The following is a 49,719-nucleotide window of genomic DNA, read 5'->3' on the forward strand; positions in this document are numbered from 1 at the left end:
AGATGTGTATAAGAGACAGGTCTACAGCTGCCCTCCTGAATGAATACGATTTTTCTGTGATCAAAACCGGGGTCTGGTCAGGGAACCCCGAAACCGTAATCATGCTCGAACTTATCTCAGGCACCCTCCCCAACGTCAAGAAAAGAATCGGGCCTCCGGTCTGGGTCAGAGAACACGCCGATAAGTTCAAAGCCAAGTACGAAGGGGCTGAAAATGTTTTCGGAGGCTATATCGAAGGAGGAAAGTACGTCTTTGAAATCCAGCGCAAATACCCGACTGCGAAAGGGCTCCTTGAAGAACAGCTTGTAAACTGCTCCCTTGGAAAACATGTACACAGCAGCGTGAGTGAGGGCTTTGAGGTCCTTGAAGATGCAGCGATCTGCAGGCTAAAAGACCCGGATTTCAGGGTATTTTTGAGGAAATGGGTGTAAAAAGAATTTTTATTCATCAGATTCTAAGGAAAATGCTTAAAAAGAAATTAATAAAAAAGAGGTAATAAAGAGAATTTAATAAAGAGGGACGAACCCCTCCACCCTTTTCTGATAAAAGAGGTACTGCTGGGCATACCCGCAATAGGGGCCGAAATATTCCCGTCCCCAGTCTCCCATTCTGCTCATGTTCGTGCAATTTTCAAAGAAATTGTCATCGATGTGGTAGTGCTGAATGGTCTGCCTGATATGGGTATCTACGGGAAAGGCTTCCATTTTCTCAAAGGCGAAAAGAAGGACGCAGTCAGCAACCTTTTCCCCTATGCCGCGAATCCTCATGAGGCGTTCCCGCGCATACCTGTACTCCAGACGGTAGAGGACGTTAAGGTCAAGTTCGCCTGAAGCCACTTCTCTGGCTGCCTCTTTTATGCGCTCAGCCCTGAAGCCGAGCTTGCATTTGTCAAGCAGGGACAGATCTGCATTTGCAAGAGCCTCGGAGTCCGGAAAACTGAAATATCCTTCTTCGAGCTCCTGTCCGAAAAACTGGCTCAGAAGGCAGATCCTTTTCTGAATTGTGGGGATGCTTGAAGCTGTTGCGAGCATGTAAGAAATCAGGCATTCCCAGGGGTCCTGTCTGATAAGATGCAGACCTCTATATTTGCTGATCGCCCTGTTTATCAAAAGGTCTTTGTTTATGCTTTCATAGATCGAAGGCAGGTTGTCATCCAGCCGGAAATAATGAGATAAAAATTCTGGAGGAAGTTTGGAATTGACAAGCAGTTCCCCGCTGTCTTCCTCCTGAGAAAGCCGGATAACCTGGTCTCCGACAACTCCTGTCCACCAGTCCCCATCCTGTTTCCAGCGGAAAACCTGTCCGCAATCGAGAGTATAGTTCAGGTTAAAGATTTCGGGCTTAAGCCTGTACATCCAGTTCAAGCCCCCTTAGAAAAGTTCCTGCAGTTAGCGTGTCCCCGAGCCCCACAGTAGTTAGAGGAGATTTGCAGAGCAGTGTGGGAAGTATGCAGATCAGGTAGCCTTCCATTAGAGCAAAAGCGCCCTGCCCACAGGTTTCTCCGCCGAATGCTTCAAGGAAAGGCTGCACCTGCTGCCTTCCAAACAGGCTCTCCTGAAGTTTTGAAGCTTCCTTTTCTACAAATTCCCGCCCTTCGAGCTTGCCTGAAGCCGCATATGCTCCAGCACACCTGAGCCCGAAGCCTATGGCTTCAAGATTTTTTTCGGCTGCTTTTAACAGGGCAGGGCTTTCTTTATCTTCCCATTTTCCTGAAATCCAGGGCTCTTCAGAACTCCCGGACTCCCCGGAAATTCCGGAACCACCAGAGTTTCCGGAATCCGGCTTAAAGGCGGCCAGGACAAACTCCCTTGTGTGAATGAAAAGTTTGCCGAGCCCATGTCGGGAAGCAAGTTTACAGGCTGCCATTCCTACAGCTTCGGCTTCCATACGCAAAATCCCTTCAGCCGGAATTCCGTGCAGGTTGTGAAGCATTGCAAGCTCGTCCTCGTTCATTCCGATGCTGTCAGAGGTCCCGGCAAACTTTAGAAAGACAGCATTTGCAATTTCCCTGCTTGCAAAATGCCCGAATTCTACGTGGACCCTGAGCTTATCGTTCTTTGCCTTCCAGGCCTTGAGCCGGGAAAAAGAATTCTCAAGGATCCCTTTGTAGGTGCTGCCGTCAGGATAGGTCTCAAGCAGAAGGTGAAAACCTGAGATCAGTGCGCCGTCCATCTCTCCGGCATGCTTCAGGGCATAGCTCTCAAAAGCAGAACTGGTAAAGAGCCTGAAATTTAAGTGGTCGCAGGTTGCTATGAAACGGTTTTCCCTCGGAGCCCTGACCTCAGTGCCGTAAAGGGAAAAGGTTTCGCCTTCGGAGAAATCAAAAACAAAATGTATGGGGTCCTGGTTGCTGAAAGAAGAAGGAGAAAAAGAAGAAGAGATGTGATTTCCAGGCCCGTCATCCGGTTTTTCCTCTGTTTGCAGGTGGGCATCCGGGAAATATACTGCTTTTTCGGAGAATAGAGAAAGCTGGGTCTTTGAAGGAACTGCAACATTCGGGACTACTCTCGAAGCCCCGAGTTCGGAAAGGGCATTTGCCATTATCCCGGCGTTTCCGCCCATCCTTACAAGGGATTTATCAAAATAACGGTTCTTCAGAAACTCAAATACAGCCTGCTCAAAAACAAGCCATTCGGCTCCGCACCCGTTTTTCATACAATAGGCGAGCCCTGCCGCAAAATCGGATTCCGAAAGGATTTTTCCGGGAGGATTTTCTATTTTTTCAAGGATTTCGGTCCTTTCAAAAGCACTCAGCAGCTCCGAGATTTCGGCTCCGCTTATCCGGTATACGGAATCTATGTTTACATTATAACCGCAAAGTATGTTCATCTAACCGGTTCCTGTAGATTCAAATGGAAAAGCAGCCTCTTTTTCAGGCACTCAGATTGGGAATTTTTCGATCCATTACAAGACGAGGCAGATAGAAAATCTGCCTCATGAGGCTTATTTTAGAGAATTTATTTGTAGAGAATTTTGTTTAGAGAATTTATTTTTAGGGAATTTATTTTTAGAGAATTTTGTTTAGAGAACTTTCAGAGAATTTATTTTCCTGCCTGTTTTTGTTTCATCTTCGCAAGCATGGCAGCAAAAGCGCCTGCTGAAATCGTATCTCCTATCCCTACCGTAGCTTTAGGCCTGTCTACTACCTTGGAAGGGATAAGAATAGCATCATGGTCCGGCCCGTAGATATATCCGTACTCAAACTCATCCGAACTGCAGAGCTTTCTTCCTGTGCAGTAAAGCTTGAAGTTTTCGAGATCTTCTAACCCTTTAACTGAGACAGGCACTTCCAGCCCGGCTTCGGCTTCCGTAAGGTTCTCGATATTTCCATTGAGGGCCTGGGCAGCTGCCAGAACCGAGGAAAAGAGCAGGGCATCCCTCTGTTCTTTCAGGGTTAGAGGGTGGCCTTTTGCAAGGATGCAGATGTAAAAGCCAAGAGAGTGCACATGGACTCTCTCAAGGTCCAGGTCCTTCATGAGCTGGACAGCCCCCTGGTAGAGGGACATAATCCCGTTTTCTCCTTTCTTGATCACGGAATACGATAGTTCCTCATATCCCAGCACGTTCAGGGCATTTGCCACCTCCACAGTGTCAAGGCCCAGGGAATGGACATGCCTGGCAACAATTTCCGTAAGGATGGCTTTTCTTATCAGCCGGTTCTGGATGGATGTAAGTTCCACATGAATGCGGAGTTCGGGGTTCAGGGACTTCAGCTTTTCAATAACCTTTACGGAATGTTCGACGTAATCTTTATAGGTGGACCCATCCTCGTATTCTTCCTTAATCATCTGATAACCGGAAAGCATTGCCCCGTCAACCGGGAGGAGGGATTCAAGGTGTTCGTAAATCTGTTTATCCATATCCAGGCGGAGCCATTTGGGGCGGGAGGAGATGATCAGGCGGTTATCCCTCGGTACCTTGAAAGTGCTCCCGGCGCAGGCCACATTCAGGTCTTTGGAATATTCAAATATCCAGTTAACCTTTGAGCCGGTCCCGGGCTTGAAGGCCTCTCCCGGAGGCTTCAGGAAGACTTTTCCATTTTCCACCATAGGGTGCAGGAGATTGCCCGTAGCTGCAAAGTATTCTGCCTGCTCCTCAGAAAGCCAGGGAACATAAGCTACCACCTTTTTCAGCTCTAACCGGGCAAGGAGATTTGAAATAATCCCTGCCTGGCCGCCCATGCGGGCATAGTCAAACCCCAGGTGCTCCTTCAGCCATTCATGAGTATCTGCGGTATATGCAGGCACTTCTGCGGCTTTCCCTTCCCGCATGGAAATGAGCAGGCGGGCAACAAAGTCCAGAGGTTCTGCAATCTCTCTAGGGTATACCGCAACCCTGTCCTGAATTTCAGCCTCATCAAAAAGCCCGACAAGCTTTGACAGGTCTTCTTCAGTCAGGTGTCTGATAGCATCGATATTGCTGTTATAAGCTACAAACATCCCGTCCAGATAAGGAAGTGCTTCTTTTGCATCGTAAAACGCTTCTTTGTGACGCTGTTCCCATTCTTCTATGTCCACTTACGTAAACCCCCTGGGAATAAAACAAAGTATCCGGAATTAAGAAGTTTAATTGACCTTGAATAAAGGAAAATAAAGGGAAATAAATCAAAATAAAGGAAAATAAAGGAAAATAAAGGAAAGTAAACCAGGGTTTTTGAGTACCCGGGGTTATCCCGCTTATATTTTCCCTATTTCCCATTTTAAGTTTATTTTATTAACTTTGTGCAGATTGGAGACCTGAGGTCAGGTCAGAAAGATCTGAATTCAACATCATGTAGTATATTCTGCATTAATCCTTACATAATCGTAAGTCAGATCGCAGCCCCAGGCAGTTGCCGACTCCTCTCCCATTCCAAAGTCAAGGGTAATGATAATTTCCTCATTTGCCATTATCTTTTTCAGGAGCGCAAGATCTGAAGCCCTGGAAATTTCTCCGGACTTCACAAGTTCGACTTCTTCTCCCCCTCCTGAGAAAGATAGGGTAAGCCTTTCCTGCTCAAGTTCGGCACCCGAGTATCCGGCAGCAGCCACAACCCTGCCCCAGTTGGGGTCCTTTCCGAAGATTGCGGACTTGACCAGAGGTGAGCGTACAATAGATTTTGCAGCAAGCCTAGCGTCTTCATAAGTTTTTGCGCCTATGACCCTGGCTTCGATAAGTTTCGTGGCTCCTTCCCCATCCTTTGCCATCTTTTTTGCAAGGTCCGTGAACACGTAAATCAGCCCATCCTCAAACTCGTCGAGGCACTCCATACAGGGCTTGACTCCGGACTTGCAGGTGGAGGTGAAAAGAGCCATATCATTTGTGCTTGTATCGCCGTCGACAACAACCATGTTGAAGGTTTTATCCACAGCTTTCCTGAGAGCCGCATCAAGGACATCTGCAGGCACTTTTGCATCGGTGTATGCAAAGCAGAGCATGGTCCCCATATTGGGCTCGATCATGCCCGAACCTTTTGCAATTGCCCCTATCCTGACCCCGCAGTCGAGTTCCACAGCCGCCTCTTTTAAGGTTTTATCAGTGGTCATAATCGCCTTTGCAGCTGCCCGGCTGCATTCAGGGGAACTGCCAAGCCCCTCAAGGACTTCAGGGAGATGTTCCCTGATCCATGAAACGTCAAGCTTTCTGCCAATCACCCCAGTAGAGGCAACGGCAACAGTATCGGGATCGAGGTCAAGCTTTTCAGCGAGCGTAGAAGCCATTTCTATAGCGTCCAGGAACCCGTCATCGCCTGTAAAAGCATTGGCATTCCCGCTATTTGCAATTATAGCCGAAAGCCTCTGCTCGGTTTCGATCAGTTTTTTGCTCAGAATAACCGGAGCTGCAACCACCTTATTTTTAGTAAAAACACCTGCTGCGGGACCTTCCGCAAGGATGACCGCAATTCCCATTTTTCCGGGTTTTATCCCGTTTGCAGTTACGCCCCTTACTGCACATATTCCACCCTCGATTTGCTTCATGAAAACACTCCTCATTCAAAGCTTTGCAAGGCCTTCAATAATATCTCCGCGCGTGACAATTCCAACCACATGGTCATTTTCCATGACCGGAAGCCTGTTGATCCTGTGCCTGACCATAAGTTCGGAGGCTTCTTCAACCGAGGCTTCGGAAGAGATTGTGTGCACGTCCTTTGTCATCATCTCTTCAACCTTTGTAGAACCAACATCAGAAAGCATTTTTTTAGTTTCTTCCCAGCTAAGGAGTTCCCTTATTGGGACCTCTATAACTTCAAAAGGGCTTGGAAGCCAGAGGTTTCCTTTTTCTGGAATTACGAGTAGCTCAAGCAGGTCAGCCTCACTTACTATCCCTACAAGCTGTCCATCTTCAAGGACAGGAGCTCCACTGATATTGTTTTCCTTCAGGACTTTTGCAGCTTCCCGGACTGTATTGTCAGGCTTGCAGAAGACAACGTCAGAATTCATGACATCTTTTACTTTCATCGGACTACCCCAAAGATAAATTCCATTCTTTATTTTAATCCGTCACCAGTTATATGTTCTCGCCTGTTCTACCTTTACGGCGCTGCCGCAGGCAGCCAGAGCCCGCGAGTCTCAGCCAGTCCGAACATAAGGTTCATGTTCTGGATAGCCTGCCCTGATGCGCCTTTGACAAGATTATCGATTGCCGAGAGCACTACAACCCTGTTATTTTCTTTATCTGCCTCAAAACCTATGTCACAGAAGTTAGATCCCCTGACCGCAGTAAGGGAAGGGACTCCTCCCGGAAGCCGGACAAAGGGTTTGCCCCTGTAAAACTCCTCATAAATCCCCTGCACATCTTCAGTAGAAAGAGGCTCTTTCGTAAAGAGATGAGCAGTTGTAAAGATCCCCCTGACGGATGGGATCACATGGGGAGTGAAGCTGATGTTCCGAAGCTTTCCGTCCAGTCTTGTCAATTCCTGGAAAATCTCAGCCCTGTGCCTGTGGGCTGTAAGCTTATACGGAATAATGTTTTCAGCGAGGTTCGGATAATGAGAGGTTGCCGTAGGCGAAATCCCGGCCCCTGAAATCCCTGTTTTGGAATCAAAGACTGCAATATCGATTAACCCTGCTGCCGCAAGAGGGGCTGCTGCAAGGGTTGCTCCGGTAGGAAAACAGCCCGGATTTGCCACAAGCTCTTCCTTTGCAGCTTCAGGGTGAAGTTCTACCAGTCCGTAAACTGTTTTCCTGGGGTCTTTGTGCTCCATTCCATAAATTTTTTCAAATACCGGGATATCAAGCCTGTAGTCTGCACTGAGATCGATCACCTTTGTGCTGCCGTCGAGCAGTTCAGGTACATAATTCATAGCAGTCCCGTGAGGCACCGCCACAAACACAACATCACAGCGCTCCCTGATTTCTTCGGGATCCGGATTTTCATACTTTAAGTCCAGAAAACCTTCGAGATGCCTGTGGGTGCTTGTTACGGGTTTTCCTGCAAGACTTCGCGAAGTTGCCAGCTCAAGCCTGACATCGGGGTGGTTTACCAGTAAGCGGAGGAGTTCTCCTCCTGTATATCCGGAAGCTCCTATAATTCCTGCCTTAATCATAAGTACTCACTGCCAGTGTAATGTCAATACAAGATAATTAAGCTTGTTATCGAAAAAACCAGAGAGATGGCTCTAAGGGCTGTTGACCGGGGAAAAGAATACGCTCATAAAGGTAATTCCGGCTTTAGAACCATCTGCCTTTTGACCTCAAGTTCACGCTTTGCAATAAGGGCACCGCTTTCGTAATCAACCACTTTTACAGAAACCATATCTCCCGGCTCCAGTTTCATTGCAGGCAGCTCCTCACTCTTATTCAGATCAAGAGTTCTGATTTCACCGACTCCAAGGGTGCCCAGTGCAGAGTCATTGAGCGGGTATGAAGTCCCATTAATATCCATAATAACAGATAGTGAAGAACTGTCGAAAAAGAGCTGATCTCCCCCATCATGTTTGAACTCAAGTGAACTATCATCATCAGAAAAATAAACAGTAAGTTTTGCTGCTGGTGACCCTTTGTGGAAGGAATCCGCATATCCCGAAAAAATAACTGCTGAAACGAGGCCTGCTAGAATGAAAACAATTGCAATTGAGAGTGCCGTCCCGATAACAGGAGCGGTTCCTTTTTCATCTGAGAACGCGACTACGGAAAAATTTTTGGTCATCATATTACCCCCTGAATAGAAAAATCGTACAAATAATATTAAGACAGTGTAGTTTAAATTTCTAGATATATAAGTTTATTCCAGACAGTTCCGGACAGGTTCATATCAGCTTCAATCAAGAGCAAAGATATGTAAAAACTGTAGTAAAAGGCAAACTATTTTACCTTTATCAACCTTATTTCCTGCAAGAAAATTCTTATAAGTGCTGACTTCCGGAGTGACAGGAGGAAAGAAACTTGAGCAAAAAAAAGATAATATACCTTGCAGGCCCACTCTTTACGCATGCCGAACTTGAATACAACCTGAAATTGAAGGATATGCTGCTCAATAATGGCTTTTCCGTTTTTTTGCCCCAGGAAGACGCAGAAGATGCGGCACAGGAGCGCGAAAGACAGAACCAGGAATGTATCTTCAGGAAATGCGTGGAAGGCGTGGATACCTCAGACCTTGTTGTTGCAATCCTTGACGGGGTGGACGTGGACTCCGGGACAGCCTGGGAGATAGGCTATGCCTATGCAAAAGGAAAACCTGTTATAGGACTCAGGACTGATTTCAGGGAGCTTTCGGACGGAATCGTGAACCTGATGGTGGAAATGGCCATCGTCTCCCTGGCAAAAGATGAAGAAGAATTGCTGAAAGTAACGGAAAAATTCCGATAATTTATTTCTTTTTTATTGTATGTTTATAACCGGGTGCACATCTGATTTGTCTCATTTATCTTATTTGTCTCATTTATCTTATTTGTCTCATTTTTCTCCCAATTTGTCTTCCCGGTTTACCATTAAAGGTCAGTCCCTTTGCCGTTTTCTAAAATCATTTCGCAAAAAAAGAGAGGGATAAAGCCTGTGAACTGAGTCTTAAAAATAACCTTTAGGTTTGTAGATAACTCACAAATAGTCGTTTTTATTTTATATATATTATCCCTCAAATGAGATAATTATTAAAAAAGATTCAACGTCCGTAGCCATAAAATATAATGATTATTAATTTGAAAAATGTATATATGGCAGGCCCGACATATTATGTATAGGAGGTTAAGAAAATGACCTTTCCAAAAGGATACACTTTCACAAAAGTGAAGACATCACACGGGCCCGAGATGTACGTGACCCGGTTTGGGAAACTGGTAAAGGTTGTACCCTGCAGCCAGCAGGTGAAAATATCCGAAAGATATGCAAGTAACTTGATCAGGCAGATCGAGTCAGATTAAAAGATAAGAATTAAAGATAAGAAATTATCCGAAAATAAATTATCCGACTTTTTCTTTTTGACTCGGACCATTTTCTTCAAAGCCCTTTTTCGGCCGAACCACTTTCGGTTCATTCTTTTCTGCATAACTGACACATAATGTACCGATCCTTTTTTCAACACCGTCCTGTAACCTGAATTCTCCAGTCTGGCACTTATTAAACTGAATAAACTGAATAAACTGAACTTTCCACGTGGAGTCTGTTAACCGGATACTTTTCCAGCAGGAGCCTCTTAACCGGAGATGAGGATGTAGCCTGAGAAATTAACACATCCCCCAATAGATTCCACCATCCAAGATATAAGGATATAATTTTAATTTTAGATCAATAAAATAACCCTAATAAAAGAGAGGAATCGGATAAATTGATCAGAACTTACAGGGAAACAGACCTTGAAGAGATGGTAAGGATCTGGTACGACGCGTCGGTCATTGCCCATCCCTTTATGCCAGCTTCTTTCTGGGCTTCGCATAAATCCGCAATGAAGGAAAAGTACCTGCCTCTTGCCGAAAATTATGTTTTTGAACAGGAAGGAAAGATTACAGGCTTTATTTCGCTTGCCGGAGAGAGGGTATGTGCCCTCTTCGTAGCTCCCGAAGCGCAGGGGAGAGGAACAGGGAAAGCTCTTCTCAAGCACGCAAAAGCCCTGAAAGGTAGGCTTTCCCTTAAGGTATACAGGGATAACAAAAAAGCTATCCTCTTTTATGAAAAGAGCGGGCTTAGAGCAGCCGGGGAAGAGGTTGATGAGCATACGGGCTGCTACCAGATTTTGATGGAGTGGGAATAAAATTCCAATCCGGGGCTTCAAGACTTTGATGCATGAAGGCTTTGATGCATGTTCAGTTATAAGTGTGCTTACTGAACACAATGGAGTGTTACGAAAGTAAAGAAGGAAGAAAAAAGAAAGAGAAGAAGGAAGGAAGAGAAGAAGGAAGAAAAAGAAAGAGAAAGAGAAAGAGAAGAAGGAAGGAAGGCAAGGAGTAAAGGAGAGAAAAGCGATGGACCATGAAACTGGAGATAGATCCATTAAAGGGGGAGAAGATTCACTTTTCCGGCATCTTGCACCCGATACGCCGGAAGTAAAGAAGATAAAAAGCCTGCAGGGTATAGAGTATGAATACGCCGAGCATATAGGAATAACAGAATATTCAATTGCCAGGCATTTTTGCGAGGCTGACAGGAAAATAAAGGATAGGGATGCAGTATCGGCATTAAAGAATATCAGAAAAAACGACAACAAAGATGTTTCTTTTTTTAAACAGGACCTTGAAAAAGAAATTGTCAAAAACCTGATAGAACTCCTTAAAGAAAAACCAGTTACCCACCATGAATTGAAACTGGTAATAGACTATGTTTTAGAGATTATCGATAACAGATCATGGATGGAAGATGAACAGGCATACATAAAGTGGGTAGCTTACGTCATGAACCTCTTCACAGAAGAAGAGAATGAAGAGTATGAGAAGAGCATAAAACAGCTTGCTGCTAAACTGGGTTTGTCCGGTAAACACGCGGAACTCATTCTCATGAAAGGGGACGAGGAAGATTATTTCGAATTTGTAGAGGAATATGGAGAAGAAAATGAAGTAGAGGAAAGGGATGAAAGAGAAGAGCTGACCGAAGAAGAGATGATGGCAGAAGTGGAAAGCAGGTTCCTTTCAATGGAAGACCCCGAAAAATTCGATTTCCTGCTGGAAAACGGCCCGGAGTTTTACGAACTTGCAGGACTTTACATCTCCGAACTATCAGAAAAAGGTGAATTTGGGAGGATTCAGGAACTTTACAGCAAACTCACTGAGAAATACGACGACTTCATTTACCTGTACGTTTTCATGGGAGCAACCTACCTTGAAATGGACCCTACCCTTGCAAAATCCTATTTTGAACAGGCACTAAGAGCCCTCGATAAACTCAATGACCTTTCGGACTCCACAAAAGAAAGATTAAGAGCAAACTTCCTCGCCCTGATCGAGAAAATAAACTGATTACAAACAGGTCCGGGAGTAAACAGGTGAAAAACCGGACATGCAGAAACTCGCTACTGAAAATATCCTCAAGCAGGCTGAACTGATTTGCAGGGATGCGGGTGTTTCGGCAGCATAAATTCATATTTAACTTTTTTGCATAAACTCATTTCTTTAGTGCAGACTTCGTTTTTAATTCCTCCCTCTTTACGGGGTGAATTTATTTCCTGAATTCCAGGGTTCTGCGCCGCACGAGAAAGCTCTTTCTGCCTGTAAATTCTACGATTTTCCTGAAAAAGTTCCTGTTTTAAGGAGACTAAAGGCAAAGAAGTAAAAAGCTTTGCATATAAATCCCTTATTCTTTACCGATTTCGTTTTTTCTCATCGCTAACTAAATTGCCATCTTCGAGAGTAATTACTCTGTCAACATACTCGGTATGCCACGGTTCATGTGTTACCATTACAATTGTCTGGCCATATTTTTCATTCAATTCTTTGAAAACATCCAGTACTTGTTTTGAGTTGTTAGTGTCCAGGTTTGCACACGGCTCGTCAGCAAACAATATGTCAGGCTTTTTTGCTATGGCTCTTGCGATTGCCACTCTTTGCTTTTCTCCACCGGATAATTCATCAGGAATCCTGTTATGTTTTCCTTTCAGGCCAACCTTATCCAGTGCTTCAAGAGCAGTTTCATAAGATTCCTTTTTTGATTTTCCTTCCATCATGGAAAGGATATAAACATTTTCTGCAGCACTCATTTCATTAATGAGTGCATAGTCCTGAAAGACATAACCGACCTGTGTTAGCCTATAATAACTTCTTTCTGCTTCAGGCAAGCTGGAAACCTGTAATCCCCGAATGGTATATTCTCCATCTGTTGCATCGTCCAGTAACGCCAGTATCCTTAGCAGAGTCGTCTTTCCGCTTCCGGACGCACCCATTATCGCTACAAATTCCCCTTTCTTTATTTCGAACGAAACGCCCTTTAGAGCCTTGACAGCAGTTTCCCCAGTCCCATAATACCTTTTCAGGTCTTTTACTATGATCATTTTTATCGTCCCCATATTGCTTTGAGTATGCTCTCCCTTGATACACTCCAGGCAGGGAGTGTCCCGGCTATCACTGATAGTATAAGCATGGTAACTATGCTTTCAATAAGCAGCATAGGATCGATCTGGGGTCTTATTTCCATGGTTTCGTAGAATGTTACTGGATTTGCCTGGAAGTAAAGCATAAGTGAAAAATATAAAGCCAATCCTGCGAGTATTCCTAAAGAAACATAGAACATGCTAAGGAACGCATAGGATAATACTATTGATCTTGGAGTAACGCCTACTGCTTTTAAAATCCCAATCTCTTTTTTTCTATTAAGTACGTTGATATAGATAATGATAAGAACTAGTGCTGCACCCACGATCAAACTCACAAACTTTGACATGACATCTATAGCACCCATGCTTTGCATTGCTTGCTTTATGAGAGTTTCTGACTTATCAGCCCATGTGAAAACTTGCTCATTCACCCCAGCTTCTCTGATTTTATCCTGTACCTGTTCTTCACTTCCTTGCTTGTCAATCCTTACAACTACACTGGTAGCCTTACTTCCTTCTAAACCATAAACTTCTTCTATTTCTTTATAGTGAACTAAAGCATTAAGATCAACAAGTTCAAATGTGCCTTCCATGATGCCTTTGACTTTATAGGTCCTCTTTACGCCATTGCTGTATGTTACGTCAACAAGCGATCCTGGTCTTACTTCACCCAGGTTATCATATATTTCTGATCCAAAACCTGTACCTGCGATCATAGCACCAATGATAATCTCGTCCCGGGAAAGCTCTCCTAAGAAATCTCCTTCACTGATAATATATGGGTATCGTGAAACTTCATACTCTTCTGTGGGAAGCAACCCTGTTACAGTCACTCCTACAACTTTCTGTTTATGCTCAATAGATGCTCCAGCGTCCAGTCGTTTTGTTGCAGCTCTCACACCTTCGACCGCTCTGACTTTCTGCAAGACGCTATCAGCATTGTTAATATAGGTGTTGTCGCCTGTTGGCTCAATGACAATATCCCCGTAAGGGTAGTCTTGCATAAATCCAGTAAATAGAACAGTCATTCCTCCTATCATTGATGGAAGGAATACCAGGTTCATAAAAATGAGTGAGAGAACAAAAACTATGAACATTAGTGTTTTTTTGTTTCCTCTTTTTACACTGCAGTATGCAATGAGGCTTCCCACTCTGATATCGTTGATCATGCTGGAGACCTCTCATTATTTTTCATCGTTAGCAGAGTCACCGCTGCCTTCCATTAACTGCTTAATTATCTCATCTTTTGACTTTTTTGTTCTATAATTAGTGTAAATTAGTCCTCCAATAACTGCCAGGATCAGCAATACAATTGCAGCGGTTCCTGCTCCACCACTACTTTCCAGGACTATAAGATTAATTTTCGTTTCAATTTGTTCTTCACCAAAATCATCGCTATAAGTAATAGTTACAGGGATTTCGTATTCTCCTGCTTGATCAACTATAAAAGTAATTACTGCAGGCCCGTCTTCATTTGGGTCAAGAGTTCCTATAAAGGATTCTTTTAATCCTTTGAATGGATGGTCAGCATAGACTCTGATTGAATTTATTGATCTGTCACCAGAGTTTTCGATTCTCATAGTCAATTCTACAGTATCACCCATGTAAGGAAGAACAGGATCGACCTTTACAGATGCAAGATTCAAACTTCCTTTTTTGTCAAGCACAGTTATTCCAATCGTATATTCATCTTGTTGCTTGCCAAAATCATCTTCATACTCTATAATGACAGGGATTTTAAACTCTCCTGACCTGTTTGCCTTAAACTTGAATAATGCAGTTTGACTGCCATTTAAGCCAAGAGTTCCAATTGTAGAAGTTTTAATTCCTTTAAACTCATGATCCAAATTAACTACCACAGATTTTGCTATTGCTTCCCCATAGTTTTCTATACCCAATCTCAAGTCAACTGTATCTCCCTCATAGATATATTCGGGACTGGTTTCAACAGAAGATACTCTTGGTTCAGCATCTTCGCCTATAACCCTTATTTCAACTTCGTAATATTTTTCAGTATCAACTGGCTTGTTTGCATATGTTAATTTCATTTTGATAAGATGAGGGCCAGGTTTAGCATCAGGGGTTGTTCTCATGTGATATATCAGGTACCTTTCACTTGTACTATAAGTTAATTTTGAAACATTAGTAACTAAATTTTCTGTAACTATTATATCTGAGGGGATACTGATTATCTCAAAAGTAATATCCTCAGGAGTTTTAGTACCGCAGCTCTCAAGATTAATTCCCAGGGTGAATTCTTCATCGAGACCTATTGAACTGGGACTTATTTCCTGTAATTCTGCGTTTACGCATGCATAACTAGAAATTTCTGCATCAACAATAGGAATTCCTGTTAAGCTAACGGCAAAAACTAATAAAAGCAAATATGTTAGCTTAGTATTCTGATTCATTTTTTACTCACCTCGTTTTGAATTTTTTCTGTAAATTCAACAAGATTTTTAAAAATTAAATCTAATGCAACCATTTGCTGATAATAATCTTCGATTATTTTGAGCAGTTCTTCGGAGTCCTCTGCGTTACTATTTTTACATGTTTCAATTATTGCTGGAAGCTCTTTAATCGCAGGACTGACCATGAGTTCATTCTTGGATTTTACTGCCTTAATTGTCAGTGTCAGCATATCTCTTTGAACTGAGAAGTACAACTTTTTAGAACCAGCTTTCTTTGTTTTTTCCACTAATTTTATTCCACTGAGCATTTTCATTGCTGCACTAACTGCTGAAAAACTATACCCAGTCATCGTAGAAAGATCTTCTAAAGTTAGCAGATCCGGTTCAGAGTAAAGTATTGCTAATAATTTAGAGCAAAGTTCATCGAGTCCCTGGGATTTTATCCCTTGATACACAAGATTCTCAAATTCTTTTTTTGCGGAATTCATTTCAACGCCCGATTTACAGAATTTCCAGTAATTACTAGATATTACAGAAATTGTAAATATATGCTTCGATTATGAAGACTTTGACCAAAAAGTGCTTTTGACCAGAAAGTCAATTTTATCTTTCCCGATATCGTTTTCCTGAAGATTCACACGCTTATCTGAAAATTAGATATTTTCCCAAAAATTGGGCAATTTACCCAAAAAATACCCCATGCCCAGCAAATAGCGGTTTTTAGCCGATTTTATAGGCAAAGCCCGAGATGACATAAAGTATAAATATAATGAGTACTAACTACAGGATAGTAACTGAGTAATAATACCCACCCTACAGTAACTTCAACATATTAACTGTAGGACAAGACCATCAGTTACCCTCTCAAAGACCTGTAAACAGAGACCTGAGAACAGACAAAAGGTGAACCTGTATCACCTTTAAAAACGGATTTATTCCCTTCGCGAGAAAGAGGATGAGAACCTGAAACTCTCATCTATCCTGAGAGACATGGACAGAGCGAACAAAACAAAAACTCCACTCTCAAATTTCCACCCCTGGCAGGGTTTCCACGTCTTTCAGGCAGCTTCCTGCGAAGAAAGGATAGGAACTGTTCAACACCTCCAGAACCACTTACAGATCAAGCTGAAGGTCATCAGCCAACTGAAATAAGATATTAAATAAGAAATACACAAAACAGGGAAATCTGAAAAGAGACCAGCAGAACTGGGATCTGAAGATAACCTGGAGTCAAGTAAGGAGGAATTTGTACATGAAACTGCCAGTAAAGAGACCATCCCGTGACGTGTACAGCTGGGACCCGTTTGATGAGATAAGAAGAATGCAGGAACATATGGAACAGATGTTAAGAACTTTTCCTGCACTGGAAAATAGGTACGTAAGCGAGACCTTATCCCCACTGACCGATGTGGCAGAAGAAGAGAACAGGGTAATTGTTACAACAGACCTGCCGGGCACTGACAGAGAAAATGTCGAGCTGAGCCTGAGGGACAATTTCCTTGTAATCAGTGCAGCGAAAGGAAAAGAAGAGGAAACCGAAAAAGAAGGCTACCTCAGAAAAGAGCGGTCTTTCATGCGCTACTACCGTGAAATTCCTCTTCCGGAAGGCGTAACCGAAGAAGGGGCAACTGCTCAGCTCAAAAACGGCGTCTTAACAGTTACCCTGCCAAAAACAAAACCCGTGACCGGAAGAAGAATTCAGATTGAATAAACCTCAGATTGAATAAACCGGTAAAACGGATTCTGTTCAGAGCTGCCATATCCTGAAGTTAGCCTGAAAAACTAAAAAAGGTAACCTCCATCTTTCAAAACTGTCTCTTAGAAAGAACCTGCAGACGGACTGATGCATACAACTCGATTCATATAAGCCTGCAGGTTCCATAAAAACGAAAAATTAAGAATCATCCATAAGTTAAGAATCAGCCTTTTTTAAAACTGTGTCAAACTGTGTCAAACTGTTTCTAAAACTTTATTCAAACATTTATTTAAATAACCCCGGATTTTTATCCGGGGTGTCCTTCTTTTACAGGTTCTTTTGCAGGCTCTTCTACTTTTTTGATTACCAAAAAGCCAGCCAGGAGCATAAGCAGGGCGCAGGCGTAAAAGGGTGTTACAAAAGTCACATATCCTGCAAGGAAGCCTCCGAAGATAGGGCCGAAAGCCATTCCTGCTGCCTGGGCAGTTGTTATGATGCTGAGCCTTGAGCTTAAAGAAGAGCCGTCCGAGAGATCGGCTGCAAGCGCCATTGCAGGCGTGTCTATTGAAGCTACAAGCAGCCCCTGAAAAGCCCGGAAAAAGATGAGCTGGTTTATGCTTGTGATATAGCCCATCCCGACAACCAGCGGGACACTCAGGAAAAGGCCGCCAACTATCAGTTTTTTCCTGCCAATCCTATCCGAGAGGCTGCCGAGGGGAGCCTGGAAAAGCAGCCTTGCGAAAATGTAGGCTGAAACCGCAACTCCCAGGGAAAGCTCGGATGCTTCGAGCCTGATCTCGTATTCAGGGATAAGGGCAACTACCATCATTATCCCAACCATCATCATTAGCATGGCGCCTGCAAGGGAATAAACTGAAGCATAGCTTTTTTTGCCGCTTTTGTTTTCGGAAACCGGTTCAGGAGAGCCTCTGGTTTCTTTTACGAAAAAGGTCACAAGAACCAGGCTTACCAATCCAAGCAGGGCACAGGAGTAAAATCCGGCATCAAAACCCCAGTATCTGGCTATTGCTCCCCCAACAACAGGCCCGAACCCGAAGCCGACCCCTCTGATGGTTGTATAGACTCCTACGGCTTTTCCCCTGGTCTCAGAGGTCGAGATATGCGTAACCATTGCGATAACCGCAGGTATGGTCGCCCCTACGGTAATCCCCTGTAGCAGCCGGATAAAGAGCAATTGCTCATAGCTTGTTACCTGCGAGTAAAAGAAAGAAAAGAAGGTATACCCTATCAGCCCGAAGAGGATGAAAGGCCTCCTGCAGTTAAGCCTGTCCGAGAGCCTGCCCATAAGGGGCTGCGTAAGGGCGCTGAAAAGCCCGAAAACCGTCATTACAAGCCCTGCCCTGGCAACAAGGGGAAGCCCGGAAAAAAAGGATACCCCAAGGTCAGAGATATATAAAGGAATCAGAGCAACCAGCATCCCGGACCCCAGGTCTTCGCAGAACCTGGACAGAGAGAGAACATAGAGCTCAGGATTAATATTACCGGAACATTCCGGAAACGAATTTTTCTGCAGGTTACAGGTATTCATGTTTGCTCAACTTAACTTAAAAGTAAGTTATATCCAAAAAATAAAAAAGATCTTACAATATAAAACGATGTTGAAATCGTTTTACTCGGACGTGATAAAGAAAATATGAAAATGAGTGGTAAATAACGGTGGACACCCAGCCTCTTCTGGGTCTCAAAAATGAAGAGGCTCTCAGAAGCCTCAAAACTTCTCCTCTATGACTTCGCCTCCTGGCTCCGTTTCCTTGAAGATCTGCCCCTCGAAACGATATACCTCTGCTCCTTTAACCCAGGCATCCGGAGAAAGGCCGGCTTTCATACAGGTATGGCTCAGGAAGTCGATAGGATCCATATTGTTCTCAGGAGCGACCTGAGGAAGCAGCAGCCCCTGATAGTAGCCCTGTTTCACGATGAGCCCGTGCTTGCCGATCTCCACATTATCCGGGAGGTCCTTTGGAGCTACATTGATCTTTTCAGGTTGAGTCAGTATCGTAACCTCAACGACTATGCTGTCCAGCTCCTCCTTCTCTACCGGGGGAAAGCGCGGGTCCCGGGTTGCCGCAGAGACTGCGGAGTCCAGAATTGCTTCCTTAAGGCTTGAGTCAGGATAAGGATGGCCTATACAGCCCCTTAAAAGCCCATCTTCCGTCAGTGTGACAAAAACGCCCCTATTCTCCCCAAAGACCGGAGAAAGATCAATGCCTGACTCCTGCGGCCCGGGAAGCCTGCCCTCCGATAAAAATGTTTCAATTGTTTTTCTTGCAAGCTTGACTGCGGCCCTACCTTCTGTTTCTGTAAGCATGCTTGAACCAACACCTGTAAACTGCGTTTAACCTGTTAATTATGCGTTTAAGCTGTAAATACCAGCCAATTAAACTGTGAATATCAGCCAGTACTCTCAACCACTGGTTAGTATGATGGTATGTATGGAAGCTGGTATAACAATATGTTATTGAAGCTGGTTAAAGTACATTTCCGGTACTGTATGAAGTCTTGAAAAGGGAAAGAGAATGAAAAAAGGATTGGAAAAGAAATTGAAAAAAGATGAAAAAAAGACTGGAAAAAGAAATTGAAAAAAGATGGAAAAATAAAAAAAGATTGGAAAATAATTAATGAAAAGAAAAATCAGAAAATCCCGGCAGAAAATGACAGACAAAAATCCTTTCTTACTGCCGGAACTCGCAGGAAACAAAACCTTAAAGATTTTTAGCTTCCTGATATTTATTGTAGGCAGCCTTCAGAGCCTCGACTCCGGGCAGCTTTTCCCCCGCAAGGTAATCAATACAGGCTCCTCCACCTGTGCTGATATGTGAGAAGCGGTGTTCCAGACCAAGGTGTGAAACCTCAACCGAGATGTGTCCGCCACCAATGATTGAGAAATCGGATTTAACAGCAGCTTTTATAATTTCATGGGTCCCAAGGGCAAAAGCATCGACCTCGGAAACTCCTGCAGGGCCATTTAAGACAACGGTTTTGGCGTTCTGAATTTCATTTGTGAACTCCACAATAGTTTCGAGCCCTATATCGTTAATAGGCAGAGAATTGGAGTTAAGCTCAGAGATATGAACTTCGACGCGTTTCTTGTCGTCGTTTAAGGCTACATCCTTCGGAAGGCCAATCCGGTCTTCGAACTTCGCAAGCAAGCCTCTCGCCTTTTCAATCTGGTCTTCATAGCCCTGAGATTTGATGAAATCCATATTTGCTTTTCCGATGTTTACTCCCGAGGCAGCCAGACCAACATTTGCAACCACTCCGGTAAGAAGCACTCTGTCAGCCCCTCCATTTGTGAGGACGTTTTCAGTCACTCTAAGGGAGTCGTCCACCTTTGCCCCACCCAGCACGAAAATGCTTGGCCGTTCCCCTCCTTTGACCCCTCTGTCCAGAGACGTAAGCTCTTTTTCCATTACTCTGCCAGCTCCCGATGGAAGGACCTCGGTAAATCCGACAACAGAGAGATGGGACCTGTGGGATACTGCAAATGCATCATTCAGGAAAATATCGACAAAAGGTGACAGTTTTTTAACCATATAGGTATTGGCCTGTTCTGCGGTCGTTCTTTCAAGACTTTCTTCCGAATAAAACCGGACGTTTTCGAGCATGATAACGTCCCCATTTTCCATAGAGGCAATCTGGGTTTTTGCAAATGTCCCGAAAATGTCATCCACGTAAGTAACTTGCCTGCCAAGATACCTGGACAGCAGGTGAGCGTGAGGTTTCATCGTAGTGAAATCTTTTTTTCCGGGCCTGCTCTGGTGCGCAAGCAGAACAACTTTTGCACTTTCAAGGTCTTTCAAGGTCGCAATATGGCTCCGGATCCTCATATCATCCAGAATGTGGCCCTGGGTGTCCATAGGAGAGTTCATGTCGACCCTTACAAGAATCGTCTTTCCGCTTATGTCAAAATCATCGATCGTAAGAAAGTTTCTGGAAGTCATTACCCTCAGCACACCTTTGTAAACAAAATTTTATATAGATAGGAGAATAAAACTTAAAATATAATATTGTAGAAAATTTTATTCATTCAGTATTGGTTATCTTTGTCATGGAATTTTTTCCATAAATAAGTTTGTTCCCGTTCACGCCTCAAGAGATGTGTCTCAAGAGATGGGCCTCAAGAGATGTATTACTATTTTTATATGAAAAACAAGAAAAAAGGCAATTAATTCAAGAGAAAAAAACAATTATTACCAGAGGAAAAGGCAGCTAACACCGGAAGAAAAAAGATATTGATTAAGTACCGGTTTCAGGAAAAAGCTGTACTCTCAGGATAACAGGAAAAAACGAAGGAGACCAAGTTATGGCAGCAGAGGAAGAAGACTGTGGGAATTTTGAAGAGAGAGTTCGAAAACTGGTGGAAGCCGGGTATGCCGCTATTGGCAGGGAAATAACCGCCTGTACACGATGCCAGCTCCATAAAAATGCAATCAAAAGAGTAATAGGAAAGGGGTCCTGCAATCCGAAAGTACTCTTCATAGGAGAGGCACCGGGAAAAAACGAGAATGAAACAGGGATTCCATTCTGCGGAAGGGCAGGAAAAAAGCTGGATAAAATGATAGAATACATGGGGCTTACTGAAACGGACTGGACGGTGGTAAATACTGTCAAATGCCGCCCTCCGGAAAACAGAAACCCAACGGCGAGTGAAATAGAATGCTGCAAACCCTTCCTTGCTGCCCAGATAACCCTGCTTGACCCCGAGATCATAATTCTCCTCGGCAACACAGCTGAGAAGTCCTACTGCCCCGAAAGAAAACTGGAATGGGGGGTCCCTGTAGAACACGAAGGAAGAATGATCCTGAAACTCTACCACCCTGCAGCGCTGATTTACACGGCTTCGAAAATAGAAGTTCAGAGGGCTTTTATAGATAAAAACAGGGATCTGTGGCAGTAAAAAAGGCAGAAACTTACGAATATCCAGTCAGGGAAAATAGCCAGGGAAAACGGCCCTCGGAGAAATAATTAAGAATTGGGCTTCAGGAAACTGAGGTGCCATTTTTTAATTCATAAATTATAAATAAAACGATCCAGCTATTATTATTTGGACTTTTTATATAATACATCAGGAGGGGGGAGTATGTCAATGGTGAAAATGTCACCGGATGTGTTTTCATGTTCAGATGACCAGGGAAACCTGGACATCGAAATTGATCTGCCGGGAGTCAAGAAAGAGAGCATCGAATTGAAGATGGTTGAGGACGGCTTTTTCATAAGAGCAAAAAGAGAAGAGACCGGAGTTGAATACGCCGGAACTTACGCATTCTGCTGCGGGATTGTCCCTGAGAAAGCTGTTGCAAAGTATCTTAACGGCAAACTGTATGTGACAGTACCTTATAGGGAAGCCGTAGAAACAGTGGATATCAAAATTCAGTGAAAAACTGAAGAGTAATAAGGTTAACGCCAGCAATGGAAGTTGAAATGCCTTATTTCAGGGACTGATAAGATGGAGGAAAGATGTATCCAGTAATTGATTATAACAAATGTACCGGAGCTCTTGCTTGCTATGAAGTTTGTCCTGCGGAAGTTTTTGATATTGAAATGATAGATGAAGTAAAAAAGGCAGTAGTAGCCAGCAAGGAAAATTGCATAGAGTGCGAGCAGTGCGTTGAAGCCTGTCCTGTAGAAGCTATCGAACTTGTTGAGGGCTGAGTTCAAATCCCAAAAAGGTGGTGAAAAGAGTGTATCCCAGAATTGACTACGACAAATGTGTAGGCTCACTCGAATGCTATGATGTCTGCCCTGTGGACGTGTTTGATACGAAAGAGACAGAAGAAGGAAAAAGAGCAGTAGTGGCACGTCCTGAGGACTGCATAGAGTGCGAGCAGTGCATACAGGTCTGCCCTACCGACGCAATAGAGCTGGTAGAGGATTAAAAAGGTTTGGGGAAGTTTAAGAAGGTTTGGAGAAGTAAGGCCTGAATTATAATCGTAAAACATCAGCATGGATCTTTACCCAAAAATTGGATAAAAAATCCATGAAAAGTGAATTAAAAAAATCTTCCATAAAATTTCTTTTTTGTTTTTAGGAATAAGCGGAGTTGCAAAAACCCTACAGCCATCGATTTTAAAGTTCTGTTATTTACCAGGATCTACATTTTAAGGCTCTTTTGAAATGCGGAGAAGGAAAAAGGAATGGAGCTGTCTGCTGCAATAATTCTCTTTGTTATCTTTACTGCCGTAATAGGTATTGCAGGAATCCGGCTCAGTAGAACCGCAGACCAGTTTGCAGACCTTACGGGATTTGGGGAAGCTGTGGTAGGAGGAGTGCTCATAGGGAGCATTAATTCCCTTGCAGGAACTATAACCTCAATCACGGCTGCCTATCAGAACCACCCCGAGCTTGCGGTCAGCAATGCACTTGGGGGCATCCTTGCCCAGACAACTTTTCTTGCTCTTGCCGACATCAGCTACAAAAAAGCAAATCTTGAGCATGCAGCTGCCTCCTATACCAACCTGATGCACGGCACTCTTCTCATAATCATGCTTTCCTTTATTTTTCTGGTAACGTTTTCTCCTGAATTTTCGGTAATGGGGACCAATCCCGCTTCTATTCTCATGATACTCGGGTATGCTGCTGGAGTACGTATGATCTGGAAAGCAAAGAGGAGAGCCATGTGGATTCCGAAAAGTACGGCATCAACAGTTGAAGACCTGGTTCTGTATGTGGAAGATGAGAACCTGAACAAAAAAAGCGTTGCAATAAAGTTTTTTATACTGGCAGCAATTGTAGCCTTTTCGGGATATGTGGTGGCAGAGACCGGAATAGTAATTGCTGCAGAAACAAAGCTTTCCGAGACCATTGTAGGAGGGCTTTTTACCGGAGTAGCCACCGCGCTTCCCGAACTCATTGTTACTCTTACGGCAGTCAGGCAGGGGGCCCTGACCCTGGCAGTGAGCAATATCGTAGGAGGGAATACCTTTGATGCGCTCTGTGTGGCTTTTTCGGATATCGCCTATCTAAACGGCTCCATATACCATGTGCTTGCCAGGAGCCAGATGTTCATAATCGCCATGACCCTGATGCAAGTTTCAATCCTGGTCATGGGCCTCCTTGACAGGGAAAAGCACGGCATAGCGGGTATAGGCTGGGAGAGCTTCCTGATCATTGTGCTTTTTGTCGGAGGATACGCACTCATCATTTATTCCTGAGCCCTCCGAAAGGGCAACTGCCTGGCCAAAAAGATTTGCCCGGCAGTTTTCCAGAGTTTTTTCCAGACTATCCAGGACTAAAGGGTCTCTATCTCTATTTGCCCGGGGCACCAGCAAAACTGGCTGCTCCGCCGGGGCATAGATTTTAACTTCACGGCCTTTACAACTCCATTTTACCTGCCTGACCTTTATCAGGCCAACCTTTTCCAGCACGGCAAGGTTGTATGTCAGCGTATTCAGGCGGAGCCCAAGTTCTGATGCAAGTTCGCCTGCAGACATCTGTTTTTTCTGAAGCTGTTTAAGGATTTGCATAGGAAGGGTCCTTGAAAGAGTCCTTGCAAGCAGAGACACCTCGTCCGGCAGCGACAGGACAGGTACGGGAACTAAATCCTCAGTTATCTCCAAACCTTTCGACCTCCTTTCCAGTTCCCTGAAGCAAATAACTCAAAAACCAAAGAACTCAAAAGCATTATAATCTCCTTATTCTTATTCCTTCTCTTATTTCCCGACTTATTCTGGAGCTTCAGGCCCTCACAGATCTCCCAGAGCCCGAACATCTGCAACCCTTACAATTAAAATGTTCATTTGTTTTTCATAGTGATGGATCTCCAAAAGTTCCGGTACCATGAAATGGGCGATACTGTACTTTTGTCAGTGAACTTAACCAGTCCCTTTTCCGGAGAGGGGGATGCAGAGAAATCAGCAACTGAAGCATTATCAGCAACTGAAGCATTATCAGCAACTGAAGCATTCTTGAAAACAAGACCTCCGAGGTTAGATTCGTCTACTCCGCTGAGGATTTGTTCAAGTGTAAACTCTCCGAATTTATCTCCGATATTGAGGGTTCTGGCATTTGCATAGTCAATAAGCCAGATCCCGTCAATCTGGACTATGCTGATTTCTGCACCCACGAATAACTGTTTGACATGGACTTTCATGACAACAACATTGTTTTCACCCTGAACATTGTCAAGGGTAACAGTCCATGTCTGGTTTTCATCAGTATCGATTGAGACCGTTTTATTTGCAACATGTTGTCCGCCCCTGGTGAGTTCAAGCCAGACATTCTCACCATCAATATCGATCTCCCTGACCTCGAGAGCGTAACCATTGCCAAGGTCGACATTTTCGCCGGGTTTGAGAGTGTTCGTTTCATTACTGTCAAGAACCAAACTGGCAAGCTTATTCACGTGAGAGTCCCGGATATCATCATCCTTGGAGAACAGCAGGACATATTCTTCTCCAAATAAATTGATTACCGGATACTGTTCATTTGACCAGCTATCTAATTCAAAATCAGCGCCGACAACGTTACAAATAGTGGTCCCATTGCTAACATTATCTGCTGCACTTGCGGTTCCTGATGCAACTGCAATTAAGACAGCAAGAGCAGCCAGTGAAACTGCTATATATTTCTTCATTTTGTTCATTCCTCCGTATTATTTACAAAACATTTCAGATTTTGTTGGGATTTTCAAATATCTAGCATGGCTTCCGCTAACAGTTGACTGCTAACGATCAAAAACCTGGAATTTTTAAGTTATCTCTCCAGAACCCCAAACTTTTGGAAATATTGCTAGACTAATATAAACGTGAAGTAAGGAAACTGTTTGCCTGTTTCTTTATATTCAGTGGTATTTGATGTGTATTTGATGTGTATTTGAGGTATTTTTGGGATTGATTTTATCTAGAAATGATTTCGCTCCGAAACTTGCTTCGTGTTATTCATATTTTCAGAATCCAAACAATCAAATCAAGAAGTAGAGGAGACATTCGCCTCCTCACCTCCCTCGATTTTTCCGAGTGCTTCCTCTGCAGCAGTCCTCACGTATCCATATTCTTCCATATCCGTGCTGATCCGGCGCAAACCTTCGGCAGCTTCAGGTCCTCCAAGTTCCCCAAGAGCCCGGACTTCAGCATTCCGGACATCCCGGTCCCTTTCGGTCTCAAGAGCTTTAAGGAGAGGTTTAACGGCTCTTTTATCCCCAAGTCTTCCAAGACCCCCTGCAGCACTTTGCCTCATTTCATGATGTTCATCTCCAAGTAAAGAAATAAAGGGATCAACTGCTTGAAGGTCTCCAATTTCGGAAAGTAAATGAACAATTTCCACTCTTACATGCCAGCTCTCATCATCAAGGGCGTCAATAAGAGCGGCTGCTGCTTCAGGATCTTTATATCTTCCCAGGGCATAGATAGCAACACGGTGGAGAGCCGGATCTTCAGCTTGAAGGAATGTTGCAATGAAGGGTATGGCTTCTTTACTTCCAATATCTCCAAGGGAGTAGGCAGCAGCTTTCTGTACTTCAAACTCATCGTCTTCGAGAGCATCGATAAGAGGCTGTTCTGTCCGGGCAATTTCTTCAGGTTCTTTAAAGTAACCCAGAGCACGAGCAGCTTCCCCTCTAACCTCCGGAACCCTATCATCCAGCATTTCAATCAGGTAGGGAACAGAATAAGGATCCTGGATCTGCCCAAGGGCACAAACGCTGTTTATACGGATATCCGGGTCCCTGCTATCCAGCAGTTCAAGAAGTATTTTTACAGCCTCTTCATTCCCTAAGTTCCCCACGGCATTTGCCGCGGAACCCCCGAGTTCGCTGTCGCCAAACAGCTCTATAAGAGGTGCAGCGGCTTTCGGGTCTCCTATGGTTCCCAGAGCAAATACGGTTTTACTGCGCACTTCATCGTAATCGTCATCAAGAAGCTTAATAAGCGGTTCTGTGGCTTCCTGAGCTTTCAGCTCTCCGAGGGCCTCAGCCGAATTCATACGGACTTCAGGCTCAGGGTCTTCAAGAGCTTTAATAAGAGCTTTTGAAGACCCTGGTTCTCCTATCCTTCCAAGGGAAAAGGCAGCAAGGCTGCGCACCTGCGGGTCATCGTCTTTTAAAGCCTTTATAAGAGAATCCACCGAAGGTTCCCCTATATCGATAAGTGCATAAGCCGAAGCATAACTTACATTCATGTCCTCGTTCCCAAGACTTCGGGTCAGTTTCTCCACCCTAACCTCGAGAGGGTCCTGGCCAAGACAACCTGCACAGATTCCGGAAAATAAAATCAAGAGGAGCAAAAGTTTTGCATGTCTGCTGTTAAAAAGTTCACGTCGCTTTATCATACGCATCACCTGCTCTCCTCTCCCGGAGGAAGTAATAATTCAGCAGAAACCGCCCTACCCTGCCATGTAGAAGTTACATTAATCCGGAAACGATCATCGCTTCCACCAATCACCACATTCTTAACGGGCATATAGGATTCTCCGGAAGGCTCTCCATGTGCTATTTCCACAACTGCATAGGGATAATCCGGCCAGGTCCAGAGAGGAGTCTTATCATACTCTCTCACACCATAAATCTCGGAAGATGTAAACACCATCTCCCCCGTTTTCTCATCAATCACTGTCAGATTCGTAGAGACATTATCTTCAAAGCCTGATCCTTTGTTGATAATGTAACCGTAGATTCTGTAAACATCAGAAGAATTCTTGCTTTCCATTTCATATTCCAGCTTAAGGGAAAGATTTTCAGGAATTTCGGGAGCAGGAATCTCTACCATATATGTGCCTTCATCAAGAGTCCTGCTATTCTCCACAACCTTCACCTTTACCGGGTATTCTCCGGGAAGAGCATACCCAATCCATACGCTGGCCGAATTGTTTCCAGGCATAAGATGAATCGGTTTTTCAAGAGAAACAAATTCGGCATCCCACGGGTCTTCGGAATCACCGGGAATGATCAATCCTGAATTGTGGTAAGCCACTCCGTCACTATCCACAAAAGTGTTCTCAACTTCAAGCCACACATCCACAGGTTTTGAACCGTTGTTTTGAAGCACTATGTCAAGCTGCCCCGGTTCCCTAACCTCAATAGTGGATGCATTCATATCAACAATTTTCACATCAGTCCCGCTTCCATATTGCCATAAAACCGCCAGAACCAGGATAAATAAGGCAATTGAAATAGAGATCAGAGTACCCTTCTTCATTCCATTTCCCCCTTCGGCCCTGTACTATCCTTAAGCTCATCAGCAATCGAAATGCAGTTGGTAAGCCCGTACTTTTTCTTTGTAATTATGCCCCGCCGTTCCAGGTTCATAAGGACCCTGGAAACCTTGGCTTTGGAAAAATCAAGGGAATTCACAAGTTCATTCTGGAGAATCCTTCCTCCTTTTGCTGCAATCAGTTCAACAGCTTTCCTTTCATCTCCTTCAAGGGCCCGCAAAAGAACATCCGTAGGGTCAATGTTAGTCCTGGCAGGCTGGAATTCTTCGCCTGAGGCATTCTCAAGGGAGACTTTTAAAATTTTCTCCGGTGCTTCCTCTGCTGTGATATTGAGAGCTTTTACCTGTGCCACAGAGTCCGTTACGGAAAAAACAGAGTTCTGAACCCCCAGGGACGGCAGAACCTGAGCCAGCGCCAGCCCTCCCAAAAATCCGGAAAAAAGGAGAATATACGCTTCTTTTACAGTATATACATACGGAATATCCACAACCTTGAACGTGTCCCCTTCCAGCTGGATCACCACCGGTGAGTCTTCAAGCAGGAGGTTGATGGCGACAGTGCTCGAAAGAAGCAGGATACCCACAGCCAGCATGAATCTTTTCCGTTCCCGAGTAATACTACCACCTCATTTACTACCTTCACTATGTACGAAACAAATGTTATAATTTTAGTTTGACCTGAACCCGAGACGTCTCATAATTCTGAAACCACCGGCAGATGATAACGAAAATTAATTTGAGATGGCATATTAAAAAATAAGAGGATCTGCCGTGCAGGGGACAGAGAATAGGCTGAAATAGTAAATGAATGGGGCAAAGAACCAGGCAAATAGGCCAGATGAAAATACAGGTAAATGAATAGAGCCGAAAAACAGGCATGTTATGGAGAGATTAAGAAGAAAATAAAGAGAAAAAAGACTGCTCCTGAAAAAAGTAATCAATTCCATCCTTTTTTCTTCAAACTACCAGTTTATTTCAAAGTAGAATTTTTCCTTCAAAGTGTTAATTTTTCTTCAACTTAAGCCTCATGTCCACAGCCAGGGCTCCCTTTCCCTCTTCCAAAACCATCAGGGGGTTAATTTCAAATTCCTCGATTTCCGGAAAATCGCAGACGAGCCTTGAAACTCTTAAAATGGTATCTACCAGAGCATCAATATCCGAAGGCTTTGCGCCCCGGGCTCCGGTAAGGAGAGGGTAGGTTTTGATTTCGGTGACCATCTCCCTGGCTTCATCTTCATTCACCGGGGCAATGGCAAACCTTACGTCCTTGAGGATTTCCACATAAACGCCGCCAAGCCCGAACATCAACATGGGTCCAAAGGTCGGATCACGGATCATCCCGATAATTACTTCTTTTCCTCCGGAGAGCATTTGCTGCAGCTGGACACCTTCAAGAAATGCATCCGGCCTTTTCTTCGGGATGCTTTCAATCATTTCCCGGTAGGCAGCCCTCACCTCATCTCCGTTTTGCAGGGAGAGCCTGATCCCTCCGACATCAGATTTATGGGAAATCTGCGGAGAGATGACCTTCAGTACAAGAGGATAACCTATCTCCTCTGCAGCTTTAATGGCTTCCTCTTCAGTCTGTACAAAAGCGGTTTTCACTGTAGAGATGCCATAAGCTTTCAGGATGCCGAAGGATTCAATGCCCAGTGTATGCTGACCTTTTTCTCTGGCACCCTCAAGAATTCCAGCTGCTGTAGCCCTGTCTGTCCCGGGCTCAGGAGAGATGAGATCTACCTGCTTCATAATCATATGACATCTTCAGGGCAGTTATAATTGTAGGTTTATGCTCAAAATATTTGATAGTACAATGTATACCAGCTGTATGAAGAGTTTTTGAGGTTAGCTTGAAGGGAGATTATTTTAATCGTATCAAGAAAAATCTATATTTACAAGGATATAAACCCCTCAGGATGCTGCTATATATAAAAACAGAGATGCTAAAAAAGGCAGGTGAATAATTGTGGATTTATATTCAGAAAGTGTGGTTGGAACTCAGAATAAAAAAAGGAAAAGGTAAAGGAAAGTTTCCCTTTACAATCAGATAGGTACTGAGCTGCGTAACTTCACTTCGGTCTCACAGATTTCCTTTGTTTCCCTTGCAATTGCAAGTTCTTCATTGGTCGGGATAACAAAAACCCTTACTGTTGCATCCGGAGTGCTGATATCGATTTCCTGGCCTCTGATTTTGTTCTTTTCCTCATCGAGCGTTATGCCAATACCATCCAGGCCGGAGAGGATTCTCTTCCTGATGCTTGCGCTGTTTTCTCCTATGCCTGCTGTAAAGACAACTGCATCTGCACCGTTGAGCACAGCTGAATATTCACCTATGAACTTCTTGACCTTGTATGCAAAAATTTCAAGGGCAAGTTCAGCTCTCCTGTTACCCTGGGAAGCTGCTTCATCGAGGTCTCTGAAGTCGTTGCTGAGCCCGGAAACTCCAAGCACACCTGACTTCTTGTTCATAAGAGTATCGATTTCCCTGGTTGTCAGGCCTTCTTTTTCCATAACGAAGGGAACTACTGCCGGGTCAATCGAACCGCACCTGGTACCCATTGCGAGCCCTTCGAGAGGAGTAAAGCCCATGCTGGTTTCAACAGATTTTCCTCCTTCTACAGCCGCAATGCTTGAGCCGTTTCCAAGGTGGCAGGTGATGATCTTGGTTTCTTCTGCGGGCTTTCCGAGCATAAGGGCAGCTCTTTCGGCAACGTACTTGTGGGAAGTACCGTGGAAGCCATATTTCCTGACCCCATGCTTCTCGTACAGTTCGTACGGGAGAGCATACATGTAGGCATATGCCGGCATTGTCTGGTGGAATGCTGTATCAAAGACGGCAACCATCGGGGTGCTGGGCATGATCTCCTGACAGGCAGAAATTCCCATCATGTTTGGAGGGTTGTGGAGAGGCGCCAGTTCAAAGCAGTCCTTGATTGCCTTTTCTACACCCTCGTCGATCAAAGCCGAAGTTGTGAACTTTTCCCCACCGTGAACAACCCTGTGCCCGACTGCATTGATTTCGTCCATGCCTTTGATGACACCGAATTCAGAGTCGGTAAGAGCCTTGACTACTTCCTCAAGGGCAGTCTTGTGGGTAGGGAGGTCGGTTTGTTTTTCCAGCTTCTTGCCGTCAAACCTCTTCTGGGTGATGATCGAGTTGTCAATGCCTATCCTCTCGCAAAGACCTACTGCAAGAGCGGACTCATTCTTCATATCAATTAATTGATATTTGAGAGACGAACTCCCTGCGTTTATAACCAGTACTTTCATGTGTAAACCCCAGTTCAATCCATTGATTTCCAATCACATTTAGAGTTTCCGGATAGAATAATACTATATATGAAAGTTAATAAAACGCTTCCGAAACGTTTCCGAAACGTTTCCGATTATTTGTCCTGCGCTGCAGCCTGGACACAGGTAATTGCAACGGCACCGACAATATCTTCGTCACTGCAGCCCCTGGAAAGGTCATTAATTGGCTTTGCCAGTCCCTGGGTGATAGGGCCATAGGCTTCAGCTTTGGCAAGTCTCTGAGCAATCTTGTATGCTATGTTTCCGCAGTTCAGGTCAGGGAAGATAAAGACATTAGCCTTTCCTGCAACAGGGCTTCCGGGAGCCTTTGAAGCGGCAACTTTCGGAACAATTGCTGCGTCTACCTGGAGTTCACCGTCGATTGCGATGTCAGGAGCAAGTTCCTGTGCACGCTTTGTAGCGGCTATTGTAGCCTCAGTCAGCGGGCTCTTGGCGCTTCCCTTGGTGGAGTAGGAGAGCATTGCAACCTTTGGAACGTCCTGGACCAGCAATTCGAAGGTCTTTGCGGAAATAACTGCAATGTTTGCAACGTCTTCTACACTTGGCATTTCAACCATGCCCGAGTCAGCGAAAAGGAATGTACCGTCGGACCCATATTCACAGTCAGGCACAGAGATTATGAAGAAAGCGGATGCAAGAGCTGCGCCCTTTGCTGTTTTCACGATCTGGACCGCAGGTCTGAGGGTGTCTGAAGAAGAGTGGGCAGCGCCTGATACTACTCCGTCTACTTCCCCGAGTTTGGCCATCATAACAGCGAAGTAAACGTAATCGCTCATAATTTCGGCTGCACTTTCGAGTGTGATGCCTTTGTGCTTTCTTAACTCGTAGAAAGTATTAATGTATTCATCTCTTTTCTCATAGGTTTTAGGATCTACAATTCTTGCATTTGAGAGATCCAAATCTCCTGCGAGCGCCTTAATATCGGCCTCATTACCAACAAGGACAACTTTTGCAATACCTCTTTCAAGGATCTTGGCAGCTGCCTGGAGGGTTCTGATATCTTCAGTTTCGGGTAAAGCGATTGTCTTGTTAAGTTTCTTTGCTCTTTCACTAATCTTTTCTAAAAATGTTACCAATCGACCAACCTCCTATATAATTGGAGTAGTTTAAATTAGCTGGGTCTTGATATATAAATTTACGTAAAATGCATAGAGAGATATATAAAAATCAAAAATATATATTTTGGGTTGCAGACATATATCAGTACGTAAATATTTATCCCGAAAATATATGAAGATATAAATAATTTTTACGGCAAAGGTAAGGTAACTTAAAACAATTAGTACTGAATATAAGTGACAAATTAATATAAAAGAATTCCGGAATGATTACAATGAAAATTATAGGAATTTCAGGCAGCCCTCGAAAGGGCCAGAACTGTGAGAAAATGATTGTAGCTGCTCTCGAAGTTGCAAAAGAAAGGGGGTTTGAAACCGATACCGTTTTTATCTCAAACGAGGAGGTTGCCCCCTGCAAAGCGTGCGGAGCTTGCAGAGAAAATGATTTCTGTGTGATTGATGACAGTATGGAAGAAATTTATGAAAAAATGAGAGTTGCAGACGGTATAATTGTTGCAGCTCCCGTATATATGGGAAATTATCCTGCTCAGCTCAAAGCCCTTTTTGACAGGAGTGTCCTGCTTCGCCGCAAAAACTTTGCACTCAAAAATAAAGTCGGGGCAGCTCTCTCAGTTGGAGGCTCAAGAAACGGAGGACAGGAAAAGACCATTCAGGCCATCCACGACTGGATGCATATTCACGGGATGATTGTGGTCGGCGATAATGCCCACTTCGGCGGAATTACGTGGAACCCGGCAGAAGAGGATACCATCGGGATGCAAACCGTTTCCGAAACTGCAAAAAAGCTCTGTGATGTCCTGGAACTTATCTATAAAAAATAAACGAAATAACCGCAACATATTTAAAAAAATAAATTAGATAAAAAGAAAAGTATGAAATTTCCCTGAATAAAAGATTGGATCTCTCTTGGGGCAATATTTTGAAAACATACATTTAAATAAATGCTCGAAATCTTTGGACAACAAAGGTCTTTCAAACAGAATAAAACCCGAAGATCCGAATATTTATTTTATGCTTAAGAAGATTTCAGGGAAATATTTGACACGTAAAAAAAGTCCCCAAGAGGCGCGAACATTTGGAAGTTGATCCAGAATCCAGATTCAGATTCCATAGCATCAAAGAATACCCCAGGCTAACGGAGTACATCAGCCGGTTTGATACCGAAACTACCAGGGTCAACTCAATTGCCATTATAATCGGGCTCCTGACAGGGCTCGTAATAGGAGTTTATGACCGCACCCTCCAATACAGTAACGTTTTTTTTGGAATGCAGCAGGGATACTCATTACACGAGCTTCCATTCTATTATGTAATATTCACGCCTGCCCTTGGAGGGCTGCTGGTGGGGTTAATCACCCACTTCCTGATAAAACAGAAATACGGTGTTGAAGGGCTTATAGAAACCGTAACCCTCCGCGGAGCAAGGATAAAGCTCAAGGATGCTTTTCTGGAGGTCTTTACCTCAATAATCACTATCAGTTCGGGAGGTGCCCTGGGAAAGGAAGCCCCCGGAGTCCTTGCCGGAGCCGGGACAGGCGCTCTTGTGGGGAGAATCCTGAAAAGCCCGGAAAGGCAGCTCCAGATCCTTCTCGGCTGCGGGGCTGCCGGCGGGATTGCAGCTGCATTCAGCGCCCCGCTCGCAGGTGTGGTCTTTGTAGTAGAGGTAATTTACGGGGAACTTGAAACCAAGACCTTTATTCCGATAGTTATCTCCTCAGTCTTTGCAACCCTTGTCTCGAGCACGGTTTTCGGGATAAAACCTATCCAGATATCTTCCTACCAGCTGGTCAGCCCCTACAAAGAATTAGGGCTCTACCTTGTCCTCGGACTCCTTGCAGGGCTCGTCTCTACAATCCTGATCCGGACGCTTTACTACACAAAAGATCTTTTCTCGGGAATCCCCCTCCATCCCGTCTTCAAGCCTGCCCTGGGAGGGCTTGCAGTAGGTGTAATCGGCCTTTTTTACCCCCGTGTCCTGGGGATGGGCTATGATGTGATTATGGACGCCCTGAACAACCAGTTTACTTTCAAAATCCTGCTGATCCTGCTCTTCCTGAAGATCCTCGCCTTTTCCCTGAGCCTGGGCTCCGGAGGGTCGGGTGGGACGATTGTCCCCTCCCTTTTCACAGGTGCAATGTTAGGGGGAGCCTTCGGGACAGCCGCAAACCTGTTTTTCCCGGGGATGACGGCAGAGTCAGGGGCCTATGCTATGGTTGGGATGGGCGCGGTCTTTGCCGGGACTGCCCGGGCTCCCCTTACTGCCATCCTGATCCTTTTTGAGATCACCAGGGATTACAGTCTCATCCTTCCTCTCATGTTTGCCTGTGTGCTTAGCAACGTGATGTCCAATGCCCTGTATCCGGAGTCCATTTTCACGGAGGGGCTCCGCAGGAAAGGATTCAAGATCCGAAAAGGCCGGGAAGTGGATATCATGGTTTCCATGCTTGTAAAAGATGCCATGGTCACACATGTCCAGACCGTCTCCGAAGAAAAGAATGTAGGCACCCTTATTGCCCTCATGCAGGCAAGCCGCCACGCCGGTTTTCCAGTCCTTGATTCAAAAGGCAAACTTTCAGGGATAGTAACACTCTCAGACCTCCGGAGCAAGGTAAAGTACGGAGAAGTCGACAAAAAGATAGGGGATATCTCCGCCAGGGACGTGGAAGTCGCCTATCCCGACGAAACCCTTGAAGCTGTCCTCAAACGCCTTGCCTCAAAGCAAATAGGCAGGCTCCCCGTTGTGGACCGCCAGGACAAAACAAAACTCCTTGGCCTCATCACCCGGAGTGACATCGTAAACTCGTACAACAAGAAAGTCGTAGAAAAAGTCCGGGATACAGACTAAAAGCAGTAAACTAAAAAAGGTCCCCTGACAAAAAGAATAGAACCGGAAAACTGGAAGCTATTCGTACTAAAATTGTGGGGACCTTATGCCTGTAACAGAGAGTATCTCAAAAGGTGAACTGGAAAAATACCTGAAAGGCGTAATTCTGGAAGACAGTACAGAAGAAATCAGTAATTTTTACACGGAACTTTCGGTAAGGGAAATATTACCGATCACCCGCCAACTTTTTGAAGAAAAGGTATGCCTGACCCGCGAATTTGAAGTCCTTCAATTTGTAAAAAAAGAAAAACATTTAATAGTTTACGGAGAAGCGGGCTCGGGAAAGACATGGACCCTTAGATGGCTGGGTACTGCCTGTGCCAGAAAATGCCTCGAGAAAAAAGAAGGCTTTGTTCCTATTTACGCAGCACTTGATTCCTACGTTAAAGGCTCTTTTTACGATTATTTAAGAGGGAAAGCAGGAAAAAAAGGCATTTCAGGACCTGATTTCAGGAAACTGCTGGAAGGAAAAGCCCTGCTGCTTCTGGACGGGCTAGACACGCTTACGCCTTCCGACAATTTTTCCCCCTTCGAGGAAATTTCCGATTTTATCTCGGAATACGAAGACTGCCGATATGTTTTCGCCTCAAGACCCCGGATTTCCGGCAGCATAAGAAACAGATTTGCGGTTTGCGAAATTGAAAAACTGACTGATGAAAAGATCAGGGACTTTATAGAGAAACATATCCCGGATGAGGAACAGGCAAACTTCCTGAAAGCCGCTGTCCTGAAAGGAAACCATTCAAATACGGTTCTTCGAAATCCCCTGATGCTTTCCCTCTGGCTCGAAATTGCAGGGACCAGCAGGGGAATAAAAGGAAATGAAAAAAATGTTGAGGCTTCTTTTCCTTCCAGCCGGGCGGAGATTTATAAGGCTTTCATTTCAGAGCTTTTTAGAGATATTACGGCGGAAGAAGCTATTCTCAGCGCCGAGAATGTATACTCGGTAAAAGAAAACTCGGCAAAAGAGAAAACTGGAAAAGAGAACTCGGAAAGGATAATTATTGAAAATATCCTTACTGACCTATCCTTCAAACTCCAGTGCGTGAATAAGGTTTCATGCAAATACAAATACGCCCTTGAAGTGGCAGGGAAATATGTAAAATATGATTCATCCGGCAGATACGGTTCATCCTTCAAAAAAGAGGCAAGAAAACTTCTTCAGACGTGTTTTGGGCTGGGGCTCCTGAGAAGAAAAGGTTCCGAAATAAGATTAGGAATACACCAATCACACCAATCTTTTCAGGAATACTTTGCTGCCTTAAAGTTGAAAACATATTTTGAAAACGGGATGGAGATCTCCGATACATTTGGGCATCCTGAATGGGAAGACGTGATCATATTCACCTCAGAGCTGGTTGAGTCCGGGGAAGAACTGGTAAATTCCATTATTTTAAGCGGGAATTTATGCCTTGCTTCAAAATGTGCAGGGAAAGCCGGGCCCGAAACAAAGGAAAAATTATGTGCATTACTTGCCAGGAAACTTGATAGTAAATTTACAGTGGAAAAACTGAGGGCAATTCAGAGCCTCGGAAGCCTGGGAGTCTGCGGGATTGAGGCGGTTTCGGAAGCGTTTCACGATGAAGAGATAAGTGTGAGAAGAGAAGCGGTGAGGATTCTTGGGGAAACAAAATCAGAGGCGGCTCTTGTCCCGCTCACGGCCGCACTTGGAGACGTAGATTATTCGGTAAGGAGGGAAGCTGTAAAGGCTCTCGGAGTTATCGGGTCCGAGAGAGCAACCGAACTGCTCACAAACGCATTTGCGGATCAGGAAAGGGCTGTCCGCCTGGAAGCTACGGAAGCGCTGGCACAGATAAAATCGGAAAGAGCGCTCGAAATCCTGGTCGGTGCCCTTAAGGCTAAAGATGATTTTGTGCGCTGGGGTGCCATAGGGGCTCTTGGAAGGGCAAACCCCGAAAACGCAGCTGACCTTCTCATAAAGGCATTCCGGGAAGGGGATAACTTTGTTCGATTGGGAGCCGCAGAAACCCTGGGCCAGATGAGATCGGAAAAAGCTGCCGGAATACTCGTAGAAGCCCTGGAAGACGAAGAGGAGTTTGTGCGGTGGATAGCGGCAAAAGAACTTGGAAAAATAAAACTGGACAACAGTCCTGATATGTTCATCGTTTCACTTGGAGATAAAAGCCGCTTTGTCCGCAGGGAAGCAGCAAAAGCCCTCGGAATGACAGGAGCTGAGAAAGCAATCGTCCCCCTGATTTCCGCGCTCTCTGATGAGGATGAGCTTGTAAGAAAGGCAGCCGCTGAAGCCCTTGGAGAGATAGGGACAAAAAGAGCAGTTGACCCCCTGATCAGCTTACTCGGGGACGAGAGCCATTCGGTCCGAATAGAAGCAGCAAGGGCACTTGGGATGATAGAATCCGGAAAAGCCGTATCCCCACTCCTCCTCGCACTTGGAGATGAAAACCGCTTCGTCCGGAGAGGAGCGGCAAAGGCCCTTGGACAGCTGAAACTCGAAAAAACCCTCGAACCGCTCATCTGCACATTTGAATCAGGAAACAGCTTTGTGAGGCAAGAGGCAATAAGGGCCCTCGGCCTGATAAAATCAGACGGGGTGTTGGACCGGATATCGGATAACTCAGGCCGGGCGTCGGACCAGATGCAGGATAGCTCAGACCGGGCTCTCGACATGCTGATTGATGCTCTTGAAGACGAGGACGAGTTTGTGCGAAGAGAAGCCGCAAAAGCTCTCGGGAACTTTTCCGAAAAAGAAGCCGAAAGAGCCCTTAAACCCCTGATAAATGCCCTTGAAGATAAAGAGGGGGAAGTTAGGAGATTTGCAGCCGAAGCCCTTGTGAGCCTGGATCCAAGAAAATCCATTGAGCCCCTGATCTCTGCCCTCAAGTCCGAAGACGAAATGGTGCGAAGGCTTGCGGTAGAGGCACTTGGTCGGATAAAATCGAAAAAAGCCATCAAACCCCTGATAGACGTCCTCCTTTGCGATGAAGCTGGCTTTGTGCGAAGTGAAGCTGCAAGATCCCTTGGGAAAATAAAAGCAGAAAAGACCATTGACCCGCTTATTGAGGCACTGATAGATGAAAACAATGACGGAAGATGGGGTGCTGCTGAAGCCCTGGGGCGGATTAAAGCCGAAAAAGCAGTCGACCCTCTAATCAATGCTCTTGCCGACATTGACGATTTCACAAGGTGGGCAGCGGCAAGGGCTTTAGGCAGGATAAAACCGAAAAAAGCAATCGAACCCCTCATCAACTCGCTCTATGACTGGAACCGCTTCGTAAAAGCAGAGGCTGCATGCGCACTCAGTGAAATCTGTACAAAATCCGATAAAGCACAGCTGCAGGCTTTACTTGCCTCGGAAAATAAATTTGCAGCAAATCTCGCTTTTGAGATCCTGGAAAGCTTTGAAACTGAGGAAAAATCAAAAGTCATATTGTTCAAGGAGCGAAGACAGGTTCACATGTATCAGGTTTGAATAAAAAAGCGAACCGGAAAAGGCAAACAGGATTATTGGAAAACTGAAAAATTAAAAAAACTGAAAAATCAACAAACCGGAGCCGAAAAAAATGGTACAAAATCTCAGGAAAAACTTTCTTAACGCGCTTCAGGGCAAGCCAGTTGACAGAACCCCCGTTTGCTCCGTGACCCAGACCGGGACCGTGGAACTTATGGACCTGACCGGCGCCGCCTGGCCAGCCGCCCATTCCGACCCGGAAAAGATGGCAGCCCTTGCCCTTGCAGGCCACGAAATTGCGGGCCTTGAAGCCGTCCGCTATCCCTACTGCCTGACAGTGCTTGCCGAAACCATGGGCTGCAATGTGCGGATGGGTACAAAAGATATCCAGCCCTCGGTCCTGTCCCACCCCTTTTCCGAAGGCCCGGATAAACTGAAAGTTCCTGACGCCCTGCTCGAAAAGGGGAGAATCCCCACCGTCCTCAAAGCAACGGAAATCCTGACAGCCCGGACCGGAGGAAAAACCGGGAAAGAAGAAGTCCCTCTCATCGCAGGCATGGAAGGCCCCCTTACTGTTTTTACCCACCTTGCGGAAGTTAAAAACTACCTGATCTGGACTATAAGAAAACCCGAATACGTCAATGCCTTCATGGAAACCTGCACCGAAATCTGCATAGAATACGCAAACGCCCTCTTTGACCACGGCGCAGATGCCCTCTGCATGCCCGACGGCGGGATAGTCGGTTCAAGGATGATGCCCCCCTCGGTCCTTGAAGATTCGGTCAAACCCTTCTACAAACGCCTCTGCAAAAAAGTAAAAGGCCCCGTAATCCTGCACATCTGCGGCGATGTAGGAGATTCCCTGAAAACCCTTTCAGAATGCGGCTTTGAAGCTATAAGCATCGAAGAAAAAGCCAGCATAAAGGACGCAAAAGAGGCCATCGATGGCAGGGCAAGGTTAATCGGAAACGTCTCCCCCTCAAGGACCCTGCTCTTCGGAACCCCGGACGCCGTGAAAGCAGAAGCAAAGCAGTGTATCTCAGACGGCGTGGATATCCTTGCACCAGGCTGCGGGATCGCCCCGAGGACTCCGCTTGCAAATATAAGGGCGCTTGTGGAAGCTAGGGACGAGTGGTATGAAGCCTGAATTGCGCCTAGGGAGCACGAGGTCCTTTTCGCTGCGCTCAAGATGACTAATTAAAATCTTGACCCGTAAAACCTTATTCGCTATACCAAACCGTTCTTGTCCCGCTCGCCTGCGAGCGGTCTTTCCCACGAAAAAACAGAAGAAGTGAGAAAAACAAGAAAAGAAACTACAAGATTTATCCTTAAAACTCAAGAACCTAAATAATTCATTATAATTCTGCTATTAAAGGCATGTGATCACTCAGAGATATCCAATCTTCATATTTACCGAGAGAAAACGATTTCCTGCAATTAATAAAGTCGATAGGCGCAAATATATAATCTATGTGATAAGGAGTTTTTCTATTTTTCCTGAAATATAGTGTCGGGTCTCTTTCAATCCCAAACTTTACCTTTTTTGATGCATGGTAAATACTGGAAATTTCAAATTGATTTAGCAGTTTAATTACATCGGTAAGTGTCCCATGAAGAGGATATTTAAGATGCTCACGATCCCAGATAACATTCCAGTTGAAATCACCTGCAATAATTGTTGGGGACCTGAACATATCTTTATAATAATTCAATGACTGCCAAACTTCTCCTATGTACCTTCTTCCCGGATCTTCTTTATTGTCCTGTGACCAGACAGCGATAAGATTTATTTCTCTATTATTGAGCACTTTGACTGGAAGGACATACCTGTAACTTTCACAATAGGACTCATGAGTTGTAATTTCAAAGTCATTGAAACTAAAAACAGCCAGACCCTTGTTTTTATTGTCGCTTATCCATAAAATATTATCATAAAACTTATTTTTGAACTTGTCTGGATGCTCACACTCTGGAACTATTAACAAATCAGGCTCATAGGGAAGAATTTGTTCGTGTTTCTTTCTGAAAGCCATGTTACAATTCCAGGTAATAACTCTCATGTTAACACTATTAACGCGGTTACTGATCACTAGAATCATTAGCTACAAACAGGATAAGCTCTTAAAAATAAGAAGCATCAGGACAAAAAGTTTGTTTTTTAAATCAAAAAAACCAGTCATTTGCAGATAATGAAAAAATTCCCGAAATCATTCCATAAGTTCCGTATCCTCATGCTTATACGCCGGCACACAGCAGCAGAGAATTTTCAGCTCTTTTTCACCGGGATTTCGGACCCTGTGCGGAGTTCCGGGCGCAATACAGATTGTATCACCTACCCTGACCTCAAATTCTTCAGAGCCGAGGGTCATTATTCCGCTGCCTTCGGTGATGTGATAGATTTCTTCGGTTACCCTGTGTTTGTGAAGGAGCGTTTTCCCTCCGGCAGGCACGATGGCTTCAGCAAGGCTCTGGTTTGAGTTGCCGTAGACTGAGGGATGCATGAGTTCACGGATTATTGAGCCATCTTTTGTAATGTAGGGCTTGACTTTGCTGTATTCGGTTTTTATCTGCATTCAGAACTACTGAAACTGCCAACTATATAACTATTTTTATTTTAAAGAGATGGGAGTACTTCGTCTTCCTGCAAAAATTCTGAAAAAAGCGTGGGGCAGTCCGGGATCTTTTCAGCATCTATCATAATCAGATTAAGGTAGAAAGGACCTCCGCCTTTAATGTCTACAGGAGCAAGGTCGACGAATTCCAGGATGTCAACCGGATATTCGAGATAAGAGTTCTCAAGCTCAGGATGGTTCAAATTTTCTTTGCAGGGGAGACCCACAGCATAGATTTTGGAATCTAAAAGGTCTTCAGCTCCTGCATCCAGAATAAACGCAAAAAAGAAATACAGCCCATGGGGCAGATCAATCATGTACCTGGTGTCTGCATCAAGCTCGGATAATAAAAGGTTCTGTGTCTTTTTCCTGTACACCATCAAAAGCAGCACTTTATCTTCGGAAAGGAGTTCCTGAACCGTATCTGGCAGGAAAAGGCTCCCAAAGACAAACTCGTACTCTTCATAAATCGAAGCCGTAAAATCGTTTCTGACAAACAACAGGCCGTCCTGGTCCGAAAGCGAATAACTCATATTGCCCTGAAGATCAATTATCGGATATTTCCCTGAAGAAGTATCCTTCCAGAAACGGTCAAGAGCTTTGTCCTCTATTCGGGACAACAGGTGTATACATTTTCCAACAGCAATACCTTCCAATAGTAACCCCTCCCACTGATTCCGCGGCTCATATTCAGCCCGATTTTTTCTATAAAAAACCCCCTTTGTAGAATCAAAGGTCACATGATATTAAGTTCAATAAATTATAAGAACGGCATAATATAAATGACTGGACATAAAAACAGGTCAAATAATTAAGAATTCAAGATAGAATTCAAGATAGAAATCCAAAAAACAAATCCAGATAGAAATCCAAAAAACAAATCCAGATAGAAATCCAAAAAACAAATCCAGGAAATAAATCAGGAAAATTATAGAAAAAAAGAAAGAACCTTGAATTTCAAGGTAGATGAGGAAAACTAGATTTTACTCGATTGTTTCTATTTTCTCTTTCTTGACAAAGGGCTTACTGATTTTCGCTGGCATCCATTCAGGCCTGTTTTTTGGGGCTGCGACAGTTTGCTTCCAGGCTTTGAAAACATGAACTTTCTTTGTCCCACGTTCCCTGAGTCGGATAATATCTGGTTTTGATTTGGTTCCGGTGCCCCTGTTTGCAGCTTTAAGGGCAGCTTGTCGAGGCTGTTTTCCAGAGAAAACTCCGTGCTCATTGCCTTCTACATCCCGTAAAACAAAATTTCTTGTGTCAGACATAAGGAATATCTCCCAAAATATGTTATAAGAGAATGATAAAAGTAAAGGTATATATAATTTTCTTAAGATGTTGTCAAGGGTTATTGATTTATTTGAAATTTACCTCAATTCAGGAATTGTGTATACACCTTATTTGGAATTAATTCTCCCTGGGAAAACAATATCTATAGCCATAGTTACGGAAGTTAAATAAGCAAATCTCAACGAGATGGCTTTCTTTAATTACAGGTTAAGAATTTTATAAATTTATTTGACCCTTTCCGCCCTTTTTTTGAGGGCATTGTTCATATCCCCAAAGCTGCGTACCGTACCCTTCTCTATAGACCATGAAGTGCTGATAATAGGAATTGCAATGCCATTGAATATCTCTTTCTGGATAAAGCGTACCTTGCGACCTGAAATTTCTTCAAGGATGAGGCTGTGCTCCCCATCGAGCAGCCCAGGGAAAAAGAAACTTCCTTTCCACGTAAGCTCTTTTCTTGGCTCCAGGCGAATTATCCTCGGGTGAAGGGTCACGCCTTTTTTTTCCCAATCCGGCTTCATATAGACTTTAATTTTGCTCCCGACCTTTGCCTCCCCGCTGATTTCCTTTATGTAAGGGTTCCAGTTTGGGTAGGCTGCAAAATCCATAAGGATCTGCCAGATGCGGTCCGCAGAAGCAAAGATTTCAATTTCTGTGCTGATTTCTTTTTTGAACCCGATGGTTGCAACTCCTCTTTCGCTTTTCCTGTTTTTTCTTAGTCTATCGAAGGCAAACTTATTAACCCTGTTTATTTAGATCGGAAGCAGGGAAGATAAAATCGAAAAAAGAAGATCCAAGCTATAAGTTCAAGCCCTTCCGAAGAGTTTTTTCTTCAATTTTCGCTTTACGCTTCCCGACATCTGTTTCAGGATAATTGGAGTGGGCGTGTTTTTTCCTGCGGGGGCGACTTTACCTTCTCTTATTGCCCTGAGCACTACCTCGACTGTGTTTTCAGAAGCATCGATTTCAGTGTATGCCTGCCCTACCATTTCAGGAATATGGGAATCACTTCCTGCAACTTCGGGTATTCCGAGTCTTTTTGCCTCAGCCAGAGCTTTCCTGTTGGCTCCGTTAAAAAGGCAGCGAGAATTGAAGACCTCAACTGCATCAATATCAAGCCCTTCAAAACTTCCAATGCCGTGGGAGCTGCGCTTGAAAGGGTGGGGGATGATAACCGTACCTCCAAGTTTTCGAGCCCTGCGGATCGTTTCTTCCGGACTTAACAGAGGCTCTATATTCTCTCTGATTCCCAGAACCAGGATATGTCCTTTTGAAGAACTCACCTCCACGCCGGGAATGACTGTAATTTCAAGACCAAGCTCCAGGGCTTTATTCGCACAGGCAAGCCCACCTTCAACCGTATCATGGTCACATATGGCAAATCCGTCAAGTCCCCTTTTGCGGGCAACCTCAAGGATATCTTCATGGCTTGACTCGCTATCTTTTGAATGCTCGGAATGTACGTGAAGATCGAATTTCATGCTAATATAAAAATGAGCGATGAAGTTATATAAATTTTGAAACGGAGACGAAGAAAGAGAAAAAGAAAGATAGCAGGCACCTGACGAATTGGAATTCAGAAAATGGAAGAAAAGGATTAAGGAAAATAAAATCAAAAAGCAGGGCTCTGTGAATTTAATTCGGAAAAGAGAATCAGGAGAACTGAATCAGGAAAACTGAATCAGGAGAACTGAATCAGGAAAACTGAATCAGGAGAACTGAATCAGGATAAACAAACCGAAAAAAATGAAAAGAGGAATAGCGAACGGGCAAGTGTATATAAAAAATCTGGTGTAGGGGTAGTTTAGGATATTAGGAGGGTCTGATGTATTCAGTAGACACCCGTTCGCAAACAAACAAACAACTTTCGAGTATAAATGTCTTTCGTAGACACACGAACGATATTCGGGTTATGAAAAAAAAATATCGGAAAAGAAAAACATTGGTAAATGTACGGACAATATACCAATGGTTATTATATAAATGGAAAAGCTTTTTATTCTTCAATGCCGCTTGAAAAAGCACCATAAACGGTATTCAACGTTGTTCATCCAGAGTATGTTCCAGAGATTTGATCCTGTTGATTACCTCTGTTCTGGCTTCATAATCCACTGAAATCCGCTCCCCGTACTCAACCCTGTGTACAATACCCTCTTCGTACAGCCAGGAGAGAATTGACATCCCTTTTTCCGAGTTCGGAAGGGAAAAGGAGTAGAAAAACCAGGCAGGAAGGTGTTTGATTATCTCGGCTTTTAACTCCTGCATGCCAACCTGTTCTTTTGCGGAAATGAACACAGGATTGGGAGCCATATAGCCTATTTCTTCCATAACAGCTTCAAGTTCGGATGCTTCAAGCAAATCGGTCTTGTTGAGCACTGTAATCACCGGAACTCCCTGGATACGGTCCCAGAGAGTATCGTGAGCTGTGGAAAGCTTCTGCAGGATTATCTCAGGTTTTTCGCTTACATCAACTACCAGCAGGATAAGGTCGGAAAGAAAGATCTCATCGAGGGTAGATTTGAAGGCATCAACCAGCCAGTGCGGGAGCTCCTCTATGAACCCTACGGTATCTGTCAAAAGAGCCTTTCTTCCGCCCAGGTCAAGTGCCCGGGTAGTCGGCACAAGGGTTGTAAAGAGCATATTCTGTGCTTCAACGCTTTCATCAACAATGGCATTGAAGAGAGTGCTTTTTCCGGCATTTGTATAACCTGCAAGGGAGACCAGGGAAAAACCCTTCCTATGCCGAAACGCCCGCAGAGACTCATCATCTTTTTCTGCAGACTCAAGTTCATTTTCAATCTTTGTTATCCTTTTCTTCAGGTCCTGTTCATAAGCGTCTTCATAGTCCCCAAGCCCCATGAAACCTGCCCGTTCCTCCTTTTTCAGAAGGGAAACAATAGCTCTTGCCCTCGGAACCTCATACCTCAGCCTCGCAAGTTCAACCTGCATCTTGGACCTGCGTGTGGTAGCTCTTTTTGCAAAGATTTCAAGGATAAGCTGGAACTTGTCTATTACCTGGCACCCACAGGTTTCCGAGATATTGAAAAGCTGAATTGTAGAGAGCCTGTTATAAAAGATGACCTTTCCAGCCCTCTTAATTCTCACAAGTTCGGCAAGATCCTCTATCTTTCCTCTCCCCAGCTGGTACTTGGAATCCGGAAACCTCGTCTGCGTAAGTTCCCCAACAGGAACATAGCCTGCAGCCCTTGCAAGCTCCCTGAGTTCCTCAAAGAGATATTCGCTGCGTTCAGGGTCAGCACGCGGATTGGTTCTTTTTACGAGAATTACCCTGTTTTCGGTTTCTATATTTTGTTCTTCGGGAATTTTTCACGCCTCTATGTTCAGTTCTTTAAGAAGTAAATTTCGAGCGCTCAAAGAGATATGGTGAGCAAGTTCAATGGCCCTTCTCTCAGCTATGGACTCCTGGTACTTAAATGCCCTTGAAAACATACTTTCCGGCACCCACGGGGGCTGATTATACATATCCCCTTTTTCTGCCACAATTGTCCCCTCAAAGGAAAGCTGATTAGCCGTATCCTCAATCAGCTGCACAATGTCAAGCAAGACGGGTGCTCTCTTAAGCCAGAATGGAAGGATCTTCACCTGCTTAACTTTTTCGATATGGTCCGCAGAAACAGTAAGGGCTGCTGCCGCACAGACCATGTAGTAGCCGCCTTTGATCCTGTGCCTGCCCGAAATGTCCACTGCAATAATATCCCACATTTATGTTTCACCCTCCTTCCGGGATGAAAACCCAATTTTCACGAACCCTTAAGAGAAGGGCGAATGTTTTACTCAGGTCTAATTTACCCGGGTCTAATTTACTCGGGTCTAATCTACTCGGGTCTAATCTACTCGGGTCAATAATCTTTACTCAACTCTGCCCGAAGAAACCTGAGATAAAATCTCATTTTGATACAGAATCACATTTTGACTCTGCCAATATCCAGGTACTCGACTCCTTCCCCTTTCTCGACTGCAAAGAGCATTCGCTTGCGCACACTGTTTGCAAGCCGGACAGCCCCGGACATAACCGGAAGCCTGAACTCGTAATCTGCAGGGATAGCGTTCACAAGATACTCGGAATGGGGAATTTTTTCTATGAACTCGACTTTCCTGTAGACCCTGAAATGGGTCCCGAACTTAAAACCTGTCTTGACCACGTGCCCTGAGTCCCGCAGAGCCTTATATGCGAGGTATTTCCGCAGGAAAGAACCTTCGATTTCCGAGGCTTTCTCAACAAACTCTTCGAATGAAAAGACCTTTCCTTTCCTGTCCCTTACAACTATGATCCCTCTGGAAAAGAGGTAGAGGGACTCGACAAGGGAGAGCTGCAGCCTTTCAGAGTCAAGCATTTTCCCGTAGAAACCTCTGGAATAAAGAGCCCCGGAAGCCTCAGCGTCCCAGGCTATTACCCTGTCTTCGAGGAAAGTTGTATCGGTTTTGACGGCAGGGAAGGGTTCAGGCATCTCCCCTTCAGGGGCAGCGGTTTTAATCTCGTAGAAGGTGAGGTCACTTTCTTCATCCACCACAGCCAGGATAAACTGCTTATGCACGTTTTCTGCCGAGACGACCGAATCCTGCAAAAGCTTTACAGAAAGAAGCTGCCTTTCCGACAGGACATGGACAAAAATTCTTGCCGCACTTTTTCCGGGATGGCTGCCTCTGGGGTATACCCTGAAGTCCACAGCTGAAGGCTGGACATAATACCCCCGCTCTTTGAGGTCTTTATACACGATATACTTCAGCTCGAAATTCGGCTGCCTCAGAGAAGCCTGCTCGAAAAAGGCCCTGAAATCAAGCGGTTTTCCTTCAAGCTCAATCTCGAGTTTTCCTCTAAACTGAAGGTATGCGGCTTCCACAAGTGAGAGTTCAAGCCCGTCCCCCCTGGGACGCCCGAAATAACCTGTTTTGTAAAGTTCGGCCACCGCGTCCTTTCCGGCAAGGACCCGGTCCCCTTTAAGTTGTGTTTTCAATAGTTTCACCTGAAAAGAAAATAGAATGAAAATAAGTTTTATAAGAATCTTTTTTGTAACAATCTGAATTGTAACTTGTAACAATCTGAATTGTAACAATCTGAATTGTAACAACCTGAATTGTAACAATCTGAATTGTAACTTGTAACAGTCTGGATTATTATGGCTTTTAATAATCCAGCCTGTAATTCCTGGTGTGTAATAATCTGGCTTAATATAATATTGTTTTTTCTACCTGCAAAGGCAAGTGGCCCGCAACCGGCAGCATGAATATATAACTTAGAATAATGCCTTTCGGTTGAAAACCCGGATCAAACCTGCATTTATATGTTTATCGGGAAGCCCTGGAAGCCCTGAATTTACGGGCAGCTTCAACAAATGAACCTGCAAGTTCCCTGTATGAGACTCCGTGCAGGTGGGCGTAAGAACCGAGGGTATTGCCGACAATAAGCCCATCCTGATCTCCTTTTATTCCAGTGCCCCTTGAGAGGGTTATTGCAAATTCCGCATCATCGGGGATTTCCCGGATTTCGGAGTGGTGGAACTCATGCCCCTTGAAGCTGTTGCCTTCTTTTCCCAGAAGGCAGTCCCTATCAAGAGTCCCGATATTGTAACTGACAACCCTCGTCTGCCCCATAATTGTGTGGCCAGGAAGCGCCCCGACCATTGAATAGGTGGACTCGGGCATCGAAGCATCGTGGTATGTGCCTTTTCCGGGGACTCCGGTACTGATTTTTTCCGTAAGGTACATGAGCCCCCCGCACTCGGCGTATATGGGCATACCTGCAGCAGAAGCTTCTTTGATGCTCATTCGCATGGACTCGTTGGCTTCGAGTTCGGCTGCAAAAAGTTCAGGGTAGCCGCCTCCTATATAAAGCCCGTCAACATCAGGAAGCCCGGGATCTTTTACCGGGCTGAAGTAAACAATCTCCGCCCCGGCAAGTTCCAGCAGGTCGATATTATCATGGTAGTAAAAGTTGAAAGCCTCATCAAGGGCAATACCTATCCTCGGTCCGGGAGATCCTGCACCGGCAACAGGGGAAAAAATGCTATTTTCGGAACTTTTCAGGGGTTTTGCACTCCTTGCGATTTCCAGGAAGCGGTCCACATCAATTCCTTTAGTGATAATCTCTTCAATGCCCCGAAGCCTGTCCTCAAACCCTCCGTCTCCAAGCCTCCGCCTGCCTTCAAGCGCAGGCATGAGCCCGAGGTGGCGCATGGAAATCTGCATGGCTGGGTCCCTTGGAATAATTCCTATAACCGGCACGCCAGTATAGAATTCTATTGCCTCTTTTGCCTTTTCTGCGTGGCGGCGGCCCCCTATATTATTAAGGACAACGCCTGCGATTTCCACATCAGGGTCGAAATTCTTATAGCCGCTTATAAGGGCTGCACTGGAACGGGTAATGCTGCGGGCATTGATTACAAAAACCACAGGGCATTTAAGGATCTTTGCGATCTGGGCGGTACTCCCCAGGTCGCTCAAGCTTTCAAAGCCCTCGTAAAGCCCCCGGACGCCTTCGATAATTGCAATATCAGCTCCGTCCCCGGTTTCACAGGCATGGGAGTAGACATCAAGAATCCCGGCTTCGTCCATTAGGTACCCGTCAAGGTTCCGGCAGAACCTTCCCGTGATTTCTGTATGGTAACTGGGGTCGATATAGTCAAGAGCGACCTTGAAGGACTGAACTTTATACCCTCTTGAAACAAGGGCAGCCATAAGGCCCATGGAAATTGTGGTCTTACCTGAAGAGGAACGGTCTGCAGAAATAAGGACCCTGGAAATGCTCCCTGCCTCTATTCCGGATTGTTTGCTGTAGGACATGCTTTCAATAACCCCTGAGTTCGGTATATCCATTTATTGCGGCACAGGTAAGTTTTTGCAGTTCACTGCGTCATTTCCCTTAGCCGCTCATCGCTCAGGTGGGCTGCCAGAACCTTCTTTTCGTTATTCAGGATTGCTTTTCCAAGCTGGCGGTAGATTTCAGCAATGTCGGAGTCAGGAGCTTTCTCCATAACAGAGTAGCCTTCCCTTTCACAAACCTGGACTACATCCCGCTTGGGGATAAAAGCCATAAGCTGACTGCCGATTTCCTCAGAAAACTTCCTGACGATTTCCTCTTCCCGGATAGCGTTTCTGGAATTGCATATAATCCCGCTAAGTGGCATTCCGATCTTGGAAAGCCCTTTGCAGATATTGTTTGCTGCATAGAGGGGCATATATTCTCCCGAGGTCAGGACGTATGCCTCGTTTACATAGCCCTTCCGGACAGGGGCAACAAATCCGCCGCAGACAATGTCTCCCGGCACATCGTAGATTATAAGGTCCTGTTCTTTAAGGAGGTCTTCTGAAATGCTTTTCAGTTTCTGGATTGCAACTATGATCCCGCGCCCTGCACCTGTCTCTTATACACATCTCCGAGCCCACGAGA

Annotated in this window: 47 protein-coding genes and 2 pseudogenes; 16 read left to right on the plus strand and 33 right to left on the minus strand. The window is 44.7% G+C overall.

Going from position 1 to position 49,719, the window contains the following annotated elements; genetic code table 11:
- Positions 1–431, plus strand: a pseudogene (locus EO95_RS04070) (CCA-adding protein); the annotation flags it as partial.
- Between the two features lie 75 nt (positions 432–506).
- On the opposite strand, the gene EO95_RS04075 reads toward EO95_RS04070, so the two are convergent.
- From EO95_RS04075 to EO95_RS04105, 7 genes are all read right to left on the minus strand, one after another.
- Positions 507–1,355 (minus strand): DNA-3-methyladenine glycosylase, encoded by an 849-nt coding sequence (locus EO95_RS04075; protein WP_048132426.1) that lies wholly within the window; start codon positions 1,353–1,355, stop codon positions 507–509.
- Complete coding sequence (locus tag EO95_RS04080) at positions 1,342–2,829, minus strand: ADP-dependent glucokinase/phosphofructokinase (protein WP_048132428.1); 1,488 nt, start codon at positions 2,827–2,829, stop codon at positions 1,342–1,344. Before EO95_RS04080 ends, EO95_RS04075 begins: the two co-directional genes overlap by 14 nt.
- A 212-nt stretch (positions 2,830–3,041) precedes the next feature.
- Entirely contained in the window at positions 3,042–4,517 is a 1,476-nt protein-coding gene (gene pfkC, locus EO95_RS04085) for an ADP-specific phosphofructokinase (protein WP_048132429.1), read from the minus strand.
- Positions 4,518–4,769: 252 nt separating this feature from the next.
- A complete protein-coding gene (gene argJ, locus EO95_RS04090; protein ID WP_048132430.1) occupies positions 4,770–5,957 on the minus strand; it encodes a bifunctional ornithine acetyltransferase/N-acetylglutamate synthase in 1,188 nt (395 codons plus the stop codon).
- Positions 5,958–5,972: 15 nt separating this feature from the next.
- Positions 5,973–6,437, minus strand: coding sequence for a CBS domain-containing protein (locus EO95_RS04095; RefSeq protein WP_048132432.1), 465 nt, complete (start codon positions 6,435–6,437; stop codon positions 5,973–5,975).
- Between the two features lie 74 nt (positions 6,438–6,511).
- On the minus strand, positions 6,512–7,525 hold the full coding sequence (gene argC / locus EO95_RS04100; RefSeq protein WP_048132434.1) for an N-acetyl-gamma-glutamyl-phosphate reductase: 1,014 nt from the start codon (positions 7,523–7,525) through the stop codon (positions 6,512–6,514).
- Between the two features lie 104 nt (positions 7,526–7,629).
- Positions 7,630–8,130 (minus strand): type IV pilin, encoded by a 501-nt coding sequence (locus tag EO95_RS04105; protein WP_235282852.1) that lies wholly within the window; start codon positions 8,128–8,130, stop codon positions 7,630–7,632.
- A 233-nt stretch (positions 8,131–8,363) separates the two neighbouring features.
- On the opposite strand from EO95_RS04105, the gene EO95_RS04110 reads away from it, so the two are divergent.
- The 4 genes from EO95_RS04110 to EO95_RS04120 all read left to right on the plus strand — a co-directional run bounded on the left by EO95_RS04110 (position 8,364) and on the right by EO95_RS04120 (position 11,362).
- A complete protein-coding gene (locus EO95_RS04110; RefSeq protein WP_048132437.1) occupies positions 8,364–8,786 on the plus strand; it encodes a nucleoside 2-deoxyribosyltransferase in 423 nt (140 codons plus the stop codon).
- Between the two features lie 383 nt (positions 8,787–9,169).
- Positions 9,170–9,337, plus strand: coding sequence for a hypothetical protein (locus tag EO95_RS17445; protein ID WP_156163973.1), 168 nt, complete (start codon positions 9,170–9,172; stop codon positions 9,335–9,337).
- Between the two features lie 404 nt (positions 9,338–9,741).
- Positions 9,742–10,164, plus strand: coding sequence for an N-acetyltransferase (locus tag EO95_RS04115; RefSeq protein ID WP_048132439.1), 423 nt, complete (start codon positions 9,742–9,744; stop codon positions 10,162–10,164).
- Between the two features lie 211 nt (positions 10,165–10,375).
- On the plus strand, positions 10,376–11,362 hold the full coding sequence (locus EO95_RS04120) for a hypothetical protein (RefSeq protein ID WP_048132440.1): 987 nt from the start codon (positions 10,376–10,378) through the stop codon (positions 11,360–11,362).
- A 341-nt stretch (positions 11,363–11,703) separates the two neighbouring features.
- Here the strand turns inward: EO95_RS04120 and EO95_RS04130 are convergent, their stop codons facing one another.
- From EO95_RS04130 to EO95_RS04145, 4 genes are read right to left on the minus strand one after another with little or no spacing between them, the layout of a single operon-like run.
- Positions 11,704–12,390: an ABC transporter ATP-binding protein gene (locus EO95_RS04130; RefSeq protein WP_048132444.1), complete on the minus strand. Its 687-nt coding sequence runs from the start codon at positions 12,388–12,390 to the stop codon at positions 11,704–11,706.
- 2 nt (positions 12,391–12,392) lie between these two features.
- Positions 12,393–13,601 carry an ABC transporter permease gene (locus EO95_RS04135; RefSeq protein ID WP_048132446.1) on the minus strand — a complete coding sequence of 403 codons (1,209 nt, stop codon included), beginning with the start codon at positions 13,599–13,601 and terminating at the stop codon, positions 12,393–12,395.
- Positions 13,602–13,616: 15 nt separating this feature from the next.
- Positions 13,617–14,843 carry a COG1361 S-layer family protein gene (locus EO95_RS04140; protein ID WP_048132448.1) on the minus strand — a complete coding sequence of 409 codons (1,227 nt, stop codon included), beginning with the start codon at positions 14,841–14,843 and terminating at the stop codon, positions 13,617–13,619.
- Entirely contained in the window at positions 14,840–15,331 is a 492-nt protein-coding gene (locus tag EO95_RS04145; RefSeq protein WP_048132449.1) for a GbsR/MarR family transcriptional regulator, read from the minus strand. The genes EO95_RS04140 and EO95_RS04145 overlap by 4 nt, the downstream gene beginning before the upstream one ends.
- 502 nt (positions 15,332–15,833) lie before the next feature.
- On the opposite strand from EO95_RS04145, the gene EO95_RS17450 reads away from it, so the two are divergent.
- Both EO95_RS17450 and EO95_RS04150 read left to right on the plus strand, forming a co-directional pair.
- On the plus strand, positions 15,834–15,995 hold the full coding sequence (locus EO95_RS17450) for a hypothetical protein (RefSeq protein ID WP_156161070.1): 162 nt from the start codon (positions 15,834–15,836) through the stop codon (positions 15,993–15,995).
- Between the two features lie 100 nt (positions 15,996–16,095).
- The gene (locus tag EO95_RS04150; protein WP_048132452.1) at positions 16,096–16,554 is read left to right on the plus strand and encodes an Hsp20/alpha crystallin family protein; all 459 of its coding nucleotides are present in this window, start codon (positions 16,096–16,098) and stop codon (positions 16,552–16,554) included.
- A 292-nt stretch (positions 16,555–16,846) separates the two neighbouring features.
- Here EO95_RS04150 and EO95_RS04155 read toward each other — a convergent pair whose 3' ends face one another.
- The 3 genes from EO95_RS04155 to EO95_RS04165 form a co-directional block, all read right to left on the minus strand.
- A complete protein-coding gene (locus EO95_RS04155; RefSeq protein ID WP_048132455.1) occupies positions 16,847–18,088 on the minus strand; it encodes an MFS transporter in 1,242 nt (413 codons plus the stop codon).
- A gap of 180 nt (positions 18,089–18,268) precedes the next feature.
- Positions 18,269–18,868 carry a TIGR00296 family protein gene (locus EO95_RS04160; protein ID WP_048132457.1) on the minus strand — a complete coding sequence of 200 codons (600 nt, stop codon included), beginning with the start codon at positions 18,866–18,868 and terminating at the stop codon, positions 18,269–18,271.
- Between the two features lie 394 nt (positions 18,869–19,262).
- Positions 19,263–20,513 carry a phosphoglycerate kinase gene (locus tag EO95_RS04165; protein ID WP_048132459.1) on the minus strand — a complete coding sequence of 417 codons (1,251 nt, stop codon included), beginning with the start codon at positions 20,511–20,513 and terminating at the stop codon, positions 19,263–19,265.
- A 350-nt stretch (positions 20,514–20,863) separates the two neighbouring features.
- Here EO95_RS04165 and EO95_RS04170 point away from each other — a divergent pair, with 350 nt between their 5' ends.
- The 5 genes from EO95_RS04170 to EO95_RS04190 all read left to right on the plus strand — a co-directional run bounded on the left by EO95_RS04170 (position 20,864) and on the right by EO95_RS04190 (position 23,711).
- Positions 20,864–21,457, plus strand: coding sequence for a uracil-DNA glycosylase family protein (locus EO95_RS04170; protein ID WP_048132460.1), 594 nt, complete (start codon positions 20,864–20,866; stop codon positions 21,455–21,457).
- 183 nt (positions 21,458–21,640) lie between these two features.
- Positions 21,641–21,937 (plus strand): Hsp20/alpha crystallin family protein, encoded by a 297-nt coding sequence (locus tag EO95_RS04175; protein ID WP_048132462.1) that lies wholly within the window; start codon positions 21,641–21,643, stop codon positions 21,935–21,937.
- 80 nt (positions 21,938–22,017) lie between these two features.
- Positions 22,018–22,212 (plus strand): ferredoxin family protein, encoded by a 195-nt coding sequence (locus tag EO95_RS04180; protein WP_048132463.1) that lies wholly within the window; start codon positions 22,018–22,020, stop codon positions 22,210–22,212.
- A 29-nt stretch (positions 22,213–22,241) separates the two neighbouring features.
- Positions 22,242–22,436, plus strand: coding sequence for a ferredoxin family protein (locus EO95_RS04185; RefSeq protein ID WP_048132465.1), 195 nt, complete (start codon positions 22,242–22,244; stop codon positions 22,434–22,436).
- Between the two features lie 258 nt (positions 22,437–22,694).
- Positions 22,695–23,711, plus strand: coding sequence for a sodium:calcium antiporter (locus EO95_RS04190; protein WP_048132466.1), 1,017 nt, complete (start codon positions 22,695–22,697; stop codon positions 23,709–23,711).
- On the opposite strand, the gene EO95_RS16960 is transcribed toward EO95_RS04190, so the two are convergent.
- The 8 genes from EO95_RS16960 to pta all read right to left on the minus strand — a co-directional run bounded on the left by EO95_RS16960 (position 23,592) and on the right by pta (position 32,092).
- The gene (locus EO95_RS16960; RefSeq protein ID WP_082105920.1) at positions 23,592–24,116 is read right to left on the minus strand and encodes a transcriptional regulator; all 525 of its coding nucleotides are present in this window, start codon (positions 24,114–24,116) and stop codon (positions 23,592–23,594) included. The two genes, EO95_RS04190 and EO95_RS16960, sit on opposite strands and share 120 nt — an antisense overlap.
- A gap of 176 nt (positions 24,117–24,292) precedes the next feature.
- Positions 24,293–25,132, minus strand: coding sequence for an S-layer protein domain-containing protein (locus EO95_RS04200; RefSeq protein WP_048132508.1), 840 nt, complete (start codon positions 25,130–25,132; stop codon positions 24,293–24,295).
- Between the two features lie 332 nt (positions 25,133–25,464).
- A complete protein-coding gene (locus EO95_RS04205; protein ID WP_048132468.1) occupies positions 25,465–26,823 on the minus strand; it encodes a HEAT repeat domain-containing protein in 1,359 nt (452 codons plus the stop codon).
- Positions 26,824–26,828: 5 nt separating this feature from the next.
- Positions 26,829–27,689, minus strand: a complete 861-nt coding sequence (locus tag EO95_RS04210) for a hypothetical protein (protein WP_156163974.1) — start codon at positions 27,687–27,689, stop codon at positions 26,829–26,831.
- On the minus strand, positions 27,686–28,297 hold the full coding sequence (locus EO95_RS04215; RefSeq protein ID WP_048132470.1) for a MarR family transcriptional regulator: 612 nt from the start codon (positions 28,295–28,297) through the stop codon (positions 27,686–27,688). Before EO95_RS04215 ends, EO95_RS04210 begins: the two co-directional genes overlap by 4 nt.
- A gap of 409 nt (positions 28,298–28,706) precedes the next feature.
- Positions 28,707–29,453, minus strand: coding sequence for an acetate--CoA ligase family protein (locus EO95_RS04220; protein WP_235282853.1), 747 nt, complete (start codon positions 29,451–29,453; stop codon positions 28,707–28,709).
- Between the two features lie 294 nt (positions 29,454–29,747).
- Positions 29,748–30,974: an acetate kinase gene (locus EO95_RS04225; RefSeq protein ID WP_048132474.1), complete on the minus strand. Its 1,227-nt coding sequence runs from the start codon at positions 30,972–30,974 to the stop codon at positions 29,748–29,750.
- 116 nt (positions 30,975–31,090) lie between these two features.
- Positions 31,091–32,092 carry a phosphate acetyltransferase gene (gene pta, locus EO95_RS04230; protein WP_048132476.1) on the minus strand — a complete coding sequence of 334 codons (1,002 nt, stop codon included), beginning with the start codon at positions 32,090–32,092 and terminating at the stop codon, positions 31,091–31,093.
- A 257-nt stretch (positions 32,093–32,349) separates the two neighbouring features.
- Here pta and EO95_RS04235 point away from each other — a divergent pair, with 257 nt between their 5' ends.
- The 4 genes from EO95_RS04235 to mtaA all read left to right on the plus strand — a co-directional run bounded on the left by EO95_RS04235 (position 32,350) and on the right by mtaA (position 39,556).
- Positions 32,350–32,916, plus strand: coding sequence for a flavodoxin family protein (locus tag EO95_RS04235; protein WP_048132478.1), 567 nt, complete (start codon positions 32,350–32,352; stop codon positions 32,914–32,916).
- Positions 32,917–33,170: 254 nt separating this feature from the next.
- Positions 33,171–34,940 carry a chloride channel protein gene (locus tag EO95_RS04240; protein ID WP_048132480.1) on the plus strand — a complete coding sequence of 590 codons (1,770 nt, stop codon included), beginning with the start codon at positions 33,171–33,173 and terminating at the stop codon, positions 34,938–34,940.
- Positions 34,941–35,025: 85 nt separating this feature from the next.
- Complete coding sequence (locus EO95_RS04245; protein ID WP_048132482.1) at positions 35,026–38,430, plus strand: HEAT repeat domain-containing protein; 3,405 nt, start codon at positions 35,026–35,028, stop codon at positions 38,428–38,430.
- 91 nt (positions 38,431–38,521) lie between these two features.
- Positions 38,522–39,556, plus strand: a complete 1,035-nt coding sequence (mtaA, locus tag EO95_RS04250; RefSeq protein WP_048132485.1) for a methylcobamide:CoM methyltransferase MtaA — start codon at positions 38,522–38,524, stop codon at positions 39,554–39,556.
- Between the two features lie 208 nt (positions 39,557–39,764).
- On the opposite strand, the gene EO95_RS04255 is transcribed toward mtaA, so the two are convergent.
- The 11 genes and pseudogenes from EO95_RS04255 to EO95_RS04305 form a co-directional block, all read right to left on the minus strand.
- On the minus strand, positions 39,765–40,508 hold the full coding sequence (locus EO95_RS04255) for an endonuclease/exonuclease/phosphatase family protein (RefSeq protein ID WP_327037141.1): 744 nt from the start codon (positions 40,506–40,508) through the stop codon (positions 39,765–39,767).
- 108 nt (positions 40,509–40,616) lie between these two features.
- On the minus strand, positions 40,617–40,982 hold the full coding sequence (locus tag EO95_RS04260; RefSeq protein WP_048132487.1) for a cupin domain-containing protein: 366 nt from the start codon (positions 40,980–40,982) through the stop codon (positions 40,617–40,619).
- A gap of 41 nt (positions 40,983–41,023) precedes the next feature.
- Entirely contained in the window at positions 41,024–41,677 is a 654-nt protein-coding gene (locus EO95_RS04265; protein WP_048132489.1) for a hypothetical protein, read from the minus strand.
- Positions 41,678–42,004: 327 nt separating this feature from the next.
- A complete protein-coding gene (locus EO95_RS04270) occupies positions 42,005–42,289 on the minus strand; it encodes a non-histone chromosomal MC1 family protein (RefSeq protein WP_048132491.1) in 285 nt (94 codons plus the stop codon).
- A 246-nt stretch (positions 42,290–42,535) separates the two neighbouring features.
- Entirely contained in the window at positions 42,536–43,063 is a 528-nt protein-coding gene (locus EO95_RS04275) for an SRPBCC family protein (RefSeq protein ID WP_082105921.1), read from the minus strand.
- A 54-nt stretch (positions 43,064–43,117) separates the two neighbouring features.
- Positions 43,118–43,792: a PHP domain-containing protein gene (locus EO95_RS04280; protein ID WP_048132496.1), complete on the minus strand. Its 675-nt coding sequence runs from the start codon at positions 43,790–43,792 to the stop codon at positions 43,118–43,120.
- 556 nt (positions 43,793–44,348) lie between these two features.
- Entirely contained in the window at positions 44,349–45,617 is a 1,269-nt protein-coding gene (hflX, locus tag EO95_RS04285) for a GTPase HflX (protein ID WP_082105922.1), read from the minus strand.
- A gap of 21 nt (positions 45,618–45,638) precedes the next feature.
- Positions 45,639–46,034: a DUF2209 domain-containing protein gene (locus EO95_RS04290; RefSeq protein ID WP_048132500.1), complete on the minus strand. Its 396-nt coding sequence runs from the start codon at positions 46,032–46,034 to the stop codon at positions 45,639–45,641.
- A 200-nt stretch (positions 46,035–46,234) separates the two neighbouring features.
- The gene (gene endA / locus EO95_RS04295) at positions 46,235–47,287 is read right to left on the minus strand and encodes a tRNA-intron lyase (protein ID WP_048132502.1); all 1,053 of its coding nucleotides are present in this window, start codon (positions 47,285–47,287) and stop codon (positions 46,235–46,237) included.
- Positions 47,288–47,618: 331 nt separating this feature from the next.
- Positions 47,619–49,112, minus strand: coding sequence for a Ni-sirohydrochlorin a,c-diamide synthase (gene cfbB / locus EO95_RS04300; protein ID WP_048132504.1), 1,494 nt, complete (start codon positions 49,110–49,112; stop codon positions 47,619–47,621).
- 62 nt (positions 49,113–49,174) lie between these two features.
- Positions 49,175–49,684: pseudogene (locus EO95_RS04305) on the minus strand (nitrogenase iron protein); the annotation flags it as partial.
- Positions 49,685–49,719: the final 35 nt, after the last annotated feature.

Source organism: Methanosarcina sp. 1.H.T.1A.1 (genome assembly GCF_000979295.1).
Classification (GTDB): Archaea; Halobacteriota; Methanosarcinia; order Methanosarcinales; family Methanosarcinaceae; genus Methanosarcina.

Excerpts from the sequence above, each read along its gene's own strand:
- EO95_RS04075 (WP_048132426.1), bottom strand. The coding sequence starts at position 1,355 with ATGTACAGGCTTAAGCCCGAAATCTTTAACCTGAACTATACTCTCGAT.
- EO95_RS04080 (WP_048132428.1), bottom strand. The coding sequence starts at position 2,829 with ATGAACATACTTTGCGGTTATAATGTAAACATAGATTCCGTATACCGG.
- argJ (WP_048132430.1), bottom strand. The coding sequence starts at position 5,957 with ATGAAGCAAATCGAGGGTGGAATATGTGCAGTAAGGGGCGTAACTGCA.
- EO95_RS04095 (WP_048132432.1), bottom strand. The coding sequence starts at position 6,437 with ATGAAAGTAAAAGATGTCATGAATTCTGACGTTGTCTTCTGCAAGCCT.
- argC (WP_048132434.1), bottom strand. The coding sequence starts at position 7,525 with ATGATTAAGGCAGGAATTATAGGAGCTTCCGGATATACAGGAGGAGAA.
- EO95_RS04105 (WP_235282852.1), bottom strand. The coding sequence starts at position 8,130 with ATGATGACCAAAAATTTTTCCGTAGTCGCGTTCTCAGATGAAAAAGGA.
- EO95_RS17445 (WP_156163973.1), top strand. The coding sequence starts at position 9,170 with ATGACCTTTCCAAAAGGATACACTTTCACAAAAGTGAAGACATCACAC.
- EO95_RS04120 (WP_048132440.1), top strand. The coding sequence starts at position 10,376 with ATGGACCATGAAACTGGAGATAGATCCATTAAAGGGGGAGAAGATTCA.
- EO95_RS04130 (WP_048132444.1), bottom strand. The coding sequence starts at position 12,390 with ATGATCATAGTAAAAGACCTGAAAAGGTATTATGGGACTGGGGAAACT.
- EO95_RS04135 (WP_048132446.1), bottom strand. The coding sequence starts at position 13,601 with ATGATCAACGATATCAGAGTGGGAAGCCTCATTGCATACTGCAGTGTA.
- EO95_RS04140 (WP_048132448.1), bottom strand. The coding sequence starts at position 14,843 with ATGAATCAGAATACTAAGCTAACATATTTGCTTTTATTAGTTTTTGCC.
- EO95_RS04145 (WP_048132449.1), bottom strand. The coding sequence starts at position 15,331 with ATGAATTCCGCAAAAAAAGAATTTGAGAATCTTGTGTATCAAGGGATA.
- EO95_RS17450 (WP_156161070.1), top strand. The coding sequence starts at position 15,834 with ATGGACAGAGCGAACAAAACAAAAACTCCACTCTCAAATTTCCACCCC.
- EO95_RS04150 (WP_048132452.1), top strand. The coding sequence starts at position 16,096 with ATGAAACTGCCAGTAAAGAGACCATCCCGTGACGTGTACAGCTGGGAC.
- EO95_RS04155 (WP_048132455.1), bottom strand. The coding sequence starts at position 18,088 with ATGAATACCTGTAACCTGCAGAAAAATTCGTTTCCGGAATGTTCCGGT.
- EO95_RS04160 (WP_048132457.1), bottom strand. The coding sequence starts at position 18,868 with ATGCTTACAGAAACAGAAGGTAGGGCCGCAGTCAAGCTTGCAAGAAAA.
- EO95_RS04170 (WP_048132460.1), top strand. The coding sequence starts at position 20,864 with ATGGCAGCAGAGGAAGAAGACTGTGGGAATTTTGAAGAGAGAGTTCGA.
- EO95_RS04175 (WP_048132462.1), top strand. The coding sequence starts at position 21,641 with ATGTCAATGGTGAAAATGTCACCGGATGTGTTTTCATGTTCAGATGAC.
- EO95_RS04180 (WP_048132463.1), top strand. The coding sequence starts at position 22,018 with ATGTATCCAGTAATTGATTATAACAAATGTACCGGAGCTCTTGCTTGC.
- EO95_RS04190 (WP_048132466.1), top strand. The coding sequence starts at position 22,695 with ATGGAGCTGTCTGCTGCAATAATTCTCTTTGTTATCTTTACTGCCGTA.
- EO95_RS04200 (WP_048132508.1), bottom strand. The coding sequence starts at position 25,132 with ATGAAGAAATATATAGCAGTTTCACTGGCTGCTCTTGCTGTCTTAATT.
- EO95_RS04205 (WP_048132468.1), bottom strand. The coding sequence starts at position 26,823 with ATGATAAAGCGACGTGAACTTTTTAACAGCAGACATGCAAAACTTTTG.
- EO95_RS04210 (WP_156163974.1), bottom strand. The coding sequence starts at position 27,689 with ATGAAGAAGGGTACTCTGATCTCTATTTCAATTGCCTTATTTATCCTG.
- EO95_RS04215 (WP_048132470.1), bottom strand. The coding sequence starts at position 28,297 with ATGCTGGCTGTGGGTATCCTGCTTCTTTCGAGCACTGTCGCCATCAAC.
- EO95_RS04220 (WP_235282853.1), bottom strand. The coding sequence starts at position 29,453 with ATGAAGCAGGTAGATCTCATCTCTCCTGAGCCCGGGACAGACAGGGCT.
- EO95_RS04225 (WP_048132474.1), bottom strand. The coding sequence starts at position 30,974 with ATGAAAGTACTGGTTATAAACGCAGGGAGTTCGTCTCTCAAATATCAA.
- EO95_RS04235 (WP_048132478.1), top strand. The coding sequence starts at position 32,350 with ATGAAAATTATAGGAATTTCAGGCAGCCCTCGAAAGGGCCAGAACTGT.
- EO95_RS04245 (WP_048132482.1), top strand. The coding sequence starts at position 35,026 with ATGCCTGTAACAGAGAGTATCTCAAAAGGTGAACTGGAAAAATACCTG.
- mtaA (WP_048132485.1), top strand. The coding sequence starts at position 38,522 with ATGGTACAAAATCTCAGGAAAAACTTTCTTAACGCGCTTCAGGGCAAG.
- EO95_RS04255 (WP_327037141.1), bottom strand. The coding sequence starts at position 40,508 with ATGATTCTAGTGATCAGTAACCGCGTTAATAGTGTTAACATGAGAGTT.
- EO95_RS04260 (WP_048132487.1), bottom strand. The coding sequence starts at position 40,982 with ATGCAGATAAAAACCGAATACAGCAAAGTCAAGCCCTACATTACAAAA.
- EO95_RS04270 (WP_048132491.1), bottom strand. The coding sequence starts at position 42,289 with ATGTCTGACACAAGAAATTTTGTTTTACGGGATGTAGAAGGCAATGAG.
- EO95_RS04280 (WP_048132496.1), bottom strand. The coding sequence starts at position 43,792 with ATGAAATTCGATCTTCACGTACATTCCGAGCATTCAAAAGATAGCGAG.
- EO95_RS04290 (WP_048132500.1), bottom strand. The coding sequence starts at position 46,034 with ATGTGGGATATTATTGCAGTGGACATTTCGGGCAGGCACAGGATCAAA.
- cfbB (WP_048132504.1), bottom strand. The coding sequence starts at position 49,112 with ATGTCCTACAGCAAACAATCCGGAATAGAGGCAGGGAGCATTTCCAGG.